Here is a 57,671-nt window from a genome sequence, read left to right on the forward strand (position 1 = left end):
TGATGTAGCCGACCAACTCATCAAGAAGTGATTGCAGAGGGACCATACAGGTCAAACAAATGCGAACGTCAATACATCTTCGAAAGATACAGTGCTCGATACGCAGTTCTACTGACCGGCTGATTTATCCGGATCGGTGTGAAACCAACGGTCACCGACTGCTGACTTCAGGCTCTACATTCAGCACGAGGTTCCTGACAGCCTCGGGGTAGATTTCACGGATCGTGCTGCATAAAGGGCGCGGGTGCACCAAATCTTGAGTCATTGAGGCGCCTGTTATTAGAAAAAATATCATCCATTTAATTGATAAATGGAGGTCGGCGTAGTTCATCCTAGTGCCCTGGGTATCCGCCATCGAACTTTTATTGGTTGATAGGGACAGTCAGCCCAGCAGCAACGGCAGTGCAGTAGTTAGAGAATTAAAACTTCCATGGGCAAGCGCCGGGACTACGAGATTGTTGGTCCGCTCGTACACCCATCCCAAGATCACACCGAGTAGGCTGAGAGCAACAAGCCAGAGCATATCTCCGGGAGCCGTCGCCGCGATACCGATGTGTAAGAATCCAAACAACCCTCCTGCAAAGAGAATAGCTGGCCATCTACCGATCACATCTCGGAGCGAACGCTGGATGATTCCTCGGAACATCACTTCCTCGGCTGGACCGACGAGTAACAGCAGCGTCCCCACCCGAGACCAAAGTACTGCATTCGACAGGGACGCGCCGTCCATTGTCCGCTCCAATCCGAGCACGTTCTGAATCAGGATATTCGATCCGAGAGCCGCTATAATCAGGAGAAACACTCCAAGAAGGATATACCCCAAATCCCACACGTCTGGAGGACGGACTTCCATCCAATCGAGTGGAGACGGCACGTCCAGATAACGAATAGCCGCAATCGCCGTTCCGACCGCGAAGAGCGCACGAAGTAGTTGACTGACCACGTCACGGGCGACAGGGAACTCGCTCAATATCAACGCATCACTCGGACCGATGACAAATCCAACGAGTTTGAGCCAAATCCAGAAGAAAAGGGAAACTACGATCCCTGCGAGAGCGAGCCAAACCGTGTCCCGACCTCTACCCAAACGCCCTATCCCCATAAGGGCGAATACAAAGACAACTGTTGTAAAATTTCGTGCTAAGGATTCTTCCATCCCTCGGTAACTTTCTCCTCTGTAGTTACCGCTCAATTCAGCTCGGCCAAGGTGATGTAGTCATGCTCTGTATCTCGCACCTCACTACTGACAGAAACTGAGGAGATCTCCTTGGCGTTGCTGAATACAGCGCGCGTATCTCGCACAGAAGCTCTTCAGAAAACGAGCTGGTCGGATCGGTCAATACAGACTAGAAATATATCGATTGGATTGTCTTCGATTATTCAGCGAGTAGACTGTTCTACCTTGTATCTGGGCTACCCTGGAGCCGAGGCTGCCCCGAATGGGGAGATAGACAGCAAGACACTGTACAGCCGACGGAACAAAGTACGTTCAAGTACAATTTATGTGGAGAGAGTGTCATGGTAGCCAGGCTGGACCGAGTGGTGCGGCTGTACGGTCGATACGGACCGTCACGGTTGCCGCTCGGAGACCGACAGGACGTCGGGGCCGGCTACAGTATGGCCGCCGGTGTCCTCGCCGGTGGAATCGTGTTTGCTCCGGTGAGTACGCTGGTTGCGGGTTCGTTGGGTTCCGCAGGGGTGATTCTGTCTGCGGTCCCGGTGTACCTCGCCACGGGATTCGTGGTCGGGGCGCTCACGTGGCGCTCCCTGCCGTCGAGTGTCCCATACTACAGTGCCGTCGCAGCGTTGGTCACGGTCGCCGGGAACTACCCTGCCGGAACTGCCGTGTGGTTGCTACTGGCTCCGGTGTACGGCTACGAGTTTTTGAACCCATACGGGGGAGTTGACCCGCCGACCTCGCTCACCGAGTTCCTCGGAGCGTTCTTTGAGCTGTACCCCGATACCATCTTGGTAGTGGTAGTGTGGACGATCTGGATAGCCGTCCCACTCAGCCTCGTTTTCAGCTACGTCTACGAGCGCAGTCGTAGCGGAGAATAGCCGATACATTCGCACGTTCAACTAACGGGTGATCCATCCGATTTGACGCGAAATAAACGAAGCCGTTGTGCTGACTTCATCCTCTGTATCTCGTACACGATTTCTGACATAATATCGGTATATCAGCGTTCTACGTCGGTATGTGAGTCCTCTGTACTGAGCGATTGGGGGATATGAAACTATCAACTTCTGAGGATTTCAACAGAGCCGCCAATCTGGCTTATCGAAGATATGCGCGTTGTATACAGCGGGGACATTAAGAACTGTAACGAATAGAGGATTTCAACAGAGCCGTCTTTCCCTAATCAATCGAGTGAGATCCGGCGTCCAAACATCCCTCTGCTTGCATTCTTCCACCCAAGCCAGCAACAAGGTGTACCGACACTGCCCGTATGAGAGTGTTTCCGAAAGCACTTTACTGTTGATTAGGGACATGAGGGTGGTATTTCGATGTCGCCCTCCAATCGAACCTTCCAAGTCGCCGGTATCGCCGTCGCGGTCCTCCTCCTATGGCTCGCCTCCTACCCGGGGACGGTCGCCTCGCCCTACGTGGCTGAGGACTCCTACCGATACCACCACCAAATCGTCCCGGACACGGCAGCCGAATACAACGAAACCGTCGAGCAGGCACCGACCTACCGCTATAGTGAGCTCTCACCGACTGCCCAAACCTTCGTGGACCGGACGAGAGCAGCTCCGGACAACGAGTATACCCCGGTCGTCTGTCAGGGATTCGTCCTCACCTGTGACGCCTACACCCAAGACGAGCTTTCGGAGGAGTTCACGTACGGTGAGGAACGTGACCTGAGGGAACAGCCGTTGTGATTAAGGACGGTGACGACCAGTTCCTGCTCCAGACTGGGATGGTCGGCCACGGCTGGTTCGACCTCCCATTCCGACTGTTGACGGCGTGGTTGACGATGATCCCACTCGGTATCTTCGTTGGGTGGGTGGCACTGACCTCCGAGCGTGAGGGCATGCGCGCCGGTGCTATCGGGGCTGGAGCCGTCGTCGCCACCGTTGGTTTCGCTGCCCCCTACATCGAGATGGTCGGCGTGCTGCAAGCCAAGACGATCGGGTTCTTACTTTTTGCCGGCGTCTGGATCGGCCTTCTCGGCCTCGGCGGATACCGGCTCGTACAGCGGTTGTGATTACGGCCCCGGACCAAACCGGATGACATCCCTCCCGGTCTCTTCAAGCCGGGCAATCAGAACGAAGACTTGGCCGTCGTAGTCTACGGGAGCAGTAGTATAGTGATAGTGCCGCCATTTATCGAACGCCCGATCGACCGTAGCACGGATGGTATATCGTTCGTCCTCGGCAACAGCTTCAAACGTCCGTTCCGAGTTGGCTGGAATTTCAATGTACTCTCCTCCCGACCCTCCCGAGTCCTTGCTAAGCTCGTACACCAACGCCTCGCTGTCGTTCTCGTCGGGATCAATAACCTCGACATCTACGTTTTGTGGTTCGGGTGTACTATTATTGATTATCAAGTCCAGCATCGGGGTCTCATCTGAAGCGAACGACGTTTGACAGCCGGCAAGTGCGGTTGCGAGCCCGCTCACCCCTATTGTAAGCGCGCCACGACGGGACCAGTTTCGTGTCATACGTCGGCTTCGCCGCGAACGATCTTAAAGCGAATGTTCGAACAAACGACGCCTGTACCAAACGAACCCCCCACAGTGATACGGGTGTACAAGATCTATCGGAGTCGCAATACACCGCTTGTTACCTTTCATCGTGGCGCGTTCCGGTGTCCGCACCGTAACAGAGGCCCACCGACGATACAATACGACGACTAGTCCGTACAGGGCGATGATCACACCCCAGTTGGGCCAGGCTCCCAGGCCAGGATCGACGACCAGCGGCCAGAAGTTCCCGATGCCGTGCAGGAAGGCGACCAGAAACAGGTTGTGTGTTAGGGCGTATATCGTCCCGAAGTTGACATCCTCCCCGCCCTGAAGGGCGAGGATTCCCGCGTTGGGATATTAAGATTCGCGGTTAACAACCTGTTCTCGTGGGGCGAAAACACCCTCACTACGGTCGAACAGGTGAACCGCTGGCTGTGCCAACCAGCCGTTATCCCTATCACCGCCATCTGTGGCGAGACTCGGGAGTACCTTTTGTCGAATGTTCTCCGCACCGTTCACGTCCGCGTTCGCAACCGTATCGCACTTCTCACACACGTACAGACCGCGTTCAACTCGCTGGTTGTCATCTGTGTGGCCGCACGCCGAACACGCCTTCGACGTATCGCGTTCGGACACCAACTCCACGTCGATGCCTTCCGCTTCAGCCTTGTAGTGCAGAAGCGTCGTGAATCGGTCGAACGCCCACCCGTGCAAGTCGAGATTACCGTGGTCGCCCCAATTTCGGGGTTTGCCGTTCTTGTTGCCTTCTCGGATGCCGCCGAGGTCGCCCACGACAAGGGTTCCGACGCCTCGTTCGACGCACTCCTCTACGATTGCTTTCGAGAGTGCGTGCAAGAAGTGCGTCCGGCGACCCGTTCGCTTTCGGTCAAGACGGGTAGCCTCACGGGACGAAGAATCGTCGCACTTGGCTTTCTTCTTCGTGAAGTAGTATTCGTCTTCTTTGAGTGCGCCACCGGGATACAACACGGATTCTCCGCCGAACGAGACGGCGGCGAAGTTGCATATCCCGAGGTCTACACCAGCTACCTCATCGCCCGGTGGTTCCGGGTCGATGGTGGTGCGACAGATGAATTGAAGCCGCCACTCGTCGCGTTTGTAGACGGCTCGAACTTGTTGAATGTCCCACTTGGTCAGGTCAACGTCCGGACGAGTCTGGTACTCGCAGAGGATGAAGTCTGAACGGTGTTCTTTGAGGTTACGGCCTTTCGAGAGGCGGACACGGGTGAACTGTCCGTCGTGCTTGAAACCAGCCGATTTGAACGACACGGTTGAACGTGGGTGAGAGTCTCCGTTTTTGCGGTAGCCGGGCGGTCGGGCACGGTTGTCGCCGTTCCGGCGCTTACCGAACCAGCCGTTGAACGCTTCAGCGAGTTCTTCGAGAACGCGCTGACTGGATTGAGAATGCAAGTCCGTGTAGCGTTTGTGGCCTTTGAGTTCGGCTTTGAGTTCCCCATCATCGGGAATCTCGCCCGTTTCGTCCCACTGTTCTTGTGCGTAGTAGCGACCGACGTTCCAGAGCTTTGAGGCAGCCCATCCGAGTTGGTCGAGGCCGTCACGAACCTGTTGCTGGTTCGTAATCGTAGCCTCGAAGGTTCGGATGGTTCGACCCATTTTCTGGCTTCATAACTGGTTATGCGTACCGTTTTGTTAATGATATCGGTTGGCGTGGCATATCTGGCTGTGCTATCGAACGTAGTCAGTGGAGGGTTTGTCGGCTGTATCCCCGCCCTGAAGGACGGGGTTTTAGCCTTGTAACTTTCATAACGAATACGTCGAAGAACGTGTTGGAATGAAGTTGACACCCAGCGGGCTCCAGTGTGCAGAATGAGTCCTCACGGCTTTTCGGTAAGCGGTTGAATACCACGATTAGCTCCCGAGAGTCATCGCCATGATGTGTTGCTCATTGCCACTCACCAGCGGTCACGGTGAAGCCAACATCCCGAAGTCGATCACCGAGTGGATCACCAATCCCCGAAGCGGGCGTCAGAATGCCACCGTCTAGCGGTGACACCGTCTCACCTCGCAGCAAGCAAATCCCAGCCTCTCCGAGCATCCGGGCGGTTGCGCCATACCCAGGATCCAGTTCGGCTCCGATCTCACTCATGACAGTGAACGGCCCGTCGGTCGTTGTCCCTCGGCCGATGACGCGAATCAAGAAGTGACCTGATTTGATCTCCGCTTCCGAGGGCCCTGTGCCCGGCTCAGGGAACACGAACCGACGCAATCCACGCCGAAGCAGCCGACTCTTCATCGCAGCGGTTCCGACACCCAAGCCGAGTGCGATCCCGCCGGCTGCTGCGGCACCGCCGATCCCAGAACTGGTTGGGATGACCTCTGTACACCGAAACTCTCGGCCCCACGGATACTCCAAGAGGGCATTGCTCCGTCGGATTACCCGTTCGTTGACGGCTGCCATCGGCGAGGGAGCCGTCCATATCGAGCGGATGGAATCTCGCTGTGGTCGTCGTTGTACGCCTGTATCGACACCGCAGCGTTCGCCCGGTGGAGCCAACGAGTACGGATTCGATACTGTTTCTCGGGCAATCGGATCAGTTGCGGCGGCTTCGAATAATTCGGCCGCACTAGCTAAGGTGCCGCCACTCACCTCACCCTTTCCATCTTCGAGATAGATACGAACGAACTCACAAGAGTCTCCAAACTCCTCGATAGCGTACGATTGCAACAGTTTGACCCCGAGGTCGGATGGGATCGAATCGAACCCACAGCTGTGGACAATTTTCACGTCGGCAGCCATAGCATCGTCGTGATAGCGGTCGATCATCTCTCGAACCCAGTTAATCTCCCCGGTGAGATCACAGTAGTCGGTTCCAGCCTCAATGCAGGCTTCGACGAGTGGTGTTCCGTATGTTGTGTAGGGCCCGACTGTCGTACAGACGACCTTCGTTTGGCCGGCTATCCCGCGGAGGCTCGCCGGTTTGGTGGCATCACCGACGACAATGGGGACCTCCTCTCGATCAGACTCATTTGCAAGCCCTTCTGCGAGTCGGCGGAGCTTAGATTCATTTCGACCACCAAGAGCAACAGACAGTTCAGCGGCGGAATAGTGACTGGTGAGATGTTCGGCGACGAGTTGGCCAGCGAATCCGGTGGCTCCCCAGACCACGATATCGTAGTTGGTTGTTGTAGATGACACGGGTTTCTACTACCAATATGACGCAAAGAACCTCAACTGTTTGGGCGAGGCTCTGACCGAAGATAGTGGAACCATCTTATCGGGGTTCTATCAGGAACTGCTGTGTCAGATGTAGATGATGGATTCAGCAGTGCCTACCCGTCCGCTCCCTCCAGCGAACTAGTCGTCTGGTCGGTTTACACAATTACGGCTCTGTTGAAATCCTTCGGAGCTGATAGAAGCTACGTGCGAGATACAGAGCTTATAGTCAGCAAGACGCTGCCACCCAAGACTCCCCTGACGTGAATCACGGTTACAGGCCGGAGTACTCCTATACTGAGATCTGAGCAGGTAGTGTCGATCCAATATAGTCCGCATGTTCGAAGTCACTGGAGACAGAGCCGGTATACATGAATCGTTCCAACTCGCCCGAAGCAGGGTTCATCGACCCGAGTGGCGATAACGCCGAAGATGTCCGGAACCTCGCCGAGGACGTCGTTGATCAGCTCCTCGGACAGCTTGTAGGAGCACAAGACCGGTCGCCGTTGCCAGACGATCCCACCATCCCCGAGGTCAGTATTCCAGTATCTCCGCGGTCCCAGAACGACCTTCTCAGCGATCTCGATATGATCGTTGCCGGATCGATGAACCCCGCCCATCCGGGGTACATCGGCCATATGGATACGATGCCGACGACGGTGTCGGTGCTGGGTAATCTGGTCGCATCGGCGGTCAACAACAATATGCTGAGCGTGGAGATGTCTCCGGTGTTCTCTGAACTCGAGGTCCAGTTGACTGAGACTATCACCAGCGAGTTCGGCCTCGGGCCCGACGCTGGCGGAGTCCTCACCAGCGGCGGTTCTCTTGTGAACCTTCACGCCCTGTCGGTCGCCCGGAACCACGCGTTCGACGTTCACGAGGATGGACTCACCGGGCTGGATCGCGAGCCAGTACTGTTCGCGTCGGAGGTGGCACACACCTCGCTCCAGAAAGCGGCGATGATGCTCGGGCTCGGGACCGATGCCGTCGTCGCTGTCGAGACAGACGCGAACTCTCGAATGAAGCCGAGCGCACTGAAGCGGGCGGTCGAACGGGCTGCACGAGACGGCTACATGCCCTTCTGTGTCGTTGCGACCGCTGGCACGACCACGACCGGGAATATCGATCCGCTACCGGAGCTTGGTGATATCGCCGACGAACACGACTTGTGGTTCCACGTTGATGCGGCCTACGGTGGTGCCCTCGTCTTCTCTGAGGCTGAGCGTGGGCGACTCGATGGAATCGAGATCGCGGACTCAGTCACATTCAATCCCCAGAAGTGGTGTTACGTCGCCAAGACCTGCGCAATGGCACTCTTCACAGATGTTGACGTGTTACAGGAGGACTTTCGCGTGGGGGCGCCGTACATGCGTGGCGACGACGCGGTCCCCAATCTCGGCGAACTCAGCGTTCAGGGCACCCGCCGGGCGGCAGTCCTGAAACTCTGGCTCACCTTCCAGCACCTCGGTCGCGCGGGACTCGAACAGTTGATCGACGAGAGCTACCGACTGACAGCACTGATTCGCAACCATGTCGCCGACCACGACGAGCTGGAACTGGCCAGCGAACCGGAGATGAACCTCGTCTGTTTTCGTGCCGCACCCGATTGGTGTCTACCGGACGAGCGAGACACGCTCAACGGGCGGCTTCAGCGGCAGTTGCTCTCCGAGCAGGACATCTTCGTTTCACTCCCGACGTATCGGGACAATCGGTGGCTCAGAGTCGTTCTGTTGAATCCATTCACCGACGAGACGACTCTCGACCAGCTGTTCGACGGCATTGACGCGTTTCTCGAGGCGGAACGACCGTAGCCTGCTGTCCGTTACTTCGTGACCGATACGCGCGCTGTATGTAGCATTGCATTCGCTAACTAATCAGAGTTTGTCAGTAACGACGTGACCGATACAGAGGATGTAGTCAGCAGTCAGTAACTATTGAGTTCACACTAACTCAGGTGGATCAGCAAGTCACTATCTCCGCGAACTTATTCGGTCTCAGCAATTGTTCGCTCTGTGGCATCGCTACTGCCAGTGTCGGTGGAAATGTGACCAGACAATTCCTCGGTAGCACAACTCGAACAGTAGTAGTTGTGATTCTCAGATACCGTCCACACTGGAATACCAGCGACAACGTATTCTTGCCGATATCGACGGTCAACTCCCGTTCTCAGACCAGATCCACAACTGACACACGACTCATGGCGATTCTCGGATGGCGAAAGGACTCTACTGTCGACAGTCTTGGCCTGACCGAACCGGGAGAGGTTATGACGTCGGTCAAGTCGGCGGCGAAAGCGTGGGTTGACAAAGATACCTGATGTGATGAACAGAAATGCCAATCCAAGAAGTAATAGTGGAACGATCATCTCATTTGTCCCGGCGTGTTGAATGACTCCACCGGTGCCACTCAAGAATGCCGCGGCTCCAAGTCCGATCAAGAGCCATCCGGCAATCCCGTACATCAAATCAGAGACCGTATCTGCGATTTCGACGCTGGAGGGCTTGGCTGACATTTCTGCAACGTTGATTTTGCGTGTAGTCTCCTAAAGATAACGTCTGTTACTGACCAACCCGATCGCAGCATGTCTGAACGAATCCATCTTCGTGATACGTGCGCTCTACTGAATCACCGTGCTATGCAGGGTGCGGATCAATCATTCGCAAACAATATTAGCACCAGGAATTGCAGAAATCGTTGAAACATGCTTCGAATATTAACGAAAATTCACCATTACCGACTCCCAATTCTCGGAGTGTGCGGGGCAACAATGACGATCGTATTTTCTAGCCCAAGCAGTACTCTGAGCACCGTTGGCCCACTCAGTTTAGATATGTTCTGGGTTTCTCTGGTTGTGTCTGGAACATTGATACTGTCTGTACTCGTTCTCGGTGAGTACAACCCAGAAGAATACGGGTTAGAGCCCGAGAAACGAAGCAAGTAGCACTTCTCTACTGACCGATTTGATTCACTGTAATCAGAAGGTGATGAGTGCAAGACACGCGCTGTGTATTCAGCAGACCGATTCTAACAGAATGTCGTTAGATCGCTGAGCGCCTGCTGAATATAGAGGATATAGTCATCACGGGAACTGTGTTATTTTCCCCAAATAAATCCTGAATTAGCCGATAGAATGTGCCTGCGGATTGAGTGCCGAGGATTCTGCCAGATCAGGGAGATATTCCAATAGCTGTGCGAGATTCACAGCACGCATCGGTCACTCAACTTTCTCGACACCGGTAATCTCGAACCGGGCACCACCATCGGCACTGTCGGTCACATGAATCTCCCAGCCGTGAGCCTCTACTATCTGTTTGACAATATTCAGTCCGAAGCCGACTCCCTCTTCGGATGTCGAGTACCCGGTCTCAAACACTTCGTCCCGGTTATCGTCAGAGATGCCGGACCCGTCGTCTTCTATATAAAATCCGGTGTCTACCTCACCAACGGTGATCGTCACGCCTTCGCCACCGTGGTCAACCGCATTTCGGAAAAGATTCTCAAACACCTCTGGTAATCGATCCGCATCTGCTTGTATTGATGATAGCCCCTCAATCTCAAGGGTAGCCTCGGTTGTGGAGGTCGTCTCCCAGCACCGAGCGACAATCGCCTCGAGGTCGACACTAGTCGTTTCACCGACGACTTTTCCTTGTCGAGCCAGCGCTAGTGAGTCCTCTATGAGCGCTTCCATACGTGTCAGGGCCTGTTGAACATCGGTTAGGTGTTCGCTGTCACACTCGCTAGCAGCCAGCTTCGTCCGCCCCTTTGCGACGTTCAACGGACTCCGGAGGTCGTGCGACACGATGCTGGTGAACTCATCGAGCCGGTCACGTTCCCGAACGAGTCGTTGTTCTTGTTGTTTTCGCTGTGTAACGTCACGCATTACCGCAAGAATACCCTCAATCGGGTCGCTGTCAGTGAAGTTCTGCCCACGGCTTTCGATCCACCGCCAGTCCCCATCCACGTCCCGTGCCCGAAACTCAACGGCGACAATCCCGTCGGGTTTGTCCTTCAGTCGAGCAAAGTGATCCATGAGTTTCTCGTGGTCGTCTGGGTGGATCTCTTCGGAGGGGTTCTCGCCAACAACATCCAGTGGCTCCCACTCGAGTAACGGCGACGGTGGGCTTTGGTACTTAACAGTCATCTCCTCGTCCATGATGACCAGCAACTCGGGAGAGTGCCTAACGAGTTGTTCGTACAGTCGGAGTTCCTTTTCTCGTTCTTTCTGAGCGGTGATGTCTTGGATTGCGCCTCGAAGTTTGATTATATCGTCACCGTCATGTATGCGTTCACCAGTAGTACGTACCCACTTTTCATCATTTTCTGCCGTGATCAATCGCAGTTCAAGATCGTACGGCTTGCCGTGGGTGCGGCAGTTTTCGATTGCTGTCTGAATTGTTGATTGGTCGTCAGGATGATAAAATTCGATCGCTGTTTCAACCGATGGGTCGGATTCTTCAGCAGGATCGAGATCGTGGATATTGTATGTTTCCTTCGTCCAACGCTGTTCGCCAGTTTCAAGATCTGCCTCCCACCCACCAACCTTAGCCAGTTGTTGCGTGTGTCGCAGTAGATCTCGGTTTCGTTCAAGCAGTTCCTTACGTTCGCTTCGGTCAGCAATGTCTGTGTAGATAGCAAACCCGCCTGAACCGTCATCATAGACCGCATTTTGGAGGAGGAATTTACGGAGTCCGTCTGTCGTCTGTCGAACCACCTCCCTCGAGTCAAGACTGCCGCCAGATTGGACATGTTCATTGATTTCTACGGCTTCGTCAGTTCGGTTATCAGGGACGATGTGTGTGTCAAGTGAATCGCCGATCATAGTCTCAGATTCGTACCCGAATGCGTTCTCAAATGCCGCATTAACCTGCCTGACGATTGGCTCATCGGCCTCGTACCGAACTTCTACAGCGGTTTGTGAGAGGTGGTCGAAAAGAGTCTTAAATCGCTTCTGCTCTGTTTTGATCTGTTGCTCGGCTTGTACCTTGCCGACAGAATTCAGAATGCGATTGGCCAGTAATTCGTACTGCTCATTTCCAGGCGATTTTTGTAGATAATCAGTGACTCCTGCGGAGATTGCGTCACTGGCGACGGTTTCGCTCCCTTTGCCAGTAAACAGAATAAACGGTAGATCAGGCCACTCCTCACGAACAGCTCGGAGGAACTCAACGCCGTTCTGCCCAGGCATCTCATAGTCGGAAATGACGCAATCAAATGTGGATTCAGCAAGACGATTCAGCCCCTCGCTCGCACTACTTACCGTTTCAGTGTCGAATCGGTCACTCTCTCGTTCAAGAAACGCTGTGGTCATTTCGGCGAAGTCCGGTTGGTCATCAACATGGAGGACACGGATTGTATCCTCGTGCTCTGCTCGGTCAGACATACTCAGAGTCATTTGATTCAGTTATAAAAAGAGTCAGTACAGCAGTTGCGATAACTGACCACATAGATATAGGCATCCTCTGTATCTCGCACACACTTTCTGATAGGGCGTAAGTCAATCAGTGATATGCGTCGGAATGTAAATCACCTGTCTTGACCAATCTACTCCGATCTAATATCGACCCGATTATTCAGTACTATGCCGACACAATCGTCGGATATCAAGCTTGTGTGTGGTGAGGGTTAGATTGAGGATCACGTTTGCCGTCACCACGTGGAAGTCGAATGGTTACGACGGTTCCGGAGCTGTCGGCGTCGAACGAAAGCGTACCGCCGAGTCGGATGACGATCCACTGGACCATCCAGATGCCCAGCCCCCGCCCATGGCGGAGCTGTGACTGTTCGACGGATCCAAGCACAGCGTACTCCTGTTCGGGGATACCTGGTCCTTCGTCTTCGATCGTAATCACAGCGTGTTCGGCGGATGCGCGAACTAAGATCCGAACGGGTGGCTCATCCATCTCGGCGTGTTTCATACCGTTGCTGACGAGTTCAGCCACAACGGTCCGGACGGCCTCACGATTGGTGTACAGCGTCACCGACTCCGCGTCGACGGTCACGGCCCCTCCGAAATCGTCGGCGACCCGATTTCCTACCTCTCGGGTAAGTGCTCCGATTTCGATCCGTTCCCGGTCGATGTGCTCCTGCGAGAGGAGTTGGTCCATCTCGGTGACGGTCTCGCTCGTCGCCGCGAGCTTTCTGGCCGAATTGGCGATCTGGTTACCACGTTCCGGCTGCTCGTCGAGGAGCTCCGCATGGGCACGGATCACGTCCACTTTATTACGGAGGTTGTGACGCAAGAGCCTCACGAGGACGTTTCTCCGTTGCTGGTTGCTCCGCCGTGCTGTAACGTCACGGAAGATGTAGATGTTCCCGGCCGTGTCACCGTTCGATCCCGTCATCGGGCTGTGTGTCACCTCGACCCATCGGCGGCCGTTTTCGGTCGTCAGTTCACGGTCGACAGGAGCATCGTGGAGTTCATCGGGTCCCACCCCGATGAGCGACTCGAAATCACGTCCGAAGGCGTCTCGAGACTGTGTCCCGAGAAACACCCGCCTCGCGGCTTCGTTCGTATAAATAATATTTCCACGCGTGTCCGTTACGATCACGGCTTCCGAAATTTCTCCGAGAACCACGCCGCGGGCCAACCGTGCCTGTTTCGTGGTGTCTTCGGCTGCTTCGGTGAACACGCTTACCGCTAATGGCACTCCAGCGCAGAGAGCGGTGGCCAAGATGAGATTCTGGACGACACTGTCTTGTAGGGGTGTGAGTGACGCCACGAACCCGATTATAACGAGACTGCTACCGCTGATTGGGAGTAGAACGCCTTGCCACAGAGGGACTAATTTACGCTTGAGTGTCGCCTGTGAGAGCAGAAAGGTTCCCGCGACACTCCCGTACGTTGCCGAGACGTTGATGACGGCCGCCGAGGCGTTCTGGATCACTGTCACTGGTAGTTGCGTTGCGAACACCAAGCCGACAGCCGTCCCGGTGCCACCGAACAATCGCCTGCACGTGAGTTCTGGACCGCGACCGGTGTGTTCGACTGCGAACCACAACCAGGCCATCGACGCCCCGAACAGGGCGACTCTCACACCGCTGAACAGCGTCTCGATATCAGCGACTCCCAGACGGACGGCCACGTCAAGGGCGGCGACCACGGCGAGACATCCGGCAGTGATACCGAGACCGGTCGTCCCGAGTTCCGGCCGACGGGCGACGGCCGTGATTCCGGCTGTTACTAGGCCCACGACGAGCAGGGCATCGACCACGGCAAACGGATCAATCATCGCTCCCTCTCAAACCGGTCTTGCGTGCGGGAAGCGCCAAGCGGAGATGCTCCCAAGGGGTTCCGTCGATATCCACGCTTCCGCCAGCATCGGTGGCAATCAACGAGAGCAGCTTTGCTGCGGGATGCTCCGCGGTCGGTTCTGACACTGGATCGGCGTCCTCGTCGCGAGACTCGGTTCGTATATCGACGTATACGACTCCATCGTACCCGTGATCGTCGGCTGCTATGGCGGTCCGTCGTGGACCCAACTGGCGGTTCGATTCGTCCGAATCGGATCCAGTTCTCGACTCGGTGCCCGCGACCGATCCGCTGTTTGCGCCCCGCTCTCCGATGTCGGTCTCAAACGAGATGGTCACCGAACGGTTTCGGATCGTGACAGCGTCGAAAACGGCCGCGAACCCCGCAATCACGAGCGACTGTGGGACTGCAACAGTGTACGACTCGCCAGCTGCCTGGACGGTGTGCTCGTCTGCCTGTATCGAACTGTGCGTCGTGGCGGCCCGCACCCCTGACAGGAGGTCGCTTGAGGCTTCCAAGGAAGTCTCCGCGAGCGCTTGTTTCATTTCTCTTGCACGCTTCCCCACTGCGAGAAGGAGGTCACCACGTGTGCGGATTCGTTCACCCATAGCCTCGGGGTCGCCCCGCGTGTCACTCGGAGCGACTCCGGACGCGTTACGACTGTCCTGTTTTTCAACCGACGATGCGAGCCGTGCGATTTCGTTGAGCTGGCCTCCGATCACTTCGGAGAGAAAGTCGGTCAGCATGCGCGTTTGTCGCTCGCGGAGCCGCTGGTCGGTCGCGTCTCTGAACAGCAGTACCGTGCCGAGGGGAGCGCCGTCGGTATCGCTAATGGTCTCGGAAATGACGGTCAGGACTCCATCGCTCACCCGAATCAGTTGTCGTTCCTCGTGTGCTCGCACCGCATCGTCGAAGATACGTCGGACGGGCCGTCCGACCACGGCCGGTTGCTCGCAGCCGAACGTGTCCTCGGCGGCAGTGTTGAGATCGACCACCCTGTCCTTACGATCAATCGCCACGACCGGTTCCGACAACTCATCGACGATACGACTCTGGACTACCGGGCGGGCAACCGGAAGCTGTTCCAACGGCCGGTACCAGCGCAGCGTGATCAAGAGCCCCCCGCCTGCAAGGAGCAGGACGATAGGAAAGATCCGCTCCGAGTGGGCAAATACCGACGACAGGATCGGAGCCAGGGCCAACACGAGAAGTGACACAGCCGGTAGGAGCCCCTGTCCATACGGCATGGCGTCTCGAGAGATTGCCGCCCAGAGAAGGATGGCGGCAGCGATAGCGTACAGCGGAGTAAGGACTCCGGAGACGAGTCCGATTACGCGCTGAGTGAGGATACCTGCCTGCGATGTCGTCTCGACACCCAGTTCGAACGGGAGGAAACTTACTACCAGCAGTATAATTGGCAGCGATATCAAGAGCGTTCGAACCGACCGCGTGAGCCACTGGCCGCGCCCGGTAAACCTGATAGCGAACAGGAACGCGAAAACAGCGACGAACCCGGAGGTGTTGTACAACGTGACGATCCAAAGTCCCTGATACCGTGCCGGGTAGACGAACATAATTAAGAAAGCGATACTACCGAGCGTGAGCAAACCCCCGACAGTAGCTAGCGCTCTGGCTCCGGGCCTGCTTCGTCGATTCCACGCCGATCGAGTGAGCGCAGTTGCGATCAACAAAGCGGCGGCACCAAGTAGTGAGTGGGAGGAAGAAATCCCGTAAGGTGACATACAGCTACTGATTGGTTGTGATAGGTCGTGGATATAATTTCGGACGCATCATCGGTAATCGGGCGTCGGACGCAAATGGGATGCGATTTTCGGGTGGTTGTATCCGACCCCGTCCCTCGCAGCGACGTGGCTTGAGCGTGCAGTCTTGCAGGCTTCATCTCTCCCGACCGGTGAGACGGTCACAGTCGCTCGGTCGCGGGGGACGCGTTCGGAGACGCGTTGTCCAAGACCGACGAACGGTGTAAGCCGCGCCTGAACTGACGTTCGTGTCATTTGTTGATGAGCCTTCCTGTCACAACGTACACCTACCAACCCGCCACTCCGGCTCAAGCCGTTTTTGAACGCTCAGAACGCGACAGCAGAGAGCAATGGTGGGTCAGACCTAAAGCGGATTCGGCAGATCGAAACGCCGGAGGAGGAGTTCGCCACCAGTCGTGACGACCAGAACACCGAGACACGGTGGCAGCAGTCCAACGACCCACACAAGAAGGGCGAACAGCCCGCCAGACTCACCGCCCACCAAGAGGACAAACTCGCCGAGAGCCCACGTCACGCCGAACAACCAGATGAGCGGCGTCCACATTTTGTGGTTGACCAACAGGTACACCGGAAGCACGAACTGACCCGCGATTACGATTGCAAACACGACCAGCACGGGAACGACGGCGGGCGCATCTCCGACCGGATCGAACGCGAACCGCCAGAACACCAGCCGAACCCCTGCCCATAGACCGAGCATAGTTGTCGCGTATGTCGCTCCACCGCCGACAAGCAGTTGACGTCTCGTCGAGAACCGCCGACCAACAACCGCTAAAGCGACAACCCCAACCGCAACCACCACTGCGACGCCTGTCGTCAGCGTCGGATCGAACGCGTGACGTGGCGTGAGCTGTCCCAGAACTGACCCGTTCCACGCGGGTATCTCCGGCCACAGTGTCGCGTCCGTTCCCATCATCCAGAGTTGCCACAGGAGTAGTGAAACACTCGTCTCTGTGTCCAACCAGTGAGTTCGGTTGGTAAATTCAACGCGCATATTCATCGGATCACTATCCCACCGTTGCCACTATCTCGAGGACGACGGGTGTCAGAATAAGTATTGCAAAAGCGCCGAAAATTAACCCGAATAGCAACAGAAATCCTCCTCGACCGGCTTTCCTCAACGCGGTGTTTCCTGAATCGTCGTTCATCACCGTGAGGTGAGCTTCCTCGGACATCATAACTGCATCCACATCTGTGACTGCTTTCGCTGGTACTGGGGTAGCTTTCCCAACAACCGTGATTTTCTCGCCAACGCCGAGCGTTCCTTCACTCACCTCGATGGGTTTCGTGGTGTCGCCCAAGACCGATGTGTATACTGATGGTTCCACCTCCAGCCTGTCATCAGCAAGTTTTTGTTCGATTGACTTTTTTGTACTTGGTGTTTTCATCGTAGTATTCAGCGACAAGCTCTCTTTGTCGGGATCAACGAGGATATCGGTGACTCCGTCAGAAATAATGAATGACTTATAATTAGTGGCAGAGTCAATTCGTGTCCGACCGCTATCCTGTACTACTTTGCGGATATCATACTCGTAAGCGACGCACTCATCACATAGTATCGGTGACACAAATGCATCGTCAGGCTGGGCTGGACGAGCGCGACCCTGGATTTGAACCAATTCACTGGCTCCGATAGCCTCATCGATTGGCATTGAATCCGTGGCTTCTATACCCCACCAATCTTTTATCGCTTTGACCCCGCTGGTCGTCGCGTACAATGCTGCCCAAGCCGCTACGGTTCCAGCCAACAGCTTAGGCAAAAATCCATCAACGGTCAGTACAGCCTCCCCAGACAACGATATAAACGCAAGGAAACGTCCCACAAATATATTCCATGCTTCTGTACCCAGCCAAATGGACATATCGATTGGGCACTTATCGGGTTGTCATCCGTTCTACTCGCTGACTGAACAGGGAGCAATATTCTCGTACACTGATGCGAACACCTGCAGTGTGAGTACTCGGAATCCTGAGCCGAGTGATTACTAACTAAGTTTTCCGTGTCGGCTACGACGGTGCTGACAGGAAACATACACATTTGTTGCCCTCATGCGAGATACGCGCGTTGGGCCTTGTTTAGACGCGGTGTCGATCGGACGAAACGGTCGGTATCCGAAGCACGGAGTTGGACAGAGAGGCTGTCGTAGACTGATTCTGTTCAGCCAACACGCACGCTAACTCACGTAACCGAGAGCGTCTAAACAAGGCTGCAGGCGACAATAACAGCGAACACCCAGGTTCATAACTATATCGGATCAATACTCCGCGATCGGGAACTACTGGGAGAGGGAGTCTTTCTATCGATTGAGCGGATTGCCGCTAACGAAATAGAAGGTGACGTACAGGAAGAGGAGTTTGAGCGAGCAGTACCGATTGCAACGGTCGTGAAGCAACGATATGTATATGATGAGGATGGGGAGTTAGTCACGCGGAATCCAGTCGATCTCAGCACGCTACGCGAACCGCTGCCTCGGACCGTTGGCGCTGAGGTGTCGTTTGAGTCGGATCGGTACACAGCCGTTCTCCCGGTCGTCGTTCACAGATACCGGGAGCGTCCCGATCACGGATGAGTACATTTACTGAGATAGCCAAAGTCAGACTGACGGTTTCGTTTTCGAGGCGCGTATCCTATAGTGCCTGATCACGGCTACGTGCGAGATACGCGCATTCCATCTTGTATACCAGGACGAATACCACTCTTCTCTGGTAGTTTCTTCATCGATCAGTTCGCAGGTCTACTGAACAGCTGGTTCGCTGACTTCAGCGTGAAAGAAATGGGGATGTCGTGCTGAACTCACCCTCTGAGTCGGTCACACCGTTACTGACAGACTGTGAATAGGTAGAAGAGCGAACAGAGCGACTCTCTCCGACTCCTCAGTTACCTAATCTCGGGAAGTGTATACTACGAGTTCCACGTTATAGCCTGCGTTGAGGCAGTCAAACACTAACTGATTCGGACTTGAAGTACCTGTATGGTCTCCATCCCGCGACTCGCAGTTTCCCCTTTCAACTGCCTTACCCAACTCCCACGTGGCGGAGATCGTGACGTTGGTGCGGGGTACGTGATGGCACTGACGGCAGTCGGCGTCACAACTCTCTACTATCTCTTTGTCGGGGTTGGGATCCTACTGATTGGGGTGGGTTTTGGTGGTGAGTCGTTCTTCACCAACGCTGCAGTCGGGCTCCTGTCCGGTGCTCTCAGTCTTTCCGCCGTCGTCGCCCCACTGTTGTTTGTCACCGGTATCGTGGCCTGGCGAGTCGTCCCCCCGTCACAGCGCTATAGTGGTGCGATAGGTGGTCTGCTGGCGATGGCGTTGGCCTATCTCGTCGCCGGCGCATTGGTAGTTGGACTCGCCGCGGTCTCCGCCGTCGCCACCGGCAGTCCCCTCGTCGACTCCGTCATCGGCAGCAGTAGTATCATTGTTGTTGCGTTCCTCGCTTCGTCGTGGATTGCGTTGCCGGCCAGCATCCTCACTGGGACGCTATACGAACGCGCTCGCTCGGCTGCCAAGTGAACTCTGTTCGGAACCCCGAGTGTAACGGAGGGAATTTTTGTCGGTGACCCTCACTGCCCTGTATGGTCGTTCCATTGGAGATGGGGTGGCGGCACCTGTTGTTTGAGAATTGGCCGGTCGATCCGGAACTGATGGACGCCCATCTCCCGGCGTCACTCACCGCAGACTGCCACGACGGGAGCGCGTGGCTCTCGGTGATCCCGTTCACGAACGTTGCTGTCCGACCAAAAGGCGTCCCGCGACCGCTCGGCGTGCAGCTCCCAGAGATCAACGTCCGGACGTACGTCACCCACGACGGCGTGCCAAGCGTCTACTTCTTCAGCCTCGACGCACAGGGACTCACCAGCGTTACCGGCGCCCGGCTGTTCCATCACCTGCCGTATTACTACGCCCGAATCTCGCTTGAGATGAACGACGGCCGGGTCCGGTTCGAGAGCCGGCGCCACCATCCTGGTGCCCGCCCCGGCCGCTACGAGGGCACCTACTGGCCGACCGGCGAACCGTTCGACGCGCCCACCAACCCGCTGGCGGAGTTCCTCGTCGAGCGTTACCGATTCTACACCGAAGCGCCTGACGGGTCTCTCCGCTACACTGATGTCGATCACAACACATGGACGCTGTACCCGGCCGACGCAACCGTCGAAACCGATACACTATTGCGGGCCGGTGGCTTCGCCCGCCCAGACACAGAACCGGTGTACTACTACAGTCCTGGGCTCGATGTCATCGCGTCTCCAAGCAAACGACTGCGAGCGGACACAGGATGACCGCTGAGACAGACGCCGATACGAGGAACAGAAATCAAGAGCCTTGTTTAGACGCGGTGGAGATCGTCCGCTACGGCCGATGTCTACACAGCGAGAGCTGGTCGAGAGGCGCTCAGGGACTGGTTCTGTTCGCCCTGCGTAGCCACTAACCGAGGCGTTCAGGAGCGTCTAAACAAGGCCGAAATCAAGCATGTAGCCAACGCAGTGCCACATACAAGACGCATATTTCAGCACACCGCACACCGAGAAGGGGATCACCTGATTCAGTCAGTACATCCTGTGTATCGAACGATTCAGTGTATCACTGCTCGCCAGAAAGTCCGTGACCGATACGCGCGTTGTATCTCGCACGACTATCGGGACATTTCGTTGAGCTGGTAGAATCTTCAACGCTCGATACGCAGTTCTCATCGACTGGCGGTTTCAGGCGATAACATATCTGAAGAATAGGATTTCAACAGAGCCACAATTACCGGTATATTGTAGTGAGACAGTCTCTAACAGTAGTTATACTCATGAACAGGACGGCTGTTGCCATCGGGGCCGCAGAAGTCCTCGGGGCGGTCGCCCTTGTCATTACGACGTTCACGGTTCCCGCTTTTGCCGATATGGCGCTCGCTTGGCGGATTCTCGCCGTGTTCATGGCCACCGAAGGTGGTAACAGGCTATCGAATGCCCTGAACGTCTGAATTACTGGTACGGAGAGTATTCCTCCATCGTTTACCGACAGTTCAGCGCTGACTAGCGCCCTGTATTCAGCACGGCTCTAAGAGCATATCACCGGTTGAAGATTGCAACAGACCAAGGCAGGGGTAATTAATAGCGATTAGAGAACCGGGCTCAAAGGAGGGCCGAAGCGATAGGGGGGCAAGCAACCGATGGGATCGAGCGGGGAGATCGATCCAACCGGGGCAAGAGTTTGGAGGGGGGCTACCAAGCAACCGGATACTGTGACAACCGCCTCCGGTCGGCGGCTATGTACTCCTTGAGGCGGAAGTATCAAGAAGGGTATTCCACTGTCTCAGTCTGAGAAACACCGCGACGTCTCTCACCACTGAGGCTTCTCTACTGAATGATTCCGACCAGCCGGTGAATCACCTCGGGGTCAAGCCCCATGGTATTCGTCTCAACCGCCGATAAGACTCGTCGTGTCGGGAGTGTTAAGTTGCGTCCAAATGACTCCCCAGCGGATGGTCCCCGAGCTGGTGGTCGACGCCCGCGAAGTGTACTCGTTGCTCGACGACGAGTACGCCAGGCGGATCCTCATCGAGACATATGAGGAGACGCGCTCGGCGAGTGCGCTCTGTGACGCCTGTGACGCGTCAGAGGCGACGGTATATCGGCGGCTCGAACGGCTCCAACAGCAGGATCTCGTCGAGAGCGTCCAAGAGATCGACCCCGACGAGGGGCCTCACGAAGTGTACGCCGCACGGCTCGATCACGTCTCGATCGATCTGACCGCAGCGGGCTTCGAGGTCGACGTCGAGTACGTCGACGAAACGGCCGCCGACCGACTGACCAGACTGTACGAGGAACTCTCCGGATGATGCTGTTCCGTCTCACCGTGGCACGACTGGCCGAAGCCGAACAGTCGGCGCTTCCCTTACAAGTGGAGGTCGTCGGCGACAACGCCGCGTTAGCGGCCGTCACGATCGCCGCGTTCTTCCTCTCCGTCGTCCTCGCGGTGTTTGTCACGTACCGCTTCGCACGCGGGTACCTACGGACGCGTCGGCGTCCGCTGTTGTATCTCACAATCGGACTGCTGTTGTTAGCTCCGCTCCCGATGTTCCTTCGGTTGGCGTTCGGCAACGTGGACTCGGTGACGGGTACCGAACGGACGATTCTGGTGACGGCGAGCAAGTTCTGCGGGCTGCTCGTCATCCTCGGGGTGGTATACCGATGACGTTGCCCGTGATCGCGACGGCGGGCGGGATTGCGACCGCCTGTCTCGGAGCGTACGTCGGGTATCTCGCGTACGACGGTCACCGGCGCAACGAGAGCCAGACGATGCTGTTGCTGGCAGTTGGCGTCGTCTGCATCGCCGTGGTACCGTACGGGATCAGTTACGTCCTGACACCCCTGCTTTCGCTCTCGGACGCGGTGACCGTCCTCGGTGTCACGGTGGCCCACCTGGCGGGACTCGGAGCGTTGGCACGGTCGGTGACGTCGTAACGTCTGGGGCTTGGGGTACCAGTTTTCGTATTTATATTTTTGGGAGCGTTGCCCGCGCTGTAGCGCTCAGTATTTTATACGTGGGTCTCGCCACAAGGTAGAGTCGCAACATGAGCGAACCCGCTTGGTCCCCAAGTTCACCGATCGACGCGCTCGCACAGTTCGTCGGTGTGCCGTTTCAGCGGCAGACGTATCGCAACCTCGCGTACCTCCTGTTAGCGTTCCCGCTCGGGATCGCGTACTTCACGGTGATCACGACCGGGCTCTCGACCGGTCTCAGTCTCGTGGTGACGCTAATCGGCATCCCGATCATCGTCGCGACGCTCGTGGTGACGCTCGGCATCGGCTCCTTCGAGGCCCACTTGGCCGAATGGCTCCTCGACGTGGAGGTCAATCGGTCGGCGCCGAACGTCGAGTTAGATTTCGGATCGGTCGACGAGGTCATCGAGACGACGAAACGCGTCGTCACGACCCCGGCGACGTGGACCGGGCTGCTACTCGTCGGGCTGAAGTTCGTGTTCGGCGTCGTCGCCTTCACGGCCGTCGTCACTGCGGGTGCGATATCGGTGACGCTACTGTCGCTCCCGATACTGTACGACGCGCCGGGCATGACCTACACGCTCGGACCGTACGTCGTCGATACGCTCGGCGAAGCGGTGGTCGGCGCGGGCTGTGGCGTCGTTCTCGTCATCGTATCGCTCCACCTGCTCAACGGGCTGGCCCGGTTCGGCGGCTTCCTCACGAACGCGCTACTCGGGGGTTCGAAGACGTCGGTGACAGCTGGTGCCGATGCTTGACCGCAACACGGTAGACGCCGATACCTCTCGGCGGAGAGTGCTCGGCGTGGCCGGCGCCGCAATCGCGAGCACGCTCGCCGGCTGCGGGTCGGTCGTCCGGATCGAACGCGACGGAACGACCGACGAGCGGACGGTCGACCCGCCGACGGACGCGACGCTCGCGGTAGTCGATGCGACGGACGCGATCGCCTTCACGGCCGAACCGCGCGATGACGTCAAGATCATCGCCGAGAAGGAGGCGTTTGGTGGCGTTTCGCTCGACGAACTGACGGTCGACGTGGAAACGACTGCTGACCGCGTCGAGATCACTACTGACAAGCCGGACGTTATCGGTCTCGGCGGAGCAAGCGTGTCTTTGGAACTGTATGTGCCCGAGGAGATGGCTGTTGATCGGCTCCAGACCGCTGACGGGGCGGTGACGGCACAGGGAGTCCCGGACGGTGCCGCGCTCCGCACCCGAGACGGCGCGATTCAGATCACTGACGCTCGGGGCGACGTCACAGCAGAGACGAGCGACGGAGACATCTCCGTCGACGGGACGGACGGTACGCTCTCGGCGGCCACGCAGGACGGGTCGATACAGGTGCGGGACCCGGCGCGTGTCGGCGAGATCAGCACCCGAGACGGGAACGTTGCGACTGACGTCCCGGCTGTGGCCGATGACGCCGAGGTCGTGTCGTCGGACGGCAACTTGGTCCTGCGGATAGGAGAGACGCTCGATACGGTACTCACGGCAGCCACGGCCGACGGTGAAATACTCGTCAGCGACGTGACCTCCGGGGTGCAGATCCGGAGTCAGACGGAGTCCCAACTGGAGGCGGTCGTCGGCGACGGTACCACGCCGCTACGGGCGCATACCAACGACGGAGACGTCTTGCTTCGGGCCTGACCAGCGCCGGAGCGGTTCTCCCCGACGACAAGACGGGATTTATACACGATGACACACCAAACGTTCCGTTGATGGCTCTCTCGGACCCGGTATCGGACGTCTCGACCACCCTCCCCTCAGTTCGACAGGTGGTGTTAGTTCCGTTTCGACGCCGGACGTATGGGGTGATATTGTATCTCGCCCTCGCGTTCCCGCTCGGAATCGGGTACTTCGTTGGCACCGTTGTCGGGCTGTCACTCGGAATCAGCCTGTCAGTGCTCTTGATCGGCCTGCCGATTCTCGCAGCGACGTTAGGCGGTGTCGTGGTTGTCGCCGCCGCCGAACGTGTTGTAGCGCGGCGGTTGCTCGGCGCCGATATCCCTGCCCCGTCGTGGGGGCTTTCGGAAGCGTCTCGACTGCGTGACCAGGTACTGACGGTGCTGACGAATCCCGTTTTGTGGGGGTCGCTTATTTTCGTACTCTCGAAGCTGGCTATCGGTGTCGCCGCTTTCACGGTCATCGTGGTCGTCCTTTCCGTCGGACTGTCGCTGCTCGGAGCCCCGCTGTACTACGATATGCCCGGTACCTCAGTCGGAGTCTTCCTGCCTGAACCGATTCAGCGGGAACTCTCGCTCGTCGTCCCTTGGGAACAGTTCGAGGTCGGGATCTCGTTCATCGTTCGTCTCACGTCGTGGGAAGTTTCGACGCTTCCGGGAGCACTACTGCTGTCGGTACTCGGGGTATTCGTTCTGCTGCTCGGGATGAATATCCTAACCGCAGGGGGGTGGATCTGCGCACGCTGGGCAGAGTTAACGCTCAGTCCCGGGAAAACAGCGAGATAACTCTCGGCGTGCGGGCGTTCACAGCGACCTTGCAGTTGGCAATAGTTTTGTGTACCGAGCGAACATATTGCCTAAATTGGTTTTTCTTCAATGAGCAACGTCTCACAACAGTATCGGATCGGTGTCGTCGGAGACGCCGCGATCGGGAGCCTCCTCCGCTCCATCGATCCCGACTCCTTCTCGGTAGAGGTAGTATCCCTGTCGTCGTCTGCCGATACCGCCCAGCTTTCCGGCCTCGACGCCGTCGTCGTTCAGCAGGGCCTCCCGTCGGCGTCGTGGGGATCGGTTATCGACCGGCTCGCGGACGAAATATCGCCGCTTCCCGTCGTTGCGGTTACCACGGATACGGGCGGCGTTGAGACGGCGATCCGGGGCGGTGCGACGGCCCATGTTCCGCGGTCACTGATCTTGTCGAGCCCGAAGGTGGCGGCTGAGCGGCTGAAAACGATCGCTGATCGGGAACGGGCGGATGAGCGCAGAGAGACGGAGGACGACGCGACGACTCCGGAACTGACACAGGGAGAGTACCGCAGTCGTGACTACGAGCAGATATTCGACGGCGTGAACGACGCCATCGTCGTGTTCGACCCGAAAAACCGTGAGTTCGCAGACGTCAACGAATCCTATCACGAGCTACTCGGATACGACGACATCGAGACGATTCGCGAGCTTGGTATTGACGGGCTCAGCGTCTCGGCGGAGGGGTACACAGCAGACCGCGGATGGGAGCTTATCAAGGAGGTCGCGGAAACCGATGAGTCGGTGACAGTCGAGTGGCGTGGCCGGACGCGAATCGGGGAGAAAGTATGGTTAGAAGCGACGTTAGCGCCGGCGATGATCGGCGGGAAACCCCGTGTGCTCTCCATTCAGCGGGACATTACGCAACGGAAACGACGGGAACGCGAGTACGAGCAGATATTCAACGGGGTGAACGACGCGATCGCCGTTCACGACCCGGAAACCGGAGAGCTGTGTAGAGTCAACGAGACGCAGTGTTCGATAACGGGGTACGACCGTGAGACGCTCTTAGAGCGGGGTGCGAAGGGGATCACGGTAGCGACTGAATCGTTTGACCCCAAGCGGATACCACGAATTATCGAGCGAGTAGCGGAGGGGGACGACGTTGAGCCGTACGAGCAAGCCATCGAGACGGCGGACGGCGAGCGTCGGTGGCTAGAGGTCAATCCGACCAGCGCGGTTATCGACGGCGAGGAACGGTTCCTCGCCATCTCACGAGATATCACCGAACGCCGTAGGCGGCAGCGCCGCCTCGAAACCGAGCGAGACAGGCGGTCTATTCTCTTCGAAAACACGCCCGATCCGATTATGACCGTCGAGTTCGTCGACGGAGAGCCGTATATCACCGAGGTCAACTCAGCGTTTGAGACCGATTTCGGCGTCAACGACGAAACGGCAGCAGACCGGCCGATAGCCGACGTTGTGGTCCCCGACTCTGAACGGGAAGGGTATGATGCGATCCGCCGACAGGTTATCGACGGCGAGCCGGTGGAAACGGAAGTCCGACGGGAATCGGCGGACGGGGTCCGGGACTTCCTGCTTCGGGTGTTGCCGTTCGAGGTGGACGGTCGACGACACGCGTACGTCTGGTACACCGACATCACCGAACGGAAGCGTCGGGAACGGACGATCGAGGAGGAACGCGAAAAATACTCGACGCTGGTCGAGCAGAGTACCGACGGCGTGGTCGTCGTCAGGGACGGCGAATACGTCTTCGTCAACGAGCAGTTCACGGCGATGACTGGCCGGGAGGAGTCGGCGCTGCTCGGGATGCCGTTCCAGCGTGTGTTCACCGAAGGGTATCGCGATCTCGTCAGGGAACGCTACCAGCGGCGGGTAGCGGGAGAATCTCCGCCAGACCAGTACGATCTCGAAGTCGAACGACCCGACGGGACACGGCTGACGTTGGAGACGTCTGTGTCGCGTATTCAGCATGAAGGTTCGCCGGCAACCCTAGCGACGATTCGGGACGTGACTGAGCGCCGCCAGCGCGAACGAGCCGTCGAGCAGCTCCAGACGGCCACCGAACGCCTTCAGGGCGCAGAGACGGCGGACGCGGTGTACGAGATCGCCGTCGAGACGGCGAGTGACGTGCTCGATCTACCGATGGCGGCGTGTTGGCGTCTCGACGATGATCGGCGGCGGCTGGAGTACGCCGCCGGAACGAAGCCCGTCGAAGAGATGCCGATCGGTCCGGACTCATTTACGCGCGGTGACCGTGAGTACGAGCTCTTCGAGCGCGGGGAGGCGACGACGTATGATCCGAGCCGCCATCGTGACCACAACCCATTGACAGCCGCGGTCCTCGTCCCGCTCGGCGGCCGGGGGCTGCTGGCGGCGGGCCACGGGCACCGAGACGAGTACGCGTCGTACTTCGTCGACATTATGCAGGTGCTGGCAGGCCACGTCACCGGTGCGCTCGAGCGTGTCGCGAACTCTCGGCAGCTTCGGGAGAACCAACGCCGACTCGAGGCCATCGTCGACCGTATCGACGAGACCATTTTCCTCGCGCCGGCCGCTGAACTGACGGAGCCGGAGCCGGCCCCGGACTTCGTCAGCTCCGGATACGACCAGATTTGGGGGCGATCGCTCGATGAGCTCCAAAAGACGCACGAGGAGGGGTTTTTCGGGACGATCCACCCCGACGACTACGACGACTACATGGCGTTCGTCGAGCGGGTGAGCGGTGCCGTCGAGCAGGGCGACGCGGACCAGCGGTACACGAGGGAGTTCCGCATCGAACGACCGGACGGGGAGCGGAGATGGGTCCGCTCGGACTTCTATCCGACCGAGTGGGAGGATGGGCCTCCGCGGGTCGTCATCGTAAGCCGTGACGTCACGCAACAGAAGGAACGCGAGCGGTCGTTGGAGTCGTTCCACGATGCGACCGCGGAACTGACGACGGCTGAGACCGTGACCGAGGCCGGTACCGTCGCGACCGAGGCCACGGCAACGGTGTTCGATATGCCGGCGACCGCCGTGTACCACTACGGATCGTCGGCCGGGGAACTCGATCCGATTGCGACGGGCCCGAAGGCGCCGCCGCCGAGCGAGTTGGACTCGGTGACGGCCGCCGATACCGCTGTCTGGGAGGTGTTCGTCGACGAGACCATCCGACGGGTGGAGGCGGAGGCGGCGTCGGTGCTTCATATCGACAGTGACGACACCGTATTGCTGGTCCCGCTCGGCGGGAACGGTATCCTCGCCGTGTGGAGGGCCGATGAGGCGTTTGACACGGAGGCTGCGAGCATCGTCGCCGCGACGCTCGAGGCCGCGCTGAATCGGCTTCACGGGGAACGCAAACTGGAGGATCGGCGTGAGGAGCTGGCGAAACAGACGGAGCGTGCCGAACACCTGGAATCTATCACGGAGGTAACGAGCCGCGTCGAAGCCGCGATCACGACTCGCTCCTCTCAAGAGGGTATCCAGGAGGCCGTCTGTGAGGAGCTGGTGGAGACGGGTCCGTTTACCGCCGCGTGGGTCGCGACGGCCGAGGTGGGAACTGACCGACTGACGCCCCGGGCCGTCGTCGGCACGACGCGTGAAGACGTCGAAAGAGCGCTTGGGGGAGACCGTGATCGTTCGGATCTCCATCCGGCGAGAGACGCGTGGCAACGGGGCGAGTCGCGCGTAGTGACTGATCCCGCAGCGGGGGGTCGTCGGAGCGACTGGCGGCGCGACCTCTTGCGGGCGGGAGCGGGCGCAGTCTGTGCGGTTCCGCTCGCGTACGACGGTATCACCTATGGCATTTTGACCGTTATTGCCGACGAGACCGACGCGTTCGGTGATCGGGACAGAGACATCCTCTCACAGCTGGGCACCTCGATCGGGTACGCGATCACGGCCATCGAACGACGCCGCGCGCTGGAGTCGGACGACACGCTGGAGCTGGAGTTCCAAGGGAGTGACATGGATCTCCCGTTCGCTCGGCTCGCCCGGGAGTTCGAGTGTCCGGTCCGGCTCGAACGGACGGTCCGGCGGCAAAACGAGTCGATCAGCGTCTATTACACGCTCGAGTCGGACTCGCCGTCGAAGGTCGCCGAGCGGGCCGACGAGTTACTCCCCGGGTCGGTCACCGTCGTGTCCCGTGGCGGCGGGCAGACCGTCCTCGAACGTCGCGGCTCGTCGTGGTTCGGGTCCCCTATTCCTGAGTACGGTGGAGTCCTTCGTCACAGTCGAGCGACGCCGGAAGTCGTCAAGCTGATCGTCGAACTCCCGCGAGAAGCGGACACTCGCACGATCGTCGACCGCATTACCGATTCGTTCCCGGCGTTGGAGCTCACCGCACAGCGCCAGAACCGCCAGACAGAGGCGACACCGGGAGGGATCAGAAGTCGGCTCGAAGACCGATTGAGCGAACGACAGTACGAGGCGCTCAAGACGGGTCACGCGATGGGGTATTTCAACAGGCCGCGCGACAGCAGCGGGGAGGCCGTGGCGGACGCGCTCGGAATCACGCAGCCGACGGTGAACAAACACATCCGACTCGGCGAGCGCAAGGTGTTCGACCTGCTGTTCGGCGACACCGAGTCGGGGTAAGTCGCCCGTGCGTTTGACCCGAGGCGGGAGGCGTATACGAGTAATGGGTGTGACTCGACTCGAGCGACGGTCAGTCGATATCGCGACCAGGGGAATCGATGTAGCCAGCGAATCCGTCCTCATTCACGTCGAACGTAACGGCAGTGATCACGAGCTGGAACTCCTTTCTGTGGTTGCCGCCCGAGGCTAACTGTAGCCGTTCATCGACGAGGCCGGCGTCGGCTAAGCGGTTGAGGCGTCGATATACGGTTGGACGGGACATGCCGCAGTCTTCGGCCAGTGCCCGCGCAGGCTTCGGCTCCCCCTCGAGGGACGTGAGAATGTCGCACGTGTACTCATCACCGAACAGTGCGAGTAGCTCTTCCGCCGAGACTTCGGGGTTGCGATTCGCGTCGGTTCCGAGGGTCTCTGATCGTTCGTCTGGGTCGGTCGTTAGGAGGTGCGCCGTCATTAGAGACGACAACGACGCCGCTCTACCCAAGCGTACTGGTAGTCCGAACTGATTGGGGCGGAGTAACAGGGCTATTCATATTACCCGCCTTCCTCTCATACACAGAAACAGCGGTTGCCGATTTAGGGAGACCACCGTCCATCGGTTGTTATATGCTGTCGTCCAGACGGTCTGTGTGTTGTATCGGTCCAAGCGATCGGACGCCCGGATCCCTGCGTGACCGGCAATGAACGCCGGTGAGGAACGGTCGACACGAGCACCGCCCGTCGTATCGCGGCAGTATGACAACGGCGTCTCGGGAACACACCGCGACCGGGAGAAGGAGATACTGATAGCCGACACCGGCTTTTCAGCGCTCGTGACGGCAGGACTGCTCGACCGAGCCGGGTTCGATCCGCTGCTCGCTCCGTCCCCGAGCGACCGATCACCGCCGCGTGTGACCGTCATTTGGGAGCCCGGGTTGCGTGTCCTCGACCAGTTGGGGCTGCGGCAGTCGGTGGAGCGGTGTGGCACGCCGGTGACGGAACTCGATCGGACAAGCAGCGAGAAGTCGTGGGAGGCGGACGGGTCGACCGAGATCGCATTGGTCGCAATTAAACGAGATCAACTGCGGGCCCTGTTAGAGCAAGCCGTCCGTGGCCGTGTTCGAGAGACCAACAGAGCCGTGACGGCACTCGAGTCGGCCGCATCGGGAGTCCAAGCGACGTTCGATCACGAAGGGACAGAGTCGTTCGACGTCGCAGTGACGGCGGACCAGTCTCTCAGCGCCGATCAAACGGCGGAACCCGACGGACGCGTCCACACGTGGGAATGTCACCAATTCGAAACGACGTCGAGAGCGACCGAATCGTGGGGTCCCTCGGCGGCAACATTCTCGACTCCAACTGGTGACAGCACCTCCCTGCGGTTCGTTACGACGGCAGAGACTCCCGCTCGCGCGGCCGTATCAGCCGACGCTATCGCCGATCGGTTTAGTCACCTCAGTTCGCCGCCGGCTGACCTCAGACGTGTGCTCAAAAACGGCGGGTTCGAGTACCGCCGGGTACGGCTCGCGGCTCCGACATCCGTATCGACCGGACAGATCGGGCTTATTGGGCCGGCCGCGCGAACAGCCCTCCCCGGAACGCATCTCGGTCCCAGCACGGATATCGAAACGTCATGGTCGCTCGCAGCGGCGATCACGGACGCGTCCGGAACGATGACGGAGGCGCTTTCGTCGTACGAACAGCGTCGCCGAAAGCTCTCGGCCCGGTTCCGAACCTGGCTTGACGACGTACAAGCACCCGATCTGTCACTGTCACCGGAGCTTCGGCTCCTGTTTTTCGCTCGACATCTCGCGTTTAGTCACGTGACTGGAGCCGCTCATTCTTTTAAACATGGAATTGCTGCAGATCGTTGATAATGCATCACACATCTATCTGAATAGCCCCGTCTGGTGGTCGGTGGTAGTACACGTAGCCAGCAGGGATAGGGGAGAGAGCGATAATGAAGTGATACGATGGCAACGACTGCCGATTTGGCGACCGAATCATCACCGGACGGTGACAGTACGTCTGGGGATGGTTCCGAAGGGCCGCGGACGGCCGATTCGGCCCCGGTACTACTCGAGCTATTAGACAACGAACACACGCAGAATATACTGGAAGCACTCTGTCGGGGTCCCAAGCGTGGACGAGACCTGATAGACGCTTGCGAGGCGTCGCGGGCGACGGTCTACCGCCGGCTTGACCGCCTCGAAGCGGCCGGGCTTGTCGCGACCGAACTGTACGTCGACCCCGACGGACACCACTGTGAAACGTACCAAATACGGATGGACCGACTCCACGTGACAGTCGAATCGGGCACGGTGTCGGTCACGGTACGGTTAACGACCGAGGAACGACGGTGACCGCAGCAAACCATGATGAGACCAGACACCGTCTCCGGTCAAGAAGCGCTAGGTCGGTTTTATGCGAATGGTGTTCCTCACGACCATCCAAGCCAATGGACAATGGCGATCTGACACGAGACAATGAATAGTGCGTTACCACGACAGCCGCCGGTCGAACACGTACCGGAAGATCAAGTACGACTCTCTGTCACCGGAGACGAGTCCGCAGCTGTCTGGGAGCTGCTCTCCTCAACGACGGCGCGAGCGATCGTTGCCACGATTGAGGAAGAGCCCAAGCCGGCCTCGGAGATCGCCACGGCAGTCGGGACATCGCTTCAGAACACCTGCTATCATCTCGACCGCCTCGTCGATGGGGACCTCATCGAGCCCACCCAGACGTGGTACTCGAAAAAAGGGCGAGAGATGACCGTCTACGCGCTCCGAACTCGCGAACTCGTTATTCGATTCTGTGACTAGGAGGTTCTCGTTTTGCCCCGATCGATCAAAGTTCGATACGGCCATCGATCGCCAGTCCTGCCGTGAATCATAGATGTTCTACACTGAACTACCACTAGTTATTTAAAACCGAATTATATTCTTCATTCGGTCTGTTTATCTCGAATAATTTTAGATATTTTCTGAGTTGATGGGTTCTTCAGTGTTTAATATATTACATTTAGCGACAAACTGTTCCGGAGGAGAATATATTCAAAGAATAGAGATCAGCTTCAACGAGTGGTAACCGAACGGCTTCATCAACTCGGCTGGCATTGACATCGTCCTCCTCTTCAGGCGGAGGAATCCCGAGGTGGGGATATTACGGAAAATCGAGGAGAAAGCCCCGTGCTTTAGCGCGGGGATGAATCCGACAAACCCTCAACAACCGACATTATCAAGTAGCCCGGCGTCGTGCCGTGCGGCAAGCCAATCGCGTAAACTCTCAATCGGAAGACACGGGGTTGCTTCCCGCTGATACGGACGGTTCCACGCCCACCACCGGCAAACCCGGTGGGGAGTACGTGGTTAAGGTTCGTCCGCCGTCCTCACAGTAACCCTACCCGTCACTGGGGACGGTCGGCAACGACCGCGCACACGAGGGGGCGACAGCACATCAAAACACGCCCCGTTCGCGGTTGCACTCCGCCTTCGTCGGCGGAGTACGGTCGATGGCACGACCCGTGTCCGTCCACGTTCCAACCGTGGGTGGTTGCCAGGTATTCGGACGCTTCGGTCAAGCGGTATCGGGTACGGCACAAGCGGATACCGCGTCCCTCTCGGACGTTGAATACACCATACCCTCGTTTCGAGGGCCGACGTGTAGCGCACGAACTCGGTACCCTCCAGCGGGAGGGGAAGTTGCCTTCGGGGGCTGACGGAACGGCCCGACGCCCCACGAAGGAATGCTCGCGCTTCAGCGCGGGGAGGATGTCAAGGTTTGCAGTCTACCACCTCAGCCTGCGGTTAGAATCCGTAGGTGAGATCATACAGGTAGACACCGGCCTGTGCCAACCAGCCGGTACTCCTATCCACACCCAAACTAGGTGCCGTAACTAAATGCGTTCGCGAACATGACTCAGTCTTAACCAACACGCTTGCGGATGAAAGAATTTTGTTGGTTAAATATGATTGCAAGGGATTTCGGATTGACACACTTTGTCTCGATTGTATGGAGCCCGTGATCGAAGAGACACCCCTCTATCGATGTGTTCACGTTCTGTCGTGGGAGCCATGAGATAGGCGGGAAGAGGCGATCCGTCAGTGCCGCATTCACCGCTTGGTCGCAGGCATCGGTGCGATCCCAACGAACGCGACTGTCTACTCGTCGAACGTCGAGACACACACCCCTCTATCGATGTGTTCGATGTATTCACGGGGTGGGGGATAAACCTAGATCTTGCGTCGAGGAACTGCCACTTGACGGCGCCACGAAGTCGTATGAGCGGGATAGCCTCTATTAACAGTTCTCTATCCGTAGCTGAAATCGTCTTCTTCTCTTCTTCTTCTTTTACTACTAACACGATACACACACACCCCTCTATCGATGTGTTCGATGTGTTGCGCCCTTTGTGTTCTGTGGTTTATCAGACAACGTTTTCTATCCTACTATTCTATCGTCCAAACCCGTTCAAGAGGATGTTAAGCGTGTGGTTTCTACCGATCACCGGTAGATTGACCTGACGTAACGCAGATATCCCTCTGGACTCTTGTGCAAAACACATCGATAGAGGGGTGTGTGTCTTCGACCGTGTACTCACGAACACATCGTCACCGGCTACCGCCAGTTAACCCATTATCATGATTATCAAGCGGTTAATCCGGCATCACGGGTTTCACACGGCTAATCACACTTCGATAGAGGTGGGGGAACCTTTTTGATAGAGGCGGGTATCAATTGGCATATGGGTACTGACGACTCCGATGATCCCGCAGATACCCGGGGACCGTCGGAGGACGAGTTGACGGCTCAAGCTGAGCTGTCGAATGCGTCGCAGTCTGATCCTTCGCGACAGTCTTCATCCTCTCACGTCACAAATGGTAACTCACAATCTGAAGACGAGGCTGACTCCGAGGAGTCATCACAGTCGATCGAGGACATGCTCCTCGAGTTCGACGATCAGGACGGGCTGATTCGGGACCGAGCGCTACTCGATCCGAATTACGTTGTCGAAGAGGACCGCATCGTGGGTCGTGACGAGCAACTCCAAGAAGTCACCAAGATGCTTCGCGTTGCGCTCGGTGACAACCGCCCCCCCAATCTATTTCTCTACGGACCGTCCGGGACAGGCAAATCCCTCATCACAAAAGCTGTTTGCCATAACATCAGCCGTATCTGTGAAAGCCGCGACATCCGGTTTGGCACTATTGAAGTGAACTGCCAGGATTTGGATACGCTTGGTATCGCCGTGTATGAACTCGTTCAGCAGGCTGCCGATGCTGCAGGTGTCCCTATCGAGGTGCCTAAACACGGCGTGGCGACGAAAGAGAAGTGGGATGAGCTCTATCGGATCGTCAACGAGCACTTCGACTCTGTTGTGTTTGTCCTCGATGAACTGGATATGCTCGTCGGACGGCGAGACAAACAAGAGCCCGCGTTTTCACGACTGCTGTATCAGCTCTCCCGAGCTGGGGCAAACGATGAGTTGAACGCATACATTTCGGTCGTTGCGATCTCAAACGACACGAAGATGATGGAGTCTGTTGGGAGTCGCGCTGTCAGTTCGTTAACTCCTGAAGACGTCCATTTCGACGATTACGACGCGAACCAACTCCAAGCAATTCTTCGACGCCGTCAGGACGCGTTCCATGACGACGTTGTCGACGACGACGTGATCCCACTCGCAGCGGCATTCGCAGCACAGACGCATGGTGACGCCAGAAAGGCGATCGATCTCATGCGGGTCGCCGGCGAATTAGCTGAACGTGAAGGCGACACCCGCGTGCGCGAAAAGCACGTCCGTACCGCACAAGAAAAGGTCGAAAAGAATCGGGTGTTGGAGGTCGTTCGCGGCATTAGCACACAGAAGAAGCTCTGTCTGTACGCCACTGCGGCGGTTGCTTCCCACACTGACGGCGGGACCGCTAGGAGTACAACTGGCTATCGTGTGTATCAGTATCTGACCGACGCTATTGACGCCGATCAGTACCACCAGGAAACGTATGTGAATAAGATGAAAGAGCTCACGACGTATTCGCTGGTCGACTTCGAGCGGCGGAGTCACGGCCCCAGCTCCGGGATGTTTCTCGAGTTCCAGTTTGGAGAACGGCCAGAGACGATTCTTGAAACCCTTCGAGAGGACTCGCGTATTGAAGCGATTTCTGAGGATGAGGTCACCTCTGTCGTCAAAGCGCAGATCCGTAACCAGACGTAGTAGAGATTCCAGCCATATTGTAGTTAGCTGTCCGCTCCGCGCTCTTTTAGAGGGCCGTCTCTGTGTATCTGGCCGCCTCCCCCCTAATGAGTAGTTTCCATTAGTTTCCGCACACCCCTCTATCGATGTGTTCGATGTGTTTGCTACCAAGCCACGTTCTTTATCATTTCAGTTGACATTTCCTTACAATGCTACCTTTCCATTTGGTCTCGTATACACCCCTCTATCGATGTGTATTGGCTGTCTGTTATCGGGCCACAATTCTTATTTGAGTCACCTATCTGAGGCCAATTATTGCGTTTCTATTAGTCCCCGTATACACCCCTCTATCGATATGTAATTCGCTGTTAAACCCGCCAAAACGAATATATTCGGGAAAATAAATATTAGGCGGTAATCCGGCCCATCCAGTCTTGCTGAGTTAAGCGAACGACATCAAACCGCTAGATCAGAATACCGGTCAACGTGTTCATGAGAAGTAGTTCTTGTGGACACCCCTCTATCGATGTGTTCAGGAAATCGCATTCGGATACACCCTCCTATCGATGTGTAACGCAGAATCGGTGCCCCTCAAATATATCTACGTATCTGTGATCAAAACTAGCTGCTCCCCCCTCCGTCATCGAAGTGTAAATTCAGGGTCGACCGTCTTCCCGGCATTGATGTGAATATTGGTTCAGTCTCCGGCTTTTCTGATGTCATCGTTCGAATTTCATTTCCCATGGGCTGTTTTCACTCGACTTGTTACTCAGCTCATCTCTCACACGGTGTCCCCCGCTAAGGCTGTGCTATCCTACGGATTGTAGGTCTCTTCCAAAATACAAAATCAGCTTAGTAGCACTCTGTCGTCGGAATACGGCATATTTACAATTTGTACACGGTGTGTGTGGTGAGAATCTATCAGCGGATACACTCGTGATCAGGGGTGTGGTCTGTCTCAAATAGAAAAAGATGCTTCAACTGTGGAACTCTGTTCGACTGTTCGTGCGTGAACTACCCCACCCTACCGCTCGCCTGACGGCTCGCGCTTGAGGGTGGGGCTTCCTGTTTCTACGACGCGCTTTGCAGACACAGATGTATCTACAGGGAGCGCAGTCTCCACAGGCGCTGATTCGGAGTATCCCACTCCTACGTCTTCGAGGCCGCGAGAAAGAATGTTCCACGCCGCGTTCGCGTCTCTATCCGCCTCGAACCCACACGCCGGACAGGACTGTTCGCGCACCCACAGCGGCTTCTCTGTCGAAACGCCGCAGGACGCACACTCTTTCGTCGTCCCTCTTGGGTTGACGGCCACGAAGTGCGTGCCTTCGCGTTCGCACTTGTATTCGAGCAACGAGAGGAATGTCCCCCACGCCGCACCTGCCCGGTTCCGCGAGTTGCCCGGTAGTTCGACCAATCCCTTCGTGTCCAAGTTCTCGACCGCTACAAAGTCGTACTCGGTGGCGTAGTAGTTCGAGAGCTTGTGGAGGAAGTCTCGCCGCTTGTGCTTCAGGTCGGCGTGTCGTTCGGCCACAACTCGACGCTGTTTCTCCCAATTCGCAGACCCGTGCTGTTTCCGTGAGAGGTCACGCTGTGCGCGTTCCAACCGCTCGCGTTCGTCAGACAGGTCAAGCGATTTGACGACGGTCCCGTCGGTGTCGTGGGCGTACTTGAGAATCCCCACGTCGATACCGACGCACCGATCGGGAGTCTCCGGTTTCGCAGGTGGGTCGTCCGGGGTTTCGACGCCGAGGATAGCGTACCACTTGCCGGTCGGTTCCTGTTTGACCGTGACGGTCTTGATTTCGGCGTCGTCGGGGAGGTCGCGGTGGAAAGTGAGTTGGATTTCTCCGAGTTTCGAGAGCCACAGTCGGGTCCGACCGCCCGTGTTCTTGAGCTTGAAGCCGGATTGACTGTAGGTGAAACTGCGGTACTCGCCCGGCGCTTTCCACTTGAGCGTCCCGACGCGGTAGCCGTTCTCTTTGCGTCCGCGTAGCGTCGAGAGGTTGTCGTACAGCCGTTGAACGACTTTCTGAAGAACTTTCGAGTGGACTTGTTTCAGGTCGTTCCACCACTTTTTGAGACTCGGCAGGAGTTTCTGTTCGGAGTATGCCGACATGTCGTCTGCTCGGTTGAGTCGGTGAAGGAAGTGGTTGTAGACCTGCCTACAGGTATCGACAGTCCACGCTAGCTGCTCTTCAATCACGTCGGACGGTCGGAGCCGATACCTGTAGTTGTAGTTCATCGAGTGGTGTTACTCGTCGGGTTCGGTGGTCCGGACAACTTTCACGTCCGCACCACGCCAACCCTTTGGGACGAGGACGTGAGCGCTGTTACCAGTAGCTTTAGCCGTCCCGTCTATGACTTCGTGACCTTCGATTTCGTGTCTATCCATCACCTGTGTTTACACCATATTTCAACATGCAGATGACGGTGGGCCTGTGGGCCGAGCATCGAACGTGTTTACTACTCGTGCGGCGCTGTATCCGCTCCCTACTCGCTCGCTCCGCTCGCTCGTTGAGGAAGGGGCCTTAGCGCCTCAATTCAGGTAAAAACGGCTCTATCGACTATTAACGGCTTAATCTAATCTAAAATTTTTTCTCGTCCCACTGTTTTCACTCTGGATGAGGGGTGTGTGGTCATCACTTTTCCAAGTGCACCAAAATCAAATCGCACACGGGGTATGGGAACTCTATAATTGGACGTATTGGCCTCTCATTCGTCCGGATTGACTGGCTCTTTATATTTGGACGTGACTTTGTCCCCCTCTCTCCACTGCCAGTAGTAGTAGCGGTTGTCGTTGATCTCCTTGATCGTGATCGTGGCCTTCGACGGGACGTCGTCCGGAAGATCGTCCGGCCGCTCGTCGATCTCGTCGTCATCCGACTCCTCCTCAAGGCGGGCTTCGCGAGCTTTGTGGTCTGCCAGCTCCTGGGCGTAGCGTGCGACGTGCTGGAGTTGGTCCGGCGAGTAGCCGTTGAGTGTGTTGACGATATCTGTCGGGAGTTCCGCCGGTGGCGTCGGTGGCTCGTAAGACATCAGCGGTCGCCTCGTGTTAACCAACAGAGCGCGTATTGGCATAGATTTGTTGGTTAATCATCCCGTCACGGGCTAAAGAGTACGAATAGCAAACTATTCGGGAATAGAACGGGCCGTTAGACGTCGTCGGGGCGGGGCGCGTTGTCGTACTTGACCATTTTCTCGGGTTTGTCAGAGATGGTGTCGTAGATCTGCTCGAGCGTCTACTCCGCTGCGAGCAGGTTGTGCTCCTCCAAGAACTCCAGACCCTCTTCCGTGAGTTGATAAAACTTCCAGGGGTGACCTCGCGCTGATAGATTTTTGAATGTTGGATTCTTAACCATGTAGTTCCGGACGTACAACGGTATTCGCACTCGTAGGCCCATTCTTGATGGAAAAAGATGTCTACGCTCTTAATCGCCGAATTTCGCAACCTTCCCGCGATCGGTTTCGAAGTCGACGACCGTTTGACCCGTTTTGCCGATGAACACCCTCAGTTCGGCGAGTGGTTTCGATGGTATCGAATCCATTTCTGCAAAGCCAAACCAAGGAGAGACCGCAACAATAAGTTCCATTCCTCGTTCCCACCAGATACTCCTGAGATGGCGTTCTCAGGCGTTGGACGGCCGCTTATCCGTCGATCTGATTTAGAGCTTCGGTTGCAGCGTCACCGAGTTCGCCGGCTTCGATGTGTGAGCAGCGCTCTCGTACCATCTCTTCGGAGTTATCGAGATACCGGGCCGCCACCGTGTACCCGAACGCACGGACGAGGACCTCACCCATCCCGCGTCGACCACCGTGCGGAGCGAGATAGTCGTGTTTCGGATGGTCGATGTCAATTTCTGCAGATTCCGAGAGCCGCTGGAGAATCGACCTAGCGCCGTCAGTCGTGATCGACGGCGGCTGAATATTCTCATCAAGCGCCAGCAGCAGGTCGCGAGTATATTCTTCACGGTGTTCAGTAATTGCTTCTGGGCGTTCCCCTCGTTCGGCTAGCTCTTCCCGAACGAGCTCCGCAAGCGTCCGTTGGTCGAACGTCGGAAACACTGGCCACCGGTCCGTCGGCCGGTCCATCAGCTGGCGGTAGCTCCGCAGCGGCGAGAGCACCGGGTCGGGGAGACTCGCGGCGTCCCATTGCTGTTTTTTCCGATAGACGTCCATACTCCCGTCGTCAAGTGAGAGGTCCTCCCAGCGGACGCCGTGCCGGCGCGGGTCATTGGGGTCCCGGAGGAGTTCGCCGACGCGGACGGCGGTGTACGCGAGGACGAACACCAGAGCCCGGTCACGAGCCGTCTTTAGTGCCGCGTAGCGCGCTCGCTGCTTGTTGAGGCGGTCAGTACCCTGTGGGAGTGTCGTGTACGCCTCGACGGCGGCGCGGGCCCGTTCGTCGACGTGGCGGGTGAGGGCGTGGCGCTGTTCCGACGTCCAGGCCTGCTGGTCGCCGGGCTTGCGGCCGTCGTCCTCCGAGCGGGCGACCGAACTCAGCGACGAGGGCCGGTCGGCGACGCGGCGCGCCGTCGAAGAACTCCACGCCGTCGAGGATCGCTCTCGGTCCGCAACGGAGGCCGTCGGCCAGCTCGAAGACGGGATGGAGCGCATCGGCGTCACCACGGCGTGAGGCGAACAGCGACACGCTCGGCCGGGTCGGGATCCCCGTCCGGCGTCGCAGCCGAGAGCGTGAGGACCCAGTCGTCACCGGGCTCACCGTCGGTCGCTGGCCCGAGGGCGACCGTCCCCGCGAGGTCGTCGTCGACGTAGTACCACTCTGCGTCCCGATCGACGTGGTAGTGTCCGTCAGGTCGCGGCTCCTCGGGATCGATGTCGTCACCCCTCGTGTTTCTCCGTAGAGTCAGGCGTTCGCCTTCGGGCCCTGTCCGGACTTAGTCGTGAGCGGGAGGTCCGCGTTGATCTCGTCGTACCACACAACTGGGCGCTTTGCTCGGCCATTTTCCTCGAGTTCGACGAGGCCGTAGTCGGCCAGCTCGTTCACGTTCTCGAGGACCTCTGGCGGGTTCCGGTCAACGAGGCGTGCGAGCTCGCGGATGCTCTCCGGCTCGTGTTCGACGATCGCCTCCAAGAGCTCGAGGTTGGTCGAGCGGAAAACGCGACCGAACGTTTCGAGGTTCTCGATCGACAGCGTCGGCTCACTGGGGTCAACGTCCTCGCCAGCGTCGATCGCTTCGAGACGCTCTTCGAGGTCACTACGGTCGGCGGACTTGATCTGAACGTGGAGTGTCTGGGTCATGGGTGGTGGGGCGTGAGATGGTCGGTTGTGATTGGTCGCGGGTCTGTACGTCAGTCACCGTAGTTGAACGGGCTACCAGTCGTCGCGCTTCTCTTCTGGGAGCGCCGCCCGCCAGGCGCGGAAGATCTCCGCAAGGCCGGGGTAGTCGATCTCGAAGGTCTCACCGCCGAGGTGGAGTTCGTGGACGCCGTGGTGGTTGTCGAACCGGATGATCGGATCATCTGCACCGGCTTCGCCGTAGTGGTAGGCGTACTTGATCCCGTCCTCGAACCGGTCTGAGGTCGGGACCGAAAGCACGCGTATCCGCGCAACGGTGCCGTCGGCGTAGGCTTCAATCTCGTCTTCAAGTACGGTGACATCATCGCTCATCCACACACGTGTCGATGCACTCTGTTCCGATAAGCGTTAGGGTGAAACCTAACAAGAGCAAAGAAACAGATAGCATCCATGACGGCAACATCGAGCGATCGCTCTGTCAGCTGTGAGGCTATACTCAGATGTGGCTAATGCGGTACTACTCGTCATCGGAGTCGTCATCGACGAGACCTAGGAAACTGTCCGTTGCCTGTCTGAGCTACTGCCCGGCTGATACCCTTCTCGAACAGATTCTCGATTCCATCTTTGGACACTCCATTGAAAAATAGTAGAGTCCGGCAATTGAAGCGACACGAGTTAATCTTAACCATAATATTAATCTAAAATACTCTTTCTACGATGTCTGGTGATGCTAAGTGGAGCTCACGCGAGAAGAGCGTGAAATACTAGAGTCGAACAGTCCTCGAACGCAGCGGTTCGATCACCCGTCGTGGTCAATATACCCGGCTTCCCATTCAGTCCGAGCTTCGATCTCTCTAGTGCCCCGGCGAGTAGTGCTGTACTCGTTGGTCCGTCGGTCCCGCTGACTTTTTTCGATGAGTCCCTTCTCAACGAGCGTGTCGAGGTTGGGATAGAGCCGACCATGATGGATTTCCTTTTCTTAGTAGTCCTCGAGCTCGTCTTTGATCGCGAGCCCGTGGGGGTCGTCAAGTCCGGCAACTACGTACAGCAGATCGCGCTGAAAGCCAGTGAGATCGTACATGTCGCAATTTACTCATTCGAGTTTTGAAATACTACTGATCTGGTCCTGTATGGAACTAAGAGATACATCACTCTTCCCGTGGGTCACCAACCGGTATTTCACCATATTCTGGACATGAGACCCATCCCTGTCCGAATGCCCACCCATCCCTTGGTCCGGGCTCCATTCGTGTTCATCCCCACAATGTGGACAGTCTACCAGTGGAGGGTCAATCTCCAGTGCCTCTTGCTGGATGAAATGATTTCCTTGGTAAGAATCACAGTGCTGACAGACGTTCCCCCAGACTTTCTTGCCGAGAGTGTTGCCTCCTATTCGCCCCCTCCTTGGCTACTTGTCGGCACTACAGAGTGTGCTATTCAAGTGCCGGACAGTTCGTCACAGCGATGACGAGAACGTGGCCAGTCCGGCTCTGACGAGTTTTGCCTCGCCTTTCTGGAGATGGTTGCTTGCCGTGTTTGGCGCACAGCCTAACTCTTCGGCGATGTCGGCGTGGGTAGCTTCGCGCGGCGTATCGTAGTATCCCAACTCAACGGCGACTCGGAGCGCCTCCTGTTGTCGGTCGCTCAGCGTCGTTGCCGGGTTCACGTCGGCACTTGGGAACTGCTGAATTGCGTCAATCTGGACGGAAACACTCTCTGGGAGGCTATCAACCGTCGACTGCAGTGTCGCCGGGTCCCCGACAATATGACCGTGTATACGGCCATCACGGTAGACGAGTGGTCGTCGAACAACCATTCCAGTCCGGTCGATCGCGGTTGCGGATCCTCCGAATATCGGGAGCTCCGCGTCACGTAGTTCGATGAGTGCGTACGATACCCGAGCCTCGGCGGCCGAGAGTTCGACCGATTCGACACCAGTCGTCTCCCGTGCTAATTCAGCGAACCGGCTTCCATCGCCGGCGATCGCATATATATGGGTCGAGAGTTCCGAGTCGCCGCGGTTCCAGTCGATAGCCCGTGCTTCGTCGTGAGCCTCTGCATCCAACAGGTACCGCAGGAACGGGGGTGCACGGTCGAGATCTGGACAGACCGTGATCCGGATGTGTTTCATAGCTGTTGACGATGTTCTGTATGACACGCCGTCACGGCTAAAATTCACTCCCTCCACTGAGCGCCTCTGTAGATATGACCCCTCTATTCACCCCATGGGGCCATCTGCTGCTGTCCATCTCCAACATAAACCCCTAGAGTATCATCCACAGAACCGCTACTGGAGATGCCTCCCATGCGTTAGATGTGATGGCGATGAACCAAACCACGAACGACATGCGAGGGCGCACCGCTCTGGCGAGTACCATCGCGGTAACCCACCTGTCTGAGGTGACCCAATCATGAGAGCCGTTCGCTACCACGACTACGGCAGTGCAGACGTGCTCCAGGTCGATGAGGTCGACCGGCCGACGCCCGACCACGACGAAGTCTTGGTCGAAATGCGGGCGGCCAGTGTCAATCGCGTCGACGTGATGTTCCGTTCCGGTCAGTACGGCGAGCTTCCGCTCCCGTCGATTCCCGGCGGTGACGGTGCAGGGGTCGTTGCGGCGGTCGGCGAGGATGTCGAGGCGTTCGAACCCGGTGACCGAGTCTTCGCATCCGGCATGGATCGTGCCGAGGGCGGCACCTTCGCCGAGTACGCCGCAATCCCGGCGGAGAAACTGGCGCGTCTGCCAGAAGATGTGTCGTGGACGGCCGGTGGTGCCATCGGTAACGTCGGTGCTACTGCCTGGATGGCACTGGAGAACCTCGCCGGCATCCAGGCCGGTGATCGGGTCCTTATCCATGGCGGCTCCGGCGGTGTCGGCCACGCCGCAGTCCAGATTGCTGCACACAGCGGGGCCGAGGTTATCACGACGGCTGGATCGGAGGAGGCTCGGGCCCGGCTTCAGGAACTCGGCGCGACTGTGGCGTTCGATTACGAGAGTGACTCGCTCGCTGAAGACATTCTCGCTGCGACCGACGGTGCCGGTGTCGACACGGTCCTCGACCATCGGCTCGAGGAGTATCTCGACCTCGATCTATCGGTCGTCACCGATGGCGGGACGGTCATCAGCACGATGGGCCACATCCCTGAGACGAACGGGCGGCCACTCTACAACAAAGAAGTGACCATCCAGCCGCTCAAGATGGATAACCATCCGACCCGACGACCGGTGCTGGAACGGCTCGCCCGCTTGATGAGACAGGACGTCTTGGCGCCTGTCGTCGCCGACACGTACGCGTTCGAGGATACGGCTCGGGCCCACCACGAGATACTTGCCGGCGGGTACGTGGGGAAGCTCGTCGTAACCCCGTGACCAGCGAATAATAATAAAATACCGTTGGTTGTATGATTAGTTGTGGTTCCGCCACTCAGTAGATTACAGGATCGAGCAACCCATGGATTCCCTCGTGCTTCACAACGGAACAATCGTTACCGTCGATGAAGACAACCGTATCATCAAAAACGGGACCGTTCGAGTCGGCAGCGACGGTTGGATTACGGCGATATTGCCAAAGGGGGTCCCTCGGAGTTCGAAGAGGGGTGACCGTCCCGTAACGACCGTTCCCAAGAGACCGGACAGTATGATTCCGAGGAGCCCAGAGGGCGAGTCCGGCGAGGATGCGTAGCGGCATCCGGAGTCGGCCTTCGGTGGCGTTCCAGACGAACCCTCGGGGATGTGCCGTCTTCAGAATCCGACGCACGTTCATGACGACTCACACCGTTTCGATGGGACCACATTCCTCACGCCGTCCCGATTGGTTAGCCGGAGTTCGAACACTAACGAGGGACACTCCGCCAAGTTCGACCACCGCGTGACCTGCTTCCAGGTGGGGCGGTCTTCCCTGTCGTCTTCAACCGCGACCTGATAGGTGTCGTCGGGATACCCTACACTGGTGAACGTCCGCCCGATGCCCGGTTCGATGTCCTCGCCGGCGAGCGATTCGACGACGTCACCGGCCTGGTTCGTGACGGTCACTGCGACTGTGTGCGTGACCTCCTCCTCGTTGGTAACGATCACCGTGAGGTCGCCGATGCCGTCCTCCGAGCCGACGCAGCCAGCCAGCGCCACGAGTGACCCGGCAGCCGTGGTTCCCGCCACGGCGCCGAGGAAGCTGCGGCGATTCATGGCCTCGTCCTGCTCCCAGCGGGCCGTGTGGCTGTATTGGCCAGCATTCCATCGTCAACGACCCTGAGGTTGCGATCAGTCCAGAGGAGCCACGTCCCGAGAATGGCGACCCCGAGGACGACGACGATGTTGACGGGAACGAACACCGCCATCGCCTCGGCGGTAAGGAACGCCGGAAAGGAATTCTGGAGGAAGTGCCATCCGACCAGCGGCCACAGCGTCCCCAGTCTGAACGCGATTGCCGCGAGCCCGATCCCCGAGGCGGCGCTCAACACGCCGACGAGCAGCACTTCACTCAGTGGTACGCCCACCGCGAGCAGCGAGAGGTGGGAGACGCCGAAGAGGAAACTGGCCGCGAGGGCGGCGAGAATCCGGCCTCGCGACTCGAAACTCCGGAGGACGACACCCCGGTATAGGAGCTCCTCTGAGACGGCCGCGCCGAGAGCGAACCCGACGACGACAAGTACAACGACACCGGCCGTCGAGAGGGACTGTCCATCAAGGATCGTGAACTCCGGGACCGCGAAGGGCGCCGGCGTGAGCGCAAGGGTTACTCCCAGCGGGACGAGCAACAGGGCGGCCAACACGAGGAGATACCGGCGACCCCCGGACGCTATCGGTGTAGTCAGCCGGACCTTCTGCCACCAGCCCAGCCAGGCGACCAGGCCGACGACGAGTGCGACGAACAGCCAGTTGACGACGACCCGGATACCGATGACGGAGAGTCCGGGTGCGAGCGTCTCGACCAGGGGTCTGGCGAGTACGCCGAACACCAGCATCGCCGAAAGAATACCGACGTACAACTGTACCGGGCGCGATTGGAAATATCTCAGTTGCATCCCCTAATCACGCTCCGAGAGCAGCGACCAGTGCCAGGCTGACGCCGATCGCGTTGATCAGGCTGTGGATCGCGATGACCACGACGAGGTTCTGGGTGCGCTCGTAGATCGCACCGAGGATGACCGACCCGACGGCGATGCTCAGAAGGGCGAAGAAGACGCCCAGCGAGAGGAGATCCGAGCCGCCGATCCAGTAGCTCGGAACGTGTCCCAGCGTGAAGCCGACGGAAACGATGGCGATGGCCGGTACTGGTCCCATCTGTTCGCGGAGGCGGCCCTGGACGATACCCCGGAAGAAGTACTCCTCGATGGGGCCGACGATGAACAGTACGCCTAAGAGCGCAAATCCGTACACCAGAACCGGTCGTTCGGCGGCAGCAGCGGTGATGAAGTTCGTTGGCGGTATCGCATTGACCAATTGCATCCCGATCTCGATCAGGATTGCGGCGACAAGCGAAATGACGATACCCGCGACAATCCAGCCGCTCTCGCGCACCGTCGGGAGCCATCGCGGCACGTGGACGGTAACCGGTCGGATACGGTGGTACGCGACGCCAATTAGGCCGATGGCTATAGTTGCGAGGAGGCCACCGCCGATGTACGTAAACGCAAGGTCGCCACCGTACCCGAACTGTGCCTGCACGAGCTTGAAGCCCTCGACGATGGCCAGCGGCGGGATCGCGGCGGCAAATAGTAGCCCGAGTGCGACGAGAATCGCCCGTCGCGGGCTATCGGCAGTTCGGGGCTGTATATCCGGCTGGTTGTGATTTGAAGTTGACATGATGAACACCGCAACGAAGCGCGATGCTTCCGTTATTGCTCGAACCTATATACGGGAGGACGACTCCTGAAGACGTAGGCCGTATCCATCCGCCTTTTAAATACACCTTCTTGATCCGGTCGGAATCGAGCCCGCGCGGGTACTGTGCTGTTCTGGTTGCTGCGGGGAATCCGGTAAGCTGGGTACTACCAGCTCGGCAACCCAGCGATTGAGTATATGACGGTCGAGGCGGAACCGTTTTTGAAAATGGCAGCGAGGTCACTATTGACATCCTCTTCCGCGTGAACGCGGAGGAATCCCGAGCGTTGGGAATTTCAGGTTCGCAACCATGAGTCCGGTTTCTTCTTCGGGAACTCGTTTAACCCATCACGAAACGGTGGCTGACTGGCGGTGCCAAACCGCCGGTACTCCTATCCTCTATGTCGTTGATTTCCACCGGTTGTTTTTGCCAGCAGGGAATGGCTGACACGTCAGTGGACTTGGAGTTACCTTTGGGCTTGCTCGACCAACAGGCACAGACGAACGCTTCTGGCATTCGCGTTCACCGTGTTGGTGTTTCGGATATTGTCTCATTAGCGGCGGCGAGGCCACCTCCGAAGGCCGTTCGGAATCGCTTCGTTCCGACTTGGCCGTACTCTTTGATACGAATTGACTCCACTTGAAACTGCGGACTTTGGAAACTCGGGAATGCCACCGAACAATGGTTCGTAAAGAGTTCTGTCGGATTCATCCAGCGGCTGAAGCCGCAGGTATTCTCCTCGAATCTCTATAAGGTTGATCACCAACTTGTCGGCTGCGTCGGAGTCAAGTACGATCCAGTAATTAGGTCAGAGAAGCTCCGCTTTGTAGTTTTCTGAAATCAAACCAGATACCAGAAAAAGGAAATCCTAATCTCGATACTCGGAGATAATCGCACCGAGCACCCCGATTGTAAACCCGAGAATGATCAGCCAAACGGCCAACCGAGCGGGTATCTCGATAACGGGACGAATCCAGAGGAAACCACCAGTAACGACGAACAAGAGGCCCAGTAACAGCCAGTTTGTCGTATTTATGAGATATTGTGATGTGTGTGAATAGTGTGGTCAGAGGTCTGCGGCGGCAAAGCGCCGGTAGCCGAGCACCAGCGGAACGACGAGCCAGAGCGCGAGCACCGCGATGCTAGCCCACCCCGTGAGATAGAACGGGACCGCACCGTCCAGCATTCCGCCGAGAGTCAGGGCCGCCGCGGTACCGTTACCGAGGAACCACCCGAGGGCGTTCTGGTAGGCGGCCGATGGCGTGACGATGTTGAGGAACGCATACCAGCCCGGCACCGTCGCGATTCCGCCGAAGGAGAACCCGTTCACAACGAACATGACTGCCGGGGCTAGGAGATCGCCGAGGAACTCGAGGAGGACGAACACGCCGACCCCAAACGCCATCGCCCGCCCGCCGCTCCCCGTCGTCGCGGAGACGGCGACCATGATGCCCACGTACACGAGGGCAAATAGGAGCGTAACCGCGGCGAAGATCGCGTAGTCGACTGGCGAGAACGTCGGGAACAACGCGACGATCACCGCGAGCGTGACGGCGAGGCCGACGAGGATGGCAACCGCGAGCACCGCAGTACGGCCGATGAGCTTCCCGAGAACCACGTCCGCGCGGCTGTGTGGGAAGCCCAACAGGAGCTTGCTAGAGCCGCGTTCGCGTTCGCCGGCGATCGCTCCCGCACCGATGACGATCGCCGCGACCGAGACGAACAGCGTCATCACGGCCAGCAGGAGCGTCAGGTAGCCGAGGGTGCTCAGTTCACCGATATCCTGACTGAGTTCCGGGACGGTAGCGTAGAGGACCGCCAGCCCTGCAGAAAGGAGGACGAACGCGGCGGTGATTGCCCAGAGGGCCTTCGAGAGCCTCGCGTCCCGGAAATCCTTCCGAGCGACGACGGCCCAGCTCACGCGCGCACCTCCTGGCCGTCGGCCGAGGGAGTCACGACTTCGCTGTCGTCCTCGTCTGCGCTGCTCGTGGCCGTGTCGTCATCCGTCGTGTAGGCCGCGAACATCTCCTCGAGGGAGGTCTCCTCGACATCGAAGTCGACCACGGTCCCGCCGGCCGCCTCGACGGCGTGTATGACCGCCGTCTTCGCGTCCGGCGCACACATCACGGTCACGCGAGTCTCGCTGTCGGCGTGAACGCCGGTCACGTCCGGAAGGGTAGCGACCGCGTCAACCATATCGTCGGTCACTGACTCGACGGTGAGGACCAGTCGAGTGTCGGTCCCCAGCGCATCCCGAAGCGCGTCGATGGTGTCGACGGCGACCAGTTCGCCGTTCCGGAGGATCCCGACGCGGTCACAGACTGCCTCGACCTGTTCGAGGATGTGCGAGGAGAAGAACACCGTCGCCCCGCGGTCGCGCTCCGCCCGAATGATCTCGCGCATCTCGCGCGCCCCGTTCGGGTCAAGCCCAGTCGACGGCTCGTCGAGGATCAGCAGCTCCGGCGAGCCGGCCAGCGCCATCGCGAGGACGAGGCGCTGTTTCATCCCCTTCGAGAAGCCGCCGGCCTTCCGGTCGGCCGCGTCGGCAATACCGACGCGCTCTAGCAGTTCGATCGGATCGTCGTCACTCTCTTTCGATGCGATTGCGAATTCGAGGTGCTGTCGAGCCGTCAGCCGATCGTAGAGGTGATAGCCGTCCGGGAGTACGCCGACCGCCTGTCGCACGGCCAGCGACTCCGTCTGTGCGTCGTCGCCCAAGACGGTCGCCGTCCCTGCCGACGGGCGGACGAAGTCAAGGAGAATGTCGATGGTTGTCGACTTCCCGGCGCCGTTGGGCCCGAGGAACCCGAAAATCTCTCCCTCGCGGACTGTCAAGGAAACGTTATTGAGCGCAGTGACGTCGCCGTACTGCTTGCTTAGTCCGACAAGCTCAATTGCGATTCCGTCAGAACGGTGGCCGAGTTGTTCATCATGCTGACTCATACAGCACTCAATACGGGAGGAGGCCGCAAGATTGTGCTCGCCGTACCTATCCGCGTTTTATATACTCTTTGTCTTCACCAACGCAGAGGACGGCCGTCGCCTGATTATTTAACTACCGGATGGGTACGGCACCAATCATCAGTCAACCCCCGTTATATACTTGGCTGAGATGAGTACTCAAGCTAGTCCGTCGAATCGACAGTTCTTGACTCGCCGCGCGTTCATCGGCACCGGAGCCCTCGTGGCCGTCGGATCGTTGTCCGGCTGTCTCGCTCGCGGCCCTTTCCAGCGGGACGAGGTGACAGAGGCCGTTACAGGTACATTTGCGCCACCCGATGTACAAGAAATACGGGTCACCAACGCCATCGGCGACGTGACCGTACGAGCGGTGAACACCGACGAGATCGGGGTCCGCGTTCTCAAACGTTCGGTCGTCGGTGCTCGGGGTCTCGAAGACATTACCGTTCGGATCGGGGTCGAGAGCGGCGTCCTCACCGTCGAAACGAGTCTCGCGGACGAGGTGACGTGGTTCACCCGCTCCTCGCCGGGGACGGATGTATCGATTACCGTGCCACAGGGCACTGCCGGACCGATCGTCTCCTCGGCCGCCTCTCGGCTCGGGAACGTCTCCCTGTTCGATACTCGCGGCGATACGATCGCCCGAACGAATCTGGGGGACGTGACTGCCGCGCGCGTCGACGGCTACCTCACTCTCGAGTCGGAGCTCGGAACGATCCTCGCCGACGACGTGACGGGGTTAGACCGCGTCCGAACCGAACTCGGCCAGATCAAAGTCGAGGTGGCGGGCCTCCGAACGGATGTCGAGATCGGCACCCGGATGGGCGACGTCGTCGTCGGCGTCGCCGAGACGCTGGACCTCGACGTGGTAGCCGAGTCCGACGCCAGTGTCGACTCCGACCTCCCGCTCACCGGAGGCCGGTCCGAGCGCCGGCGGGTTACCGGTCGGCTCAACGCCGGCGGGTCCCGCCTCCACGTCTTCAGCGACGTGGGCGAGGTCTCCCTGCGGATGATGTGAGGAGACGGGGTGTCGAGGACGTATCGAATGGCCCCTATTTTAAATTTAGAAATCCGAATTTGGCGATATCAGTCACAGAATCGGTTACCCCGGTACCGGCAGCCCCGAAACGGTTCGTTGAGGAGCCGCTGTACGGACAGTTCGAGCCTCGGAAACGTTGTTTGTGGCTTCGTTTCAGTCGTTTCTCGTCCCGGCGGCGTCGGAGACAGCTTCGGCGGGGTTCCCCGCCGGAGTGCCGGGGTCGGTCGCACCGGAGAGGTGCGTGTGTTTGAATCCGGTCGGATACTTTAGTCCGTAGCCAACCGCACGGTCAACTCCGATGTGAGCGGCCCAGATGAGTGCGACCCATATGACGGTCGCCATGCCGAACCACATCCCAGCCGCCCCGAGTGCGACTGGCGTGAGGTACGTGTGGAACGCGTTATAGACGGCACTGCCGACCCGAGGGCCAGCGAGGTACGCCACCATCGAGATGTCGGGGGCGAGCGCAAGGATCACGAACAGCCACAGCGGGCCACCAATCGTGAAATATGCTACCGTCGCCACAGCGGCGATCCCAGCCCCTTCTAACCGAAGTATGAATTTCGGGTACATGCCACGATTACGCTGGCCGAGAATAAATACTCGTAGTGAAGTGTGTGAACGAAGTCGCGTGACGGTTGTCGTCATTCCCGCTCTGCTGACTACATCCTCTGTATCTTGCATGCCAATACTGACACCGACAGTAGATTTCAACAAGCCCGACCGCGTAATTGTTGAAGCCGTCACCGGTGGCTCGTGTCTGTTACTGAGCGGGCTACGACTCGAATCTTCAGACCTGAAGGTTCACTCAGTTTTTGAGGTGCCATCTCGATCGATGGGCATAGCCGCACGTAGCGTGTCGCCGATGAGCGTGTGATGGGCCCGGCGCAAGCGGTCGGAGAGCGACTGCGGCGTGATACCCAGTTCCTCGGCCACGGCCGCCATCGACGCTTCACGCGGAAGATCGAAGTATCCCATCTGCCAGGCCGTCACCAGTGCGTCTTGTTGTTTCGGGGTGAGCCCGAATCTGCTACCGGTCTTGGCGTAGGTCATCTCGTGGAGGCGCACCAAGTCGAACGAGAATCCCCGGTCACGGAGGAAACGGGTGAACTCGCCGATACGTGCCTGGCTGTCGAATCGGATTCGGAGACCCCATCCATTAGCGTCTCCCCTGGCTTTGAGGATTGATGTTCCATCGCTCGTATACTCTTGGGCGAGGGATTCGACGTGGTCACCCCACGTCGCGCGGTACGTAGTGAGATTCTCGGCGTCTTGCATCCGGTGGAGGGTGTCGATCGAGTCGTCCGCACGGGCGGCGGTTTCGAAGGCCGCGTTCGATACCCCCGAGACGACGAAATACGGGGTCAGAGACTCCATATCCGAGGCGACAAGCCGGTCGATCTCGACCACCGTCGTCGGCTCGGCATCGAACGTTTCGGAGAGAGCGAGGGCTCTTGGAGGCACGCGGAACTCTCCAAATATGCTCATAGAGTAACAATTCTAAATGGGATTGAATAACTGTTCGGGAGGCAGTATAGTGTCAGCAGAGCTGAAGAGTCGGCACACGATTATCAACTTAGTCCTGTCGGCGTGCGCGACGGTGAACGAGGCCACCGAGAGCCGCCCAAGCGACTCCAAACGGCACGAGAAGATTATTGGACTGCAGTAACAGCATTCGCAGCGCCGCCGGCAGAACGTCGTAGGGGAGGAGCATCCCCATTGGAAGCACGGCTGCGAATACGAGAAGCACAGCCGTAATCGTCGGGCGATCAGGATCCTTCCACAGGCCGATTCCGAGCAAGCCTGCTCCGACGACCACGAGACTATATCCCCCATATGCAGCAATGAGAAACAGCGTATTCTCTCCGGCTGCGGGCACTACCCGGAAGCCAGCCGACACCGACGCGGTGACAGCCCGAACGTGTAGTCCTGCGACCAGAACCATCCCGGAAGCTACCACTCCGAGGCCGATTCGGCCAATTCGCCCGTACTGGTCGCCGAGAGTAGCTGGCACTCCGATCACCCCGCCTATCATCAGCGTCCAACCCAGTAGCCTGAAGACGTCGAATACGGTCGCATCGTATGGTCTGGTACCGAAGACGACGGGTTCCAGCAACGACGAGGCGGTCCAGCAGAACACTCCCACGACCGCACCGGTACCACACCACGCTATCGTCGAGGAATGCACCCTGCTACCGCTTGCTCGTCTACGAACCATCGAAACCCTGCCCGTCGGTCACGGATCCACTCTCTTCGGAGTCGAATTCGGGCGTGTATATCATCAGGCTATGAGGTCAAGACGTGAATCTCCGCGTGAGGATGCCGTTTGAAAGATGGTATTAGCCATTTATACTGGCTATCTTATATTCGGTCGAACGTCAACATCCTTTCGTCGTACCCATTCGTAAGTGGTGTACAGTTAGGATAATCACGTGCTCGTTACCTAGCCGAGTCTATTTGCAATATTCCGGAGGGTGTCATAGAACTTTTCGCACAGTGTCGACAATTGCCGACTAAGCGGCGATGAGCGGGCAATCGTTCCAAGTTGTATATCCGTGATGGTGGGTATTGAGAGATATGGGTCTCATCGCTGAATACGAGATCACCTGTGAGCGTCTCCCGCTGGTGGGGGTCGCAGGGGATGTTCCAGAAGCAACGCTGGATGTCGAACTCCAGCCCAATCACGGGAATCATCCACCGTTCATCGTGCACGCGACGCATGAAACGCCCGCGTCGATAGAGCAAGCATTCGAGTCATCATCGTTCGTTGCGGAGTATACTCTGATCGGGCAGGCAGGCGAAACGTGTCGATATCAGGTTTTGCCGGCTCTGGGAATGGAAGCCCAACTCGGCGATCATATCAAGGATCCCTCAGAGCTCCGTGCACTCGCCACTACCGACTCTATTATTGACCGAATCCGCGTCACGCCGACCGGGTGGATACAAAGTGGATGGTTCAACGATAAGGCGGTGTTGGACGAGTTTCGCACGTTCTGGCAGCGTAACGGTGAATTCGCCTTGCGGCGACTCACGTACGATGGCGAGGCCGCAGAAGCGGGCGATGGACTTACTGACCAGCAGCGTGAGGCACTGCGAATCGCCTACGAGATGGGGTACTTCGACATTCCGCGAATGGCAACGCTCGATGAAATCGCTGGCGAGATTGGGATCACCGCCTCGTCGCTCTCCGAGCGTCTCCGTCGGGCACAAACCCACCTCATCGAAACAACTGTTGCGTCGACGTGGCCGCCGCTCCCCGAGTGAGATTTCGGTTTCTCCTGCGCCGCATATAAACTGCCGCACAAGTGAGAGACAGGCTTAGCGGGGACTCCTCCGAAGTATGGCATACCCCTATGGAGTCGCAACCTCCCCGAATGCAGGTCGATCGTGTACGCCAGCCAAACGAAGAGCAACTTGCCATTGATGCGGCCGATATACATGTCACATATGCGGATGGGACGGAGGCCGTTCGCGGTGTCGATCTCACTGTTGAGAAGGGCGAATTCTTCGGCTTTCTGGGTCCGAATGGTGCCGGAAAGACGACGACTATCAAGACCCTCGTGACACTGCTCCATCCGAATCACGGTTCGGTGACCATCAACGGATATGACGTCGAAACGGAGCCACAGGCGGTGTCTGAATCCATCGGCTACATGGCTCAAGAGACCAGCGTCGACGAGGAACTCACCGCGCGTGAGAACATTCAATTTGCTTGCAAGGTGTATGGGGTCCCAGCCTCCGAGCAAGATGAACGTATCGAGAAACTTCTCGATTTGGTCGGTCTCACGGACGTTGCTGACAAGCGGGCAGAGAACTACTCCGGCGGGATGAAAAAGCGACTGGACGCTGCCACCGTCCTCGTGCATCGACCGCCGCTGGTGTTCCTTGATGAACCGACGACCGGGCTCGACCCTGAAGCCAGAATGCGCCTTTGGAACTACTTCGAGCAGCTCAACGAACACGGAACGACCGTGTTTCTCACGACACAGTATCTCGAAGAAGTGGACCGTCTCTGCGACCGCCTGTCCGTGATTCAGGACGGGAAAATTATCGCAACTGACACCCCGGACGCTCTCAAGTCGGCTGTTGGTGGCGACATTCTTGACCTAGCACTAGAAGACTCGTCCAGACAAGAGACAGAACGCGCAATAGAAGTAGTGCGTGAATCGGACGCCCTCGAAGCGGCGACTATTGAAACAACGGACGATGGATTCACCATCACAGCCGAAGACGCTCGGGAAGCTGTAGGTGACCTCTTCGTCGCGCTGCACAAGGCTGACGTCGTAGTCACTGGATTCGATGTCCGGTCGCCCACGCTTGATGACGTGTTCCTTACGCTCACTGGTGAGAGTCTGGAGGCTTCCAACCAAGACGGGGCGAACGAACAGAGAGTTACTGTCCCTGAACAGGAGGTGGCCGAATGAGCAATATCACCGATGAGGGTGATGTCTCTGGTAGCGATACCGCACAGAAAGCTCCGGGGAACAGCTCTGTGGCAGACATGCAGATCAGTGTCAAACGGTGGCTCGTCAAGACATCCCGGAACCCCTTCGTGACGTTCTCATCGCTGATCCAGCCGGTCATCTTCTTCGTGTTGATGGCTGAAGTCCTCGGCGCTATTGTCAGCGGCGCACTGGCTCAGACGGTCGGTAGTGACATCAACTACATCACGTACCTCACCCCAGCCATCGTGATTCAGTCCGCGCTCGCTGCGGCTGCGGTCTCCGGTATCGGATTAGTCGACGACATGGACACGGGAATGTTCGAGAAACTCCTCGCCTCACCGATGGACCGGGGTGCCATGTTCCTCGGCAAAGTCCTGTCGGAGGTGGTCCGAATTGTCGTCCAGACCACAATCATCCTCTTGCTTGGCTACGTGATGCTGTATCTCCAGTCAGGCGCGTCGGTCGGGAGCTATCTCCGGACAGGGCTACTGGGTTTCATTGGCGTCATAGCGATTGCAGTGATATTCGGTGGCGCGTTCATGGCGTTCTCGAATATCGTCGCGCTCGTAACGCATGATCAAGAGGCGACGACCATGATCGCCAATCTTCTGACGTTTCCGCTGTTGTTCATCTCCAGTGCGTTTGTCCCGCTTGAGGTTCTTCCAGGATGGATTCAGTCAGTTGCAGTGGTCAATCCTATCACCTACGGTGTTGACGGTGTTCGAGCGTTCATGCTCGGCCAGAATGTGATGACGGTTTTTTACGTAACGGCCTTCTCGGGTCTCTGGAATACAGTAATTCCTTCTGTCGCCGTTCTCATCGGTTTCAACGTCGTTCTCGGTGGGTTTGCCGTCCACCTGCTCAACCGAGCTTCCAAAGCCAAAGTCCAGTAATCATGTCATTCGTTCTCACATCAATCATATATAAGATAAATATCGAAACCGGCGACCGAAGTGAGTGCTGAGGTAAATGAGTTTGACTATTCTACGAGAGGACTCCTACATTGAGGCGTTTTTCGATATTGTAGAGACGGAGACTCTCGCACTGTTCGAGCATCTTCAATTCGAGTTCCTGACCGAATTCGATGTGTTCGCCCCCACTCCCGAGGGGCGAACACGTGAACACCACCCGCCGGAGCTGTTTCGAGGCTTTCTGCACTGCTACTACAAGGACATCTACGGCATCCGCCCGGTTACACGCGAACTCAACAACGACCCCGTCTGGCTCGGATGTGGCTTTAATCGGCCACCCTCACGAGACGCAGTCGACCGCTTTCTCATCGACCTCGAACACATCGTCAAGGAAGTTTTCGAGCGCCTCGTCAAGCAGGCCGCTCGACGGGGCTTGCTCGACTCTACGTTTTGCATCGATTCGACCGATATCCGGGCTATGCCTACCGATTCCGACGCCTCGAAGAACTACGACCCGACTGCCGAGGAGTACTACTACGGCTACGGCTGCACGGTAGTCTCGACCGGCGCAAAGATTCCGATTGCGGCGGAGTTCACCCAGAGCAAGCAGGCGTCCCAAGAGACGGCGATGCGTGTTACCCGTGACGCGCTCGTCGTCAAGCAGCCGATGTGGATGCTCGGCGACAGCGCCTACGATATCCTCGACTGGCACGATCATTTGCTGAGTACAGGGGTGGTGCCGGTCGTCCCGTACAACCCGCGCAATACCGATGACCCGCTCGACATCGAGTACAGGGTCGAAGACCGCATCGAGACTCACAGTGAGAGTGTCCATCTCAAGCAATCAATTTTAGACGAGACGTACAACCGCCGGTCACAGGCCGAACGAACACTCGGAGCCTGCAAGGACTGCGGCCTCGGGACGCTGCGCGCCAGAGGCCGCGTCCACGCGCGAGCGCAAGTCTTCCTCGCGCTATGTCTCCGGCTGGTCGTCGTAATCACAAACTACGAGCGCGGGGATGCTCCGGGAAGCACGACCATCAGGGTATGAAACAGTTCTAACTCCGCAGAGGGTGCCATAGAACTCTCCACATACCTTCGGTAGTAGCTGAGTGAACGGTAGCTGATAGCAGAGTTTTTGCCAGGGCCTGTGAACCCATGGTAGCCGTCTTCTCCGCTACTATCCACACCATGCTAACCGTTCTATGACACCCTCATATTCCGTCCTACACATGGCGTTCCTGAAGTTTCTCTGGCGGGTGATGTGTTCCACAGTTCAATTCGAGGAGTCCCTGAATCGCACCATAATCTCAGGACGACATCGAGAATACCGACTGTCCTACTGTGTCTCAATATATAATGCACGGATGGATACGGCGGGAGCCATGTGTCCATACAGATCGTATCTATTGGTATGTCCTGAGCAACAATTGATGAAGAGACAGTTGTACAGGATCGTGACGAGCAGACGCAGCCGCTGAGCAGAACGTTCGATGTGGCTATCTCGTTGTTTCTCGTACTCGCAGAGCGGTTTTCGGAGCTGCCGGATACCTCCTCGCCGGGTTCGCGGACGTTGGGCGGGTCACGTCCTGGGTAGCTTCCGGACGGATTACATCGACTGAGATGAGTGACC

General features: G+C 57.9%; 51 protein-coding genes and 2 pseudogenes (2 of these 53 only partly in view). 25 read left to right on the forward strand and 28 right to left on the reverse strand.

All coding sequences use genetic code 11. From position 1 onward, the window contains the following. Both DJ75_RS10605 and DJ75_RS10610 read right to left on the reverse strand, forming a co-directional pair. On the reverse strand, positions 1-46 hold the beginning of the coding sequence (locus DJ75_RS10605) for a hypothetical protein (protein WP_094524428.1). Its footprint begins 416 nt before the window's first position; only the first 46 of its 462 coding nucleotides appear in the window; the start codon lies at positions 44-46; its stop codon lies off the left edge, out of view. A gap of 336 nt (positions 47-382) precedes the next feature. Beyond that, the gene (locus DJ75_RS10610) at positions 383-1,156 is read right to left on the reverse strand and encodes a CPBP family intramembrane glutamic endopeptidase (RefSeq protein WP_094524429.1); all 774 of its coding nucleotides are present in this window, start codon (positions 1,154-1,156) and stop codon (positions 383-385) included. Between the two features lie 362 nt (positions 1,157-1,518). Between DJ75_RS10610 and DJ75_RS10615 the strand changes: the two genes are divergently transcribed. From DJ75_RS10615 to DJ75_RS10625, 3 genes are all read left to right on the forward strand, one after another. After that, positions 1,519-2,058, forward strand: coding sequence for a hypothetical protein (locus DJ75_RS10615; RefSeq protein ID WP_249269028.1), 540 nt, complete (start codon positions 1,519-1,521; stop codon positions 2,056-2,058). 450 nt (positions 2,059-2,508) lie between these two features. Continuing rightward, entirely contained in the window at positions 2,509-2,883 is a 375-nt protein-coding gene (locus tag DJ75_RS10620) for a hypothetical protein (RefSeq protein WP_094524430.1), read from the forward strand. Beyond that, complete coding sequence (locus DJ75_RS10625) at positions 2,880-3,209, forward strand: hypothetical protein (RefSeq protein ID WP_094524431.1); 330 nt, start codon at positions 2,880-2,882, stop codon at positions 3,207-3,209. Before DJ75_RS10620 ends, DJ75_RS10625 begins: the two co-directional genes overlap by 4 nt. Here DJ75_RS10625 and DJ75_RS10630 read toward each other — a convergent pair whose 3' ends face one another. The 3 genes from DJ75_RS10630 to DJ75_RS10640 form a co-directional block, all read right to left on the reverse strand. After that, complete coding sequence (locus tag DJ75_RS10630; protein ID WP_141212014.1) at positions 3,210-3,665, reverse strand: hypothetical protein; 456 nt, start codon at positions 3,663-3,665, stop codon at positions 3,210-3,212. Positions 3,666-4,046: 381 nt separating this feature from the next. Then, entirely contained in the window at positions 4,047-5,321 is a 1,275-nt protein-coding gene (locus DJ75_RS10635; RefSeq protein ID WP_094524433.1) for an RNA-guided endonuclease TnpB family protein, read from the reverse strand. 289 nt (positions 5,322-5,610) lie between these two features. Further along, positions 5,611-6,864, reverse strand: coding sequence for a trans-acting enoyl reductase family protein (locus DJ75_RS10640; protein WP_094524434.1), 1,254 nt, complete (start codon positions 6,862-6,864; stop codon positions 5,611-5,613). A gap of 389 nt (positions 6,865-7,253) precedes the next feature. Between DJ75_RS10640 and DJ75_RS10645 the strand changes: the two genes are divergently transcribed. Next, positions 7,254-8,693, forward strand: coding sequence for a pyridoxal-dependent decarboxylase (locus tag DJ75_RS10645; protein ID WP_094524435.1), 1,440 nt, complete (start codon positions 7,254-7,256; stop codon positions 8,691-8,693). Positions 8,694-10,096: 1,403 nt separating this feature from the next. Here DJ75_RS10645 and DJ75_RS10650 read toward each other — a convergent pair. The 5 genes from DJ75_RS10650 to DJ75_RS18250 all read right to left on the reverse strand — a co-directional run bounded on the left by DJ75_RS10650 (position 10,097) and on the right by DJ75_RS18250 (position 17,774). Continuing rightward, positions 10,097-12,262, reverse strand: a complete 2,166-nt coding sequence (locus tag DJ75_RS10650; RefSeq protein ID WP_094524436.1) for a PAS domain S-box protein — start codon at positions 12,260-12,262, stop codon at positions 10,097-10,099. Between the two features lie 220 nt (positions 12,263-12,482). Further along, complete coding sequence (locus tag DJ75_RS10655) at positions 12,483-14,093, reverse strand: sensor histidine kinase (RefSeq protein WP_176451438.1); 1,611 nt, start codon at positions 14,091-14,093, stop codon at positions 12,483-12,485. A gap of 10 nt (positions 14,094-14,103) precedes the next feature. Continuing rightward, the gene (locus DJ75_RS10660; RefSeq protein ID WP_094524438.1) at positions 14,104-15,873 is read right to left on the reverse strand and encodes a histidine kinase N-terminal 7TM domain-containing protein; all 1,770 of its coding nucleotides are present in this window, start codon (positions 15,871-15,873) and stop codon (positions 14,104-14,106) included. A 382-nt stretch (positions 15,874-16,255) separates the two neighbouring features. Then, the gene (locus DJ75_RS18245; protein WP_141212015.1) at positions 16,256-16,825 is read right to left on the reverse strand and encodes a hypothetical protein; all 570 of its coding nucleotides are present in this window, start codon (positions 16,823-16,825) and stop codon (positions 16,256-16,258) included. A gap of 94 nt (positions 16,826-16,919) precedes the next feature. Further along, positions 16,920-17,774: a hypothetical protein gene (locus tag DJ75_RS18250; protein WP_141212016.1), complete on the reverse strand. Its 855-nt coding sequence runs from the start codon at positions 17,772-17,774 to the stop codon at positions 16,920-16,922. A 1,203-nt stretch (positions 17,775-18,977) separates the two neighbouring features. Between DJ75_RS18250 and DJ75_RS10670 the strand changes: the two genes are divergently transcribed. From DJ75_RS10670 to DJ75_RS10710, 10 genes are all read left to right on the forward strand, one after another. Continuing rightward, on the forward strand, positions 18,978-19,427 hold the full coding sequence (locus DJ75_RS10670) for a hypothetical protein (RefSeq protein ID WP_094524440.1): 450 nt from the start codon (positions 18,978-18,980) through the stop codon (positions 19,425-19,427). A 62-nt stretch (positions 19,428-19,489) separates the two neighbouring features. Continuing rightward, positions 19,490-20,194 (forward strand): YqjF family protein, encoded by a 705-nt coding sequence (locus DJ75_RS10675; protein WP_094524441.1) that lies wholly within the window; start codon positions 19,490-19,492, stop codon positions 20,192-20,194. 515 nt (positions 20,195-20,709) lie between these two features. Then, complete coding sequence (locus tag DJ75_RS18645) at positions 20,710-20,883, forward strand: hypothetical protein (RefSeq protein WP_158217290.1); 174 nt, start codon at positions 20,710-20,712, stop codon at positions 20,881-20,883. A gap of 501 nt (positions 20,884-21,384) precedes the next feature. Continuing rightward, positions 21,385-21,741 (forward strand): helix-turn-helix domain-containing protein, encoded by a 357-nt coding sequence (locus tag DJ75_RS10680; protein WP_094524442.1) that lies wholly within the window; start codon positions 21,385-21,387, stop codon positions 21,739-21,741. Further along, positions 21,738-22,097 (forward strand): hypothetical protein, encoded by a 360-nt coding sequence (locus DJ75_RS10685; protein ID WP_241881456.1) that lies wholly within the window; start codon positions 21,738-21,740, stop codon positions 22,095-22,097. Before DJ75_RS10680 ends, DJ75_RS10685 begins: the two co-directional genes overlap by 4 nt. Beyond that, on the forward strand, positions 22,094-22,366 hold the full coding sequence (locus DJ75_RS10690; RefSeq protein WP_094524443.1) for a hypothetical protein: 273 nt from the start codon (positions 22,094-22,096) through the stop codon (positions 22,364-22,366). The genes DJ75_RS10685 and DJ75_RS10690 overlap by 4 nt, the downstream gene beginning before the upstream one ends. Positions 22,367-22,476: 110 nt before the next feature. After that, positions 22,477-23,163, forward strand: a complete 687-nt coding sequence (locus DJ75_RS10695) for a sensor domain-containing protein (protein WP_176451440.1) — start codon at positions 22,477-22,479, stop codon at positions 23,161-23,163. A gap of 46 nt (positions 23,164-23,209) precedes the next feature. After that, positions 23,210-24,052, forward strand: coding sequence for a DUF4097 family beta strand repeat-containing protein (locus tag DJ75_RS10700; RefSeq protein WP_254921955.1), 843 nt, complete (start codon positions 23,210-23,212; stop codon positions 24,050-24,052). Between the two features lie 71 nt (positions 24,053-24,123). Then, complete coding sequence (locus tag DJ75_RS10705) at positions 24,124-24,873, forward strand: sensor domain-containing protein (protein ID WP_094524446.1); 750 nt, start codon at positions 24,124-24,126, stop codon at positions 24,871-24,873. A 90-nt stretch (positions 24,874-24,963) separates the two neighbouring features. Then, positions 24,964-29,430 carry a PAS domain S-box protein gene (locus tag DJ75_RS10710; RefSeq protein WP_094524447.1) on the forward strand — a complete coding sequence of 1,489 codons (4,467 nt, stop codon included), beginning with the start codon at positions 24,964-24,966 and terminating at the stop codon, positions 29,428-29,430. Between the two features lie 70 nt (positions 29,431-29,500). Here the strand turns inward: DJ75_RS10710 and DJ75_RS10715 are convergent, their stop codons facing one another. Then, positions 29,501-29,881: a winged helix-turn-helix domain-containing protein gene (locus DJ75_RS10715; RefSeq protein WP_094524448.1), complete on the reverse strand. Its 381-nt coding sequence runs from the start codon at positions 29,879-29,881 to the stop codon at positions 29,501-29,503. Between the two features lie 226 nt (positions 29,882-30,107). Here DJ75_RS10715 and DJ75_RS10720 point away from each other — a divergent pair, with 226 nt between their 5' ends. From DJ75_RS10720 to DJ75_RS10735, 4 genes are all read left to right on the forward strand, one after another. Continuing rightward, a complete protein-coding gene (locus DJ75_RS10720) occupies positions 30,108-31,280 on the forward strand; it encodes an NAD(P)/FAD-dependent oxidoreductase (protein ID WP_094524449.1) in 1,173 nt (390 codons plus the stop codon). Positions 31,281-31,379: 99 nt separating this feature from the next. Further along, positions 31,380-31,769 carry a winged helix-turn-helix domain-containing protein gene (locus DJ75_RS10725; protein WP_094524450.1) on the forward strand — a complete coding sequence of 130 codons (390 nt, stop codon included), beginning with the start codon at positions 31,380-31,382 and terminating at the stop codon, positions 31,767-31,769. Between the two features lie 123 nt (positions 31,770-31,892). Beyond that, positions 31,893-32,228, forward strand: a complete 336-nt coding sequence (locus tag DJ75_RS10730) for a winged helix-turn-helix domain-containing protein (RefSeq protein ID WP_094524451.1) — start codon at positions 31,893-31,895, stop codon at positions 32,226-32,228. 1,922 nt (positions 32,229-34,150) lie between these two features. After that, positions 34,151-35,620 carry an orc1/cdc6 family replication initiation protein gene (locus tag DJ75_RS10735; RefSeq protein WP_170938201.1) on the forward strand — a complete coding sequence of 490 codons (1,470 nt, stop codon included), beginning with the start codon at positions 34,151-34,153 and terminating at the stop codon, positions 35,618-35,620. Positions 35,621-36,623: 1,003 nt separating this feature from the next. Here DJ75_RS10735 and DJ75_RS10740 read toward each other — a convergent pair. From DJ75_RS10740 to DJ75_RS18875, 9 genes and pseudogenes are all read right to left on the reverse strand, one after another. Next, positions 36,624-37,844: an RNA-guided endonuclease TnpB family protein gene (locus tag DJ75_RS10740; protein WP_094524452.1), complete on the reverse strand. Its 1,221-nt coding sequence runs from the start codon at positions 37,842-37,844 to the stop codon at positions 36,624-36,626. A 9-nt stretch (positions 37,845-37,853) separates the two neighbouring features. Continuing rightward, positions 37,854-37,994: a DUF2080 family transposase-associated protein gene (locus DJ75_RS18255; protein ID WP_141212017.1), complete on the reverse strand. Its 141-nt coding sequence runs from the start codon at positions 37,992-37,994 to the stop codon at positions 37,854-37,856. Positions 37,995-38,314: 320 nt separating this feature from the next. After that, the gene (locus tag DJ75_RS10745; protein WP_094524453.1) at positions 38,315-38,638 is read right to left on the reverse strand and encodes a hypothetical protein; all 324 of its coding nucleotides are present in this window, start codon (positions 38,636-38,638) and stop codon (positions 38,315-38,317) included. Between the two features lie 116 nt (positions 38,639-38,754). Beyond that, positions 38,755-38,925 (reverse strand): annotated as a pseudogene (locus DJ75_RS19130) (PadR family transcriptional regulator); the annotation flags it as partial. Between the two features lie 322 nt (positions 38,926-39,247). Next, positions 39,248-40,216: a site-specific integrase gene (locus tag DJ75_RS10755; RefSeq protein WP_241881458.1), complete on the reverse strand. Its 969-nt coding sequence runs from the start codon at positions 40,214-40,216 to the stop codon at positions 39,248-39,250. A 250-nt stretch (positions 40,217-40,466) separates the two neighbouring features. After that, positions 40,467-40,862, reverse strand: a complete 396-nt coding sequence (locus DJ75_RS10765) for a hypothetical protein (protein ID WP_094524454.1) — start codon at positions 40,860-40,862, stop codon at positions 40,467-40,469. Between the two features lie 72 nt (positions 40,863-40,934). After that, a complete protein-coding gene (locus DJ75_RS10770) occupies positions 40,935-41,231 on the reverse strand; it encodes a DUF6516 family protein (protein ID WP_094524455.1) in 297 nt (98 codons plus the stop codon). Positions 41,232-41,658: 427 nt separating this feature from the next. Beyond that, positions 41,659-41,940: pseudogene (locus tag DJ75_RS10775) on the reverse strand (helix-turn-helix transcriptional regulator). Between the two features lie 375 nt (positions 41,941-42,315). Further along, complete coding sequence (locus DJ75_RS18875; RefSeq protein WP_198948036.1) at positions 42,316-42,990, reverse strand: helix-turn-helix domain-containing protein; 675 nt, start codon at positions 42,988-42,990, stop codon at positions 42,316-42,318. Positions 42,991-43,270: 280 nt separating this feature from the next. Between DJ75_RS18875 and DJ75_RS10790 the strand changes: the two genes are divergently transcribed. After that, positions 43,271-44,230: an NADPH:quinone reductase gene (locus DJ75_RS10790; protein ID WP_094524456.1), complete on the forward strand. Its 960-nt coding sequence runs from the start codon at positions 43,271-43,273 to the stop codon at positions 44,228-44,230. Between the two features lie 390 nt (positions 44,231-44,620). Here DJ75_RS10790 and DJ75_RS10795 read toward each other — a convergent pair whose 3' ends face one another. The 5 genes from DJ75_RS10795 to DJ75_RS10815 form a co-directional block, all read right to left on the reverse strand. Further along, entirely contained in the window at positions 44,621-45,043 is a 423-nt protein-coding gene (locus DJ75_RS10795) for a twin-arginine translocation signal domain-containing protein (protein WP_094524457.1), read from the reverse strand. After that, a complete protein-coding gene (locus DJ75_RS10800) occupies positions 45,040-45,816 on the reverse strand; it encodes a CPBP family intramembrane glutamic endopeptidase (protein ID WP_176451441.1) in 777 nt (258 codons plus the stop codon). Before DJ75_RS10800 ends, DJ75_RS10795 begins: the two co-directional genes overlap by 4 nt. 73 nt (positions 45,817-45,889) lie before the next feature. Continuing rightward, entirely contained in the window at positions 45,890-46,663 is a 774-nt protein-coding gene (locus DJ75_RS10805; RefSeq protein ID WP_141212018.1) for a CPBP family intramembrane glutamic endopeptidase, read from the reverse strand. Positions 46,664-47,748: 1,085 nt separating this feature from the next. Continuing rightward, positions 47,749-48,603, reverse strand: coding sequence for an ABC transporter permease subunit (locus tag DJ75_RS10810; RefSeq protein WP_094524460.1), 855 nt, complete (start codon positions 48,601-48,603; stop codon positions 47,749-47,751). Continuing rightward, positions 48,600-49,625, reverse strand: a complete 1,026-nt coding sequence (locus DJ75_RS10815) for an ABC transporter ATP-binding protein (protein ID WP_094524461.1) — start codon at positions 49,623-49,625, stop codon at positions 48,600-48,602. The genes DJ75_RS10810 and DJ75_RS10815 overlap by 4 nt, the downstream gene beginning before the upstream one ends. 373 nt (positions 49,626-49,998) lie before the next feature. On the opposite strand from DJ75_RS10815, the gene DJ75_RS10820 reads away from it, so the two are divergent. Further along, entirely contained in the window at positions 49,999-50,661 is a 663-nt protein-coding gene (locus DJ75_RS10820; protein ID WP_094524462.1) for a hypothetical protein, read from the forward strand. Positions 50,662-50,835: 174 nt separating this feature from the next. Here DJ75_RS10820 and DJ75_RS10825 read toward each other — a convergent pair whose 3' ends face one another. The 3 genes from DJ75_RS10825 to DJ75_RS18260 all read right to left on the reverse strand — a co-directional run bounded on the left by DJ75_RS10825 (position 50,836) and on the right by DJ75_RS18260 (position 52,828). Beyond that, positions 50,836-51,255 carry a DUF4260 domain-containing protein gene (locus DJ75_RS10825; protein ID WP_094524463.1) on the reverse strand — a complete coding sequence of 140 codons (420 nt, stop codon included), beginning with the start codon at positions 51,253-51,255 and terminating at the stop codon, positions 50,836-50,838. 231 nt (positions 51,256-51,486) lie between these two features. Further along, positions 51,487-52,170: a helix-turn-helix domain-containing protein gene (locus DJ75_RS10830; RefSeq protein WP_094524464.1), complete on the reverse strand. Its 684-nt coding sequence runs from the start codon at positions 52,168-52,170 to the stop codon at positions 51,487-51,489. Between the two features lie 88 nt (positions 52,171-52,258). Next, the gene (locus DJ75_RS18260) at positions 52,259-52,828 is read right to left on the reverse strand and encodes a hypothetical protein (protein ID WP_094557129.1); all 570 of its coding nucleotides are present in this window, start codon (positions 52,826-52,828) and stop codon (positions 52,259-52,261) included. Between the two features lie 431 nt (positions 52,829-53,259). Between DJ75_RS18260 and DJ75_RS10835 the strand changes: the two genes are divergently transcribed. The 5 genes from DJ75_RS10835 to DJ75_RS10855 all read left to right on the forward strand — a co-directional run. Then, entirely contained in the window at positions 53,260-53,946 is a 687-nt protein-coding gene (locus DJ75_RS10835; RefSeq protein WP_094524465.1) for a helix-turn-helix domain-containing protein, read from the forward strand. Between the two features lie 110 nt (positions 53,947-54,056). Next, complete coding sequence (locus tag DJ75_RS10840; protein ID WP_094524466.1) at positions 54,057-55,106, forward strand: ATP-binding cassette domain-containing protein; 1,050 nt, start codon at positions 54,057-54,059, stop codon at positions 55,104-55,106. Beyond that, complete coding sequence (locus DJ75_RS10845; protein WP_094524467.1) at positions 55,103-56,020, forward strand: ABC transporter permease; 918 nt, start codon at positions 55,103-55,105, stop codon at positions 56,018-56,020. The genes DJ75_RS10840 and DJ75_RS10845 overlap by 4 nt, the downstream gene beginning before the upstream one ends. A 76-nt stretch (positions 56,021-56,096) precedes the next feature. Next, positions 56,097-57,089: a transposase gene (locus DJ75_RS10850; protein ID WP_094524468.1), complete on the forward strand. Its 993-nt coding sequence runs from the start codon at positions 56,097-56,099 to the stop codon at positions 57,087-57,089. A 572-nt stretch (positions 57,090-57,661) separates the two neighbouring features. Further along, positions 57,662-57,671, forward strand: partial view of a DUF5518 domain-containing protein gene (locus DJ75_RS10855; protein ID WP_094524469.1) — the beginning only. Its footprint extends 506 nt past the window's final position; only the first 10 of its 516 coding nucleotides appear in the window; the start codon lies at positions 57,662-57,664; the stop codon falls past the right edge of the window.

It is taken from the genome of Halorubrum sp. Eb13 (assembly GCF_002252895.1).
Lineage (GTDB): Archaea > Halobacteriota > Halobacteria > Halobacteriales > Haloferacaceae > Halorubrum.

What these genes read in the sequence shown, in the direction of transcription:
- DJ75_RS10610 (WP_094524429.1), bottom strand. Translation starts at nt 1,156, where the DNA reads ATGGAAGAATCCTTAGCACGAAATTTTACAACAGTTGTCTTTGTATTC.
- DJ75_RS10615 (WP_249269028.1), top strand. Translation starts at nt 1,519, where the DNA reads ATGGTAGCCAGGCTGGACCGAGTGGTGCGGCTGTACGGTCGATACGGA.
- DJ75_RS10620 (WP_094524430.1), top strand. Translation starts at nt 2,509, where the DNA reads ATGTCGCCCTCCAATCGAACCTTCCAAGTCGCCGGTATCGCCGTCGCG.
- DJ75_RS10630 (WP_141212014.1), bottom strand. Translation starts at nt 3,665, where the DNA reads ATGACACGAAACTGGTCCCGTCGTGGCGCGCTTACAATAGGGGTGAGC.
- DJ75_RS10635 (WP_094524433.1), bottom strand. Translation starts at nt 5,321, where the DNA reads ATGGGTCGAACCATCCGAACCTTCGAGGCTACGATTACGAACCAGCAA.
- DJ75_RS10645 (WP_094524435.1), top strand. Translation starts at nt 7,254, where the DNA reads ATGAATCGTTCCAACTCGCCCGAAGCAGGGTTCATCGACCCGAGTGGC.
- DJ75_RS10650 (WP_094524436.1), bottom strand. Translation starts at nt 12,262, where the DNA reads ATGTCTGACCGAGCAGAGCACGAGGATACAATCCGTGTCCTCCATGTT.
- DJ75_RS10660 (WP_094524438.1), bottom strand. Translation starts at nt 15,873, where the DNA reads ATGTCACCTTACGGGATTTCTTCCTCCCACTCACTACTTGGTGCCGCC.
- DJ75_RS18245 (WP_141212015.1), bottom strand. Translation starts at nt 16,825, where the DNA reads ATGGGAACGGACGCGACACTGTGGCCGGAGATACCCGCGTGGAACGGG.
- DJ75_RS18250 (WP_141212016.1), bottom strand. Translation starts at nt 17,774, where the DNA reads ATGTCCATTTGGCTGGGTACAGAAGCATGGAATATATTTGTGGGACGT.
- DJ75_RS10670 (WP_094524440.1), top strand. Translation starts at nt 18,978, where the DNA reads ATGGCACTGACGGCAGTCGGCGTCACAACTCTCTACTATCTCTTTGTC.
- DJ75_RS10675 (WP_094524441.1), top strand. Translation starts at nt 19,490, where the DNA reads ATGGTCGTTCCATTGGAGATGGGGTGGCGGCACCTGTTGTTTGAGAAT.
- DJ75_RS18645 (WP_158217290.1), top strand. Translation starts at nt 20,710, where the DNA reads ATGAACAGGACGGCTGTTGCCATCGGGGCCGCAGAAGTCCTCGGGGCG.
- DJ75_RS10680 (WP_094524442.1), top strand. Translation starts at nt 21,385, where the DNA reads ATGGTCCCCGAGCTGGTGGTCGACGCCCGCGAAGTGTACTCGTTGCTC.
- DJ75_RS10685 (WP_241881456.1), top strand. Translation starts at nt 21,738, where the DNA reads ATGATGCTGTTCCGTCTCACCGTGGCACGACTGGCCGAAGCCGAACAG.
- DJ75_RS10690 (WP_094524443.1), top strand. Translation starts at nt 22,094, where the DNA reads ATGACGTTGCCCGTGATCGCGACGGCGGGCGGGATTGCGACCGCCTGT.
- DJ75_RS10695 (WP_176451440.1), top strand. Translation starts at nt 22,477, where the DNA reads ATGAGCGAACCCGCTTGGTCCCCAAGTTCACCGATCGACGCGCTCGCA.
- DJ75_RS10705 (WP_094524446.1), top strand. Translation starts at nt 24,124, where the DNA reads ATGGCTCTCTCGGACCCGGTATCGGACGTCTCGACCACCCTCCCCTCA.
- DJ75_RS10710 (WP_094524447.1), top strand. Translation starts at nt 24,964, where the DNA reads ATGAGCAACGTCTCACAACAGTATCGGATCGGTGTCGTCGGAGACGCC.
- DJ75_RS10715 (WP_094524448.1), bottom strand. Translation starts at nt 29,881, where the DNA reads ATGACGGCGCACCTCCTAACGACCGACCCAGACGAACGATCAGAGACC.
- DJ75_RS10720 (WP_094524449.1), top strand. Translation starts at nt 30,108, where the DNA reads ATGAACGCCGGTGAGGAACGGTCGACACGAGCACCGCCCGTCGTATCG.
- DJ75_RS10725 (WP_094524450.1), top strand. Translation starts at nt 31,380, where the DNA reads ATGGCAACGACTGCCGATTTGGCGACCGAATCATCACCGGACGGTGAC.
- DJ75_RS10730 (WP_094524451.1), top strand. Translation starts at nt 31,893, where the DNA reads ATGAATAGTGCGTTACCACGACAGCCGCCGGTCGAACACGTACCGGAA.
- DJ75_RS10735 (WP_170938201.1), top strand. Translation starts at nt 34,151, where the DNA reads ATGGGTACTGACGACTCCGATGATCCCGCAGATACCCGGGGACCGTCG.
- DJ75_RS10740 (WP_094524452.1), bottom strand. Translation starts at nt 37,844, where the DNA reads ATGAACTACAACTACAGGTATCGGCTCCGACCGTCCGACGTGATTGAA.
- DJ75_RS18255 (WP_141212017.1), bottom strand. Translation starts at nt 37,994, where the DNA reads ATGGATAGACACGAAATCGAAGGTCACGAAGTCATAGACGGGACGGCT.
- DJ75_RS10745 (WP_094524453.1), bottom strand. Translation starts at nt 38,638, where the DNA reads ATGTCTTACGAGCCACCGACGCCACCGGCGGAACTCCCGACAGATATC.
- DJ75_RS10755 (WP_241881458.1), bottom strand. Translation starts at nt 40,216, where the DNA reads ATGCGCTCCATCCCGTCTTCGAGCTGGCCGACGGCCTCCGTTGCGGAC.
- DJ75_RS10765 (WP_094524454.1), bottom strand. Translation starts at nt 40,862, where the DNA reads ATGACCCAGACACTCCACGTTCAGATCAAGTCCGCCGACCGTAGTGAC.
- DJ75_RS10770 (WP_094524455.1), bottom strand. Translation starts at nt 41,231, where the DNA reads ATGAGCGATGATGTCACCGTACTTGAAGACGAGATTGAAGCCTACGCC.
- DJ75_RS18875 (WP_198948036.1), bottom strand. Translation starts at nt 42,990, where the DNA reads ATGAAACACATCCGGATCACGGTCTGTCCAGATCTCGACCGTGCACCC.
- DJ75_RS10790 (WP_094524456.1), top strand. Translation starts at nt 43,271, where the DNA reads ATGAGAGCCGTTCGCTACCACGACTACGGCAGTGCAGACGTGCTCCAG.
- DJ75_RS10795 (WP_094524457.1), bottom strand. Translation starts at nt 45,043, where the DNA reads ATGAATCGCCGCAGCTTCCTCGGCGCCGTGGCGGGAACCACGGCTGCC.
- DJ75_RS10805 (WP_141212018.1), bottom strand. Translation starts at nt 46,663, where the DNA reads ATGTCAACTTCAAATCACAACCAGCCGGATATACAGCCCCGAACTGCC.
- DJ75_RS10815 (WP_094524461.1), bottom strand. Translation starts at nt 49,625, where the DNA reads ATGAGTCAGCATGATGAACAACTCGGCCACCGTTCTGACGGAATCGCA.
- DJ75_RS10825 (WP_094524463.1), bottom strand. Translation starts at nt 51,255, where the DNA reads ATGTACCCGAAATTCATACTTCGGTTAGAAGGGGCTGGGATCGCCGCT.
- DJ75_RS10830 (WP_094524464.1), bottom strand. Translation starts at nt 52,170, where the DNA reads ATGAGCATATTTGGAGAGTTCCGCGTGCCTCCAAGAGCCCTCGCTCTC.
- DJ75_RS10835 (WP_094524465.1), top strand. Translation starts at nt 53,260, where the DNA reads ATGGGTCTCATCGCTGAATACGAGATCACCTGTGAGCGTCTCCCGCTG.
- DJ75_RS10840 (WP_094524466.1), top strand. Translation starts at nt 54,057, where the DNA reads ATGCAGGTCGATCGTGTACGCCAGCCAAACGAAGAGCAACTTGCCATT.
- DJ75_RS10845 (WP_094524467.1), top strand. Translation starts at nt 55,103, where the DNA reads ATGAGCAATATCACCGATGAGGGTGATGTCTCTGGTAGCGATACCGCA.
- DJ75_RS10850 (WP_094524468.1), top strand. Translation starts at nt 56,097, where the DNA reads ATGAGTTTGACTATTCTACGAGAGGACTCCTACATTGAGGCGTTTTTC.